The sequence below is a fragment of the Catellatospora sp. TT07R-123 genome (assembly GCF_018327705.1).
GTDB lineage: Bacteria > Actinomycetota > Actinomycetes > Mycobacteriales > Micromonosporaceae > Catellatospora.
Genome location: NZ_BNEM01000001.1, coordinates 2,694,847 through 2,750,394, shown reverse-complemented (window position 1 = coordinate 2,750,394; position 55,548 = coordinate 2,694,847). Strand labels below are relative to the sequence as shown.

The 55,548-nt window shown below is 72.7% G+C and carries 53 protein-coding genes (1 of these 53 only partly in view); 27 read left to right on the top strand and 26 right to left on the bottom strand.

Going from position 1 to position 55,548, the window contains the following annotated elements:
• The 3 genes from Cs7R123_RS11655 to Cs7R123_RS11645 all read right to left on the bottom strand — a co-directional run.
• Positions 1-212: the beginning of an NUDIX hydrolase gene (locus tag Cs7R123_RS11655; protein WP_244871762.1), read on the bottom strand. The gene continues 340 nt to the left of window position 1, outside the view; the window shows 212 of its 552 coding nt (coding positions 1-212); the start codon lies at positions 210-212; the stop codon falls past the left edge of the window.
• The gene (locus tag Cs7R123_RS11650) at positions 209-2,125 is read right to left on the bottom strand and encodes a bifunctional (p)ppGpp synthetase/guanosine-3',5'-bis(diphosphate) 3'-pyrophosphohydrolase (RefSeq protein ID WP_244871761.1); all 1,917 of its coding nucleotides are present in this window, start codon (positions 2,123-2,125) and stop codon (positions 209-211) included. Before Cs7R123_RS11650 ends, Cs7R123_RS11655 begins: the two co-directional genes overlap by 4 nt.
• 190 nt (positions 2,126-2,315) lie before the next feature.
• Positions 2,316-4,070 carry a DEDD exonuclease domain-containing protein gene (locus Cs7R123_RS11645; protein WP_280517290.1) on the bottom strand — a complete coding sequence of 585 codons (1,755 nt, stop codon included), beginning with the start codon at positions 4,068-4,070 and terminating at the stop codon, positions 2,316-2,318.
• Positions 4,071-4,173: 103 nt separating this feature from the next.
• Here Cs7R123_RS11645 and Cs7R123_RS11640 point away from each other — a divergent pair, with 103 nt between their 5' ends.
• Together Cs7R123_RS11640 and Cs7R123_RS11635 are read left to right on the top strand one after the other, a co-directional pair.
• A complete protein-coding gene (locus tag Cs7R123_RS11640; RefSeq protein WP_212825960.1) occupies positions 4,174-5,538 on the top strand; it encodes an NYN domain-containing protein in 1,365 nt (454 codons plus the stop codon).
• A gap of 108 nt (positions 5,539-5,646) precedes the next feature.
• Positions 5,647-6,891, top strand: a complete 1,245-nt coding sequence (locus tag Cs7R123_RS11635; RefSeq protein ID WP_212825958.1) for a M48 family metallopeptidase — start codon at positions 5,647-5,649, stop codon at positions 6,889-6,891.
• 11 nt (positions 6,892-6,902) lie between these two features.
• Here the strand turns inward: Cs7R123_RS11635 and Cs7R123_RS11630 are convergent, their stop codons facing one another.
• Complete coding sequence (locus tag Cs7R123_RS11630) at positions 6,903-7,796, bottom strand: IS982 family transposase (RefSeq protein WP_212825660.1); 894 nt, start codon at positions 7,794-7,796, stop codon at positions 6,903-6,905.
• 223 nt (positions 7,797-8,019) lie between these two features.
• Between Cs7R123_RS11630 and Cs7R123_RS11625 the strand changes: the two genes are divergently transcribed.
• Positions 8,020-9,144, top strand: a complete 1,125-nt coding sequence (locus Cs7R123_RS11625; RefSeq protein ID WP_212825956.1) for a glycosyltransferase family 4 protein — start codon at positions 8,020-8,022, stop codon at positions 9,142-9,144.
• A 4-nt stretch (positions 9,145-9,148) separates the two neighbouring features.
• On the opposite strand, the gene Cs7R123_RS11620 is transcribed toward Cs7R123_RS11625, so the two are convergent.
• The 5 genes from Cs7R123_RS11620 to Cs7R123_RS11600 all read right to left on the bottom strand — a co-directional run bounded on the left by Cs7R123_RS11620 (position 9,149) and on the right by Cs7R123_RS11600 (position 15,496).
• On the bottom strand, positions 9,149-10,627 hold the full coding sequence (locus Cs7R123_RS11620; RefSeq protein ID WP_212825954.1) for a glutamate--cysteine ligase: 1,479 nt from the start codon (positions 10,625-10,627) through the stop codon (positions 9,149-9,151).
• Positions 10,628-10,772: 145 nt separating this feature from the next.
• A complete protein-coding gene (locus Cs7R123_RS11615) occupies positions 10,773-11,294 on the bottom strand; it encodes a diadenosine tetraphosphate hydrolase (protein WP_212825952.1) in 522 nt (173 codons plus the stop codon).
• On the bottom strand, positions 11,294-11,965 hold the full coding sequence (locus Cs7R123_RS11610) for a response regulator transcription factor (RefSeq protein ID WP_212825950.1): 672 nt from the start codon (positions 11,963-11,965) through the stop codon (positions 11,294-11,296). Before Cs7R123_RS11610 ends, Cs7R123_RS11615 begins: the two co-directional genes overlap by 1 nt.
• Positions 11,966-12,018: 53 nt before the next feature.
• Entirely contained in the window at positions 12,019-13,731 is a 1,713-nt protein-coding gene (locus Cs7R123_RS11605; protein WP_212825948.1) for a histidine kinase, read from the bottom strand.
• Positions 13,712-15,496: a long-chain fatty acid--CoA ligase gene (locus Cs7R123_RS11600; RefSeq protein ID WP_212825946.1), complete on the bottom strand. Its 1,785-nt coding sequence runs from the start codon at positions 15,494-15,496 to the stop codon at positions 13,712-13,714. The genes Cs7R123_RS11605 and Cs7R123_RS11600 overlap by 20 nt, the downstream gene beginning before the upstream one ends.
• Before the next feature lie 267 nt (positions 15,497-15,763).
• Here Cs7R123_RS11600 and Cs7R123_RS11595 point away from each other — a divergent pair, with 267 nt between their 5' ends.
• The 6 genes from Cs7R123_RS11595 to Cs7R123_RS11570 all read left to right on the top strand — a co-directional run bounded on the left by Cs7R123_RS11595 (position 15,764) and on the right by Cs7R123_RS11570 (position 21,071).
• Complete coding sequence (locus tag Cs7R123_RS11595; RefSeq protein ID WP_212825944.1) at positions 15,764-16,210, top strand: SRPBCC family protein; 447 nt, start codon at positions 15,764-15,766, stop codon at positions 16,208-16,210.
• A gap of 6 nt (positions 16,211-16,216) precedes the next feature.
• Complete coding sequence (locus Cs7R123_RS11590) at positions 16,217-16,747, top strand: hypothetical protein (RefSeq protein WP_212825942.1); 531 nt, start codon at positions 16,217-16,219, stop codon at positions 16,745-16,747.
• 153 nt (positions 16,748-16,900) lie between these two features.
• Positions 16,901-17,845 carry an ROK family glucokinase gene (locus Cs7R123_RS11585; RefSeq protein WP_212825940.1) on the top strand — a complete coding sequence of 315 codons (945 nt, stop codon included), beginning with the start codon at positions 16,901-16,903 and terminating at the stop codon, positions 17,843-17,845.
• A 256-nt stretch (positions 17,846-18,101) separates the two neighbouring features.
• Positions 18,102-18,776 carry an endonuclease/exonuclease/phosphatase family protein gene (locus Cs7R123_RS11580; RefSeq protein ID WP_212825938.1) on the top strand — a complete coding sequence of 225 codons (675 nt, stop codon included), beginning with the start codon at positions 18,102-18,104 and terminating at the stop codon, positions 18,774-18,776.
• Between the two features lie 100 nt (positions 18,777-18,876).
• Entirely contained in the window at positions 18,877-20,292 is a 1,416-nt protein-coding gene (locus Cs7R123_RS11575) for a flavin-containing monooxygenase (RefSeq protein WP_374706934.1), read from the top strand.
• Complete coding sequence (locus tag Cs7R123_RS11570) at positions 20,289-21,071, top strand: alpha/beta hydrolase (protein WP_212825934.1); 783 nt, start codon at positions 20,289-20,291, stop codon at positions 21,069-21,071. The genes Cs7R123_RS11575 and Cs7R123_RS11570 overlap by 4 nt, the downstream gene beginning before the upstream one ends.
• Positions 21,072-21,130: 59 nt before the next feature.
• Here the strand turns inward: Cs7R123_RS11570 and Cs7R123_RS11565 are convergent, their stop codons facing one another.
• The gene (locus Cs7R123_RS11565) at positions 21,131-21,700 is read right to left on the bottom strand and encodes a hypothetical protein (RefSeq protein ID WP_212825932.1); all 570 of its coding nucleotides are present in this window, start codon (positions 21,698-21,700) and stop codon (positions 21,131-21,133) included.
• Between the two features lie 140 nt (positions 21,701-21,840).
• Between Cs7R123_RS11565 and Cs7R123_RS11560 the strand changes: the two genes are divergently transcribed.
• Positions 21,841-22,539, top strand: coding sequence for a 1-acyl-sn-glycerol-3-phosphate acyltransferase (locus Cs7R123_RS11560; RefSeq protein ID WP_212825930.1), 699 nt, complete (start codon positions 21,841-21,843; stop codon positions 22,537-22,539).
• A gap of 16 nt (positions 22,540-22,555) precedes the next feature.
• Here the strand turns inward: Cs7R123_RS11560 and Cs7R123_RS11555 are convergent, their stop codons facing one another.
• Entirely contained in the window at positions 22,556-25,990 is a 3,435-nt protein-coding gene (locus tag Cs7R123_RS11555; protein WP_212825928.1) for an AAA family ATPase, read from the bottom strand.
• A 220-nt stretch (positions 25,991-26,210) separates the two neighbouring features.
• Here Cs7R123_RS11555 and Cs7R123_RS11550 point away from each other — a divergent pair, with 220 nt between their 5' ends.
• On the top strand, positions 26,211-26,495 hold the full coding sequence (locus tag Cs7R123_RS11550) for a hypothetical protein (protein WP_212825926.1): 285 nt from the start codon (positions 26,211-26,213) through the stop codon (positions 26,493-26,495).
• A 50-nt stretch (positions 26,496-26,545) separates the two neighbouring features.
• Here the strand turns inward: Cs7R123_RS11550 and Cs7R123_RS11545 are convergent, their stop codons facing one another.
• Together Cs7R123_RS11545 and Cs7R123_RS11540 are read right to left on the bottom strand one after the other, a co-directional pair.
• A complete protein-coding gene (locus tag Cs7R123_RS11545) occupies positions 26,546-28,195 on the bottom strand; it encodes a cellulose binding domain-containing protein (RefSeq protein WP_212825924.1) in 1,650 nt (549 codons plus the stop codon).
• 325 nt (positions 28,196-28,520) lie between these two features.
• The gene (locus tag Cs7R123_RS11540) at positions 28,521-29,165 is read right to left on the bottom strand and encodes a Crp/Fnr family transcriptional regulator (RefSeq protein WP_374706987.1); all 645 of its coding nucleotides are present in this window, start codon (positions 29,163-29,165) and stop codon (positions 28,521-28,523) included.
• A 237-nt stretch (positions 29,166-29,402) separates the two neighbouring features.
• Between Cs7R123_RS11540 and Cs7R123_RS11535 the strand changes: the two genes are divergently transcribed.
• The gene (locus Cs7R123_RS11535; RefSeq protein WP_280517289.1) at positions 29,403-30,287 is read left to right on the top strand and encodes a phosphotransferase enzyme family protein; all 885 of its coding nucleotides are present in this window, start codon (positions 29,403-29,405) and stop codon (positions 30,285-30,287) included.
• A gap of 632 nt (positions 30,288-30,919) precedes the next feature.
• Here the strand turns inward: Cs7R123_RS11535 and Cs7R123_RS11530 are convergent.
• The gene (locus Cs7R123_RS11530; protein ID WP_212825918.1) at positions 30,920-31,747 is read right to left on the bottom strand and encodes a DUF1028 domain-containing protein; all 828 of its coding nucleotides are present in this window, start codon (positions 31,745-31,747) and stop codon (positions 30,920-30,922) included.
• 47 nt (positions 31,748-31,794) lie between these two features.
• Here Cs7R123_RS11530 and Cs7R123_RS11525 point away from each other — a divergent pair, with 47 nt between their 5' ends.
• The 4 genes from Cs7R123_RS11525 (at position 31,795) to Cs7R123_RS11510 (ending at position 35,065) form a co-directional block, all read left to right on the top strand.
• Positions 31,795-32,298, top strand: a complete 504-nt coding sequence (locus tag Cs7R123_RS11525; RefSeq protein WP_212825916.1) for a polyadenylate-specific 3'-exoribonuclease AS — start codon at positions 31,795-31,797, stop codon at positions 32,296-32,298.
• Positions 32,299-32,560: 262 nt separating this feature from the next.
• Positions 32,561-33,586, top strand: coding sequence for a 6-phosphofructokinase (locus tag Cs7R123_RS11520; RefSeq protein WP_212825914.1), 1,026 nt, complete (start codon positions 32,561-32,563; stop codon positions 33,584-33,586).
• Between the two features lie 145 nt (positions 33,587-33,731).
• Positions 33,732-34,538: a pyrroline-5-carboxylate reductase gene (gene proC / locus Cs7R123_RS11515; protein ID WP_374706933.1), complete on the top strand. Its 807-nt coding sequence runs from the start codon at positions 33,732-33,734 to the stop codon at positions 34,536-34,538.
• 158 nt (positions 34,539-34,696) lie between these two features.
• Positions 34,697-35,065, top strand: a complete 369-nt coding sequence (locus Cs7R123_RS11510) for a hypothetical protein (protein ID WP_212825911.1) — start codon at positions 34,697-34,699, stop codon at positions 35,063-35,065.
• 9 nt (positions 35,066-35,074) lie between these two features.
• Here the strand turns inward: Cs7R123_RS11510 and Cs7R123_RS11505 are convergent, their stop codons facing one another.
• Entirely contained in the window at positions 35,075-35,560 is a 486-nt protein-coding gene (locus Cs7R123_RS11505) for a hypothetical protein (protein WP_212825909.1), read from the bottom strand.
• 144 nt (positions 35,561-35,704) lie between these two features.
• On the opposite strand from Cs7R123_RS11505, the gene Cs7R123_RS11500 reads away from it, so the two are divergent.
• Together Cs7R123_RS11500 and Cs7R123_RS11495 are read left to right on the top strand one after the other, a co-directional pair.
• Positions 35,705-37,132, top strand: a complete 1,428-nt coding sequence (locus Cs7R123_RS11500; RefSeq protein WP_212825907.1) for a class II 3-deoxy-7-phosphoheptulonate synthase — start codon at positions 35,705-35,707, stop codon at positions 37,130-37,132.
• A 76-nt stretch (positions 37,133-37,208) separates the two neighbouring features.
• A complete protein-coding gene (locus tag Cs7R123_RS11495) occupies positions 37,209-38,102 on the top strand; it encodes an IS982 family transposase (RefSeq protein WP_212825660.1) in 894 nt (297 codons plus the stop codon).
• A gap of 11 nt (positions 38,103-38,113) precedes the next feature.
• Here Cs7R123_RS11495 and Cs7R123_RS11490 read toward each other — a convergent pair whose 3' ends face one another.
• Together Cs7R123_RS11490 and Cs7R123_RS11485 are read right to left on the bottom strand one after the other, a co-directional pair.
• A complete protein-coding gene (locus tag Cs7R123_RS11490; protein WP_212825905.1) occupies positions 38,114-38,725 on the bottom strand; it encodes a hypothetical protein in 612 nt (203 codons plus the stop codon).
• Between the two features lie 115 nt (positions 38,726-38,840).
• Positions 38,841-39,449 carry a hypothetical protein gene (locus tag Cs7R123_RS11485; protein WP_212825903.1) on the bottom strand — a complete coding sequence of 203 codons (609 nt, stop codon included), beginning with the start codon at positions 39,447-39,449 and terminating at the stop codon, positions 38,841-38,843.
• A gap of 98 nt (positions 39,450-39,547) precedes the next feature.
• Here Cs7R123_RS11485 and Cs7R123_RS11480 point away from each other — a divergent pair, with 98 nt between their 5' ends.
• Positions 39,548-40,579 (top strand): low specificity L-threonine aldolase, encoded by a 1,032-nt coding sequence (locus Cs7R123_RS11480; protein ID WP_212825901.1) that lies wholly within the window; start codon positions 39,548-39,550, stop codon positions 40,577-40,579.
• Positions 40,580-40,773: 194 nt separating this feature from the next.
• Here the strand turns inward: Cs7R123_RS11480 and bfr are convergent, their stop codons facing one another.
• The 5 genes from bfr to Cs7R123_RS11455 all read right to left on the bottom strand — a co-directional run bounded on the left by bfr (position 40,774) and on the right by Cs7R123_RS11455 (position 45,081).
• The gene (gene bfr, locus Cs7R123_RS11475) at positions 40,774-41,253 is read right to left on the bottom strand and encodes a bacterioferritin (RefSeq protein WP_212825900.1); all 480 of its coding nucleotides are present in this window, start codon (positions 41,251-41,253) and stop codon (positions 40,774-40,776) included.
• Positions 41,254-41,310: 57 nt separating this feature from the next.
• Positions 41,311-41,505 carry a bacterioferritin-associated ferredoxin gene (locus tag Cs7R123_RS11470; RefSeq protein WP_244871759.1) on the bottom strand — a complete coding sequence of 65 codons (195 nt, stop codon included), beginning with the start codon at positions 41,503-41,505 and terminating at the stop codon, positions 41,311-41,313.
• 67 nt (positions 41,506-41,572) lie between these two features.
• Complete coding sequence (locus tag Cs7R123_RS11465; protein ID WP_212825896.1) at positions 41,573-42,418, bottom strand: deoxyribonuclease IV; 846 nt, start codon at positions 42,416-42,418, stop codon at positions 41,573-41,575.
• The gene (gene pknB / locus Cs7R123_RS11460) at positions 42,418-44,406 is read right to left on the bottom strand and encodes a Stk1 family PASTA domain-containing Ser/Thr kinase (protein ID WP_212825894.1); all 1,989 of its coding nucleotides are present in this window, start codon (positions 44,404-44,406) and stop codon (positions 42,418-42,420) included. Before pknB ends, Cs7R123_RS11465 begins: the two co-directional genes overlap by 1 nt.
• A gap of 84 nt (positions 44,407-44,490) precedes the next feature.
• Positions 44,491-45,081, bottom strand: coding sequence for a hypothetical protein (locus Cs7R123_RS11455; RefSeq protein ID WP_212825892.1), 591 nt, complete (start codon positions 45,079-45,081; stop codon positions 44,491-44,493).
• 96 nt (positions 45,082-45,177) lie between these two features.
• On the opposite strand from Cs7R123_RS11455, the gene Cs7R123_RS11450 reads away from it, so the two are divergent.
• From Cs7R123_RS11450 to Cs7R123_RS11440, 3 genes are read left to right on the top strand one after another with little or no spacing between them, the layout of a single operon-like run.
• Positions 45,178-45,552: an Rv2175c family DNA-binding protein gene (locus tag Cs7R123_RS11450; protein ID WP_244871758.1), complete on the top strand. Its 375-nt coding sequence runs from the start codon at positions 45,178-45,180 to the stop codon at positions 45,550-45,552.
• Between the two features lie 4 nt (positions 45,553-45,556).
• Positions 45,557-45,868: a lycopene cyclase domain-containing protein gene (locus tag Cs7R123_RS11445; RefSeq protein WP_212825887.1), complete on the top strand. Its 312-nt coding sequence runs from the start codon at positions 45,557-45,559 to the stop codon at positions 45,866-45,868.
• Entirely contained in the window at positions 45,865-46,179 is a 315-nt protein-coding gene (locus Cs7R123_RS11440; protein WP_212825885.1) for a lycopene cyclase domain-containing protein, read from the top strand. Before Cs7R123_RS11445 ends, Cs7R123_RS11440 begins: the two co-directional genes overlap by 4 nt.
• Here Cs7R123_RS11440 and mptB read toward each other — a convergent pair.
• Positions 46,118-47,704, bottom strand: coding sequence for a polyprenol phosphomannose-dependent alpha 1,6 mannosyltransferase MptB (mptB, locus tag Cs7R123_RS11435; RefSeq protein ID WP_212825884.1), 1,587 nt, complete (start codon positions 47,702-47,704; stop codon positions 46,118-46,120). The two genes, Cs7R123_RS11440 and mptB, sit on opposite strands and share 62 nt — an antisense overlap.
• A gap of 57 nt (positions 47,705-47,761) precedes the next feature.
• Between mptB and Cs7R123_RS11430 the strand changes: the two genes are divergently transcribed.
• Positions 47,762-48,196 carry a ribonuclease domain-containing protein gene (locus Cs7R123_RS11430; RefSeq protein WP_244871757.1) on the top strand — a complete coding sequence of 145 codons (435 nt, stop codon included), beginning with the start codon at positions 47,762-47,764 and terminating at the stop codon, positions 48,194-48,196.
• 133 nt (positions 48,197-48,329) lie between these two features.
• Here Cs7R123_RS11430 and Cs7R123_RS11425 read toward each other — a convergent pair whose 3' ends face one another.
• From Cs7R123_RS11425 to Cs7R123_RS11415, 3 genes are all read right to left on the bottom strand, one after another.
• Positions 48,330-49,400 carry a polyprenyl synthetase family protein gene (locus tag Cs7R123_RS11425; protein WP_212825882.1) on the bottom strand — a complete coding sequence of 357 codons (1,071 nt, stop codon included), beginning with the start codon at positions 49,398-49,400 and terminating at the stop codon, positions 48,330-48,332.
• A 10-nt stretch (positions 49,401-49,410) separates the two neighbouring features.
• Positions 49,411-50,637: a helix-turn-helix transcriptional regulator gene (locus Cs7R123_RS11420; RefSeq protein ID WP_212825880.1), complete on the bottom strand. Its 1,227-nt coding sequence runs from the start codon at positions 50,635-50,637 to the stop codon at positions 49,411-49,413.
• 70 nt (positions 50,638-50,707) lie between these two features.
• On the bottom strand, positions 50,708-51,910 hold the full coding sequence (locus Cs7R123_RS11415; protein ID WP_212825878.1) for a hypothetical protein: 1,203 nt from the start codon (positions 51,908-51,910) through the stop codon (positions 50,708-50,710).
• 227 nt (positions 51,911-52,137) lie between these two features.
• On the opposite strand from Cs7R123_RS11415, the gene Cs7R123_RS11410 reads away from it, so the two are divergent.
• The 4 genes from Cs7R123_RS11410 (at position 52,138) to Cs7R123_RS11395 (ending at position 55,429) form a co-directional block, all read left to right on the top strand.
• Positions 52,138-52,881 (top strand): GntR family transcriptional regulator, encoded by a 744-nt coding sequence (locus Cs7R123_RS11410; RefSeq protein ID WP_212825876.1) that lies wholly within the window; start codon positions 52,138-52,140, stop codon positions 52,879-52,881.
• 487 nt (positions 52,882-53,368) lie between these two features.
• Complete coding sequence (locus tag Cs7R123_RS11405; protein ID WP_212825874.1) at positions 53,369-53,662, top strand: hypothetical protein; 294 nt, start codon at positions 53,369-53,371, stop codon at positions 53,660-53,662.
• A gap of 80 nt (positions 53,663-53,742) precedes the next feature.
• A complete protein-coding gene (gene metF / locus Cs7R123_RS11400; RefSeq protein ID WP_212825872.1) occupies positions 53,743-54,663 on the top strand; it encodes a methylenetetrahydrofolate reductase [NAD(P)H] in 921 nt (306 codons plus the stop codon).
• Between the two features lie 40 nt (positions 54,664-54,703).
• A complete protein-coding gene (locus tag Cs7R123_RS11395; protein ID WP_212825870.1) occupies positions 54,704-55,429 on the top strand; it encodes a CDP-alcohol phosphatidyltransferase family protein in 726 nt (241 codons plus the stop codon).
• Positions 55,430-55,548 lie beyond the last annotated feature (119 nt).

Genomic DNA, 55,548 nt, shown 5'->3' with positions numbered 1-55,548 from the left:
AGGGTCCACCCGCGGCCGGGGGGCTGGCGCAGCAGCAGGATGCGTCCGGGCTCGGCGGCCTCGCTGTCGAACATGAGCATGACCGCGCCCACCGAGTAGCGGGCCGTGGCCAGTTTCACCAGCCGCTGCCGCCACCGCGGCGGGATGCGGTAGAACACGCCGTAGCCGAGGGACACGAGCCTGGTGCGCAGCGGCGAACGGCTTCGGATCACCTGGACAGGGTAGACGACTTGCGACGCTGCGCCGCGTCACCGGCCTCGCGCGTTGACGGCACCAGATTCGCCTGCCGGTCCCGCAGCGCGTCACCCTGCAGGTCCACGCTGGCGATCAGCTGGTCGACCACGGTGTCCGCGGTGATCTTGTGTTCGGCCACGGCCATCAGCAGGGTGTCGAGATCCGGATAGCCCATCGCCACGGCGAGGTCGGCCAGCCGCTGCTCGTCGGCCAAGGCCCGGTCGTGGCGGCGCAGCGCCAGCCCGATCGCGGCCCGGCCCAGTTGCAGCCGGTCGCTGACCGTGCCCGCGGCGACCTCGGGCTCGGTGAAGCGGCGGCTCAGCCGCAGCCGCGCGTTGGGCGACTTCACGAAGTCCAGCCACTCCTTGCGCGGGCCCGGGTGGTTGCGAGCCCGGCTGACCAGGATGTCGACCACGTCGCCGTCGGTGAGGGTCGCGTTGAGCGGGGTGAGCACGCCGTTGACGGTCGCCGCGACGCAGCGGTCGCCGGTGCGGGTGCCCAGCTCGTACGCGACGTCGACGGGGCTGGCCCCGGCGGGCAGCAGCAGCTGGCGGCCCCACGCGAACACCTGGATCTGCTGCTCGGCCAGGTCGCAGCGCAGCGTCTCCACGAACTGCACCGCGTCGGGGGCGGCCTGCTCCAGGTCCAGCGCCCGGCGTAGCCAGGCGTGCTCGCCGCGGTGGCGCTGCGGCGGTGCCGCCTGCTTGCCCGCCGCGCGCGTGCTGAACAGGTTCAGCGCGGTGCTGCGGCGCGAGGGCCGGGTGGGGTAGCGGTACGGGGCGACGACGCCGTACTCGACCGCGCGGTGCATCTGGTCGGTGCGGATGAGCACCTCGACCATCTGGTCCTCGGGGCCGAGGACCGTGGTGTGCAGCGAGCGGTAGAGGTTGTTCTTCGGGGCGGCGATGAAGTCCTTGAACCGGCCCGGGATCGGCTTCCACTGCTGGTGCACGGCGCACAGCGCGGCGTAGCAGTCGGGGTCGTCGCCGTCGAGGATCACCACGATGCGCGGCAGGTCCATCGGCACCGGGCTGCCGGCCTGCTTGGTGTCCTTCCAGATCGAGTAGTAGTGCCGGGGCCGGGGCTCCACCAGCCCGCTCAGCTTCTCCTTGCGCAGCGCCGACGTCCCGACCGAGACCACGTCCGCCATGTAGTCGTTCCAGCCGGGCCGGTTGGAGACCACGGCGTCGATGCGCTGGTATTCGTCCGGGTCGAGGAAGAGCAGGACCTTGTCCTCCAGCTCGCGCTTGAGGGCCTGGATGCCGAGGCGGTCGCAGAGCGGCACCAGCACCTCGCGGGTGGCCCCGGCGATGCGGGCGCGGGAGGAGGCCGAGCGGGCGTCGAGGGTCTTCATGTTGTGCAGCCGGTCGGCGAGCTTGATCACCAGTACCCGGATGTCCTGGCCGGCGGCGACGATCATCTTGCGGATCGTCTCGGCCTCGGCACGGGCGCCGAAGTGCGCCTTGTCGAACTTGGTGACCCCGTCGACCAGCAGTGCGATGTCGGGCCCGAAGTCGGCGCGCAGCTGCGGCAGCGTGTAGCTGGTGTCCTCGACGGTGTCGTGCAGCAGCGCCGCGACCAGCGTGGTCGTGTCCATGCCCAGGTGGGCCAGGATCTCGGCGACGGCCAGCGGATGGGTGATGTACGGATCACCGCTCTTGCGCATCTGCCCGTGGTGCATGCGCGCGGCCACCGAGTAGGCCCGGCGCAGCAGGTTGGCGTCGGAGCCGGGATGGACCCGGCGGTGCGCCTTGATCAGAGTGGTCACCGGATCCGACGAGGTCTCCTTGGCCCCGGACCAGCTGAGCATGGCCCGTAGCCGGGTGGTGAGCAGGCTCTCGCCCGCCCGGCCCACCGGGACCGTCGGCAGCGCCCCCGCGTCCGCGTCCACTCAGGACACCCCCCTCGACGTGCGGAGGTGTTCCGGACCGCGACGGTGGTGGATCTTCGCCCGGTGCGGGACGGGACACGTCCGCGAGATTCCGAGATATCGGTCCATAGCCTAGTAACGAACGTCGGCGCCGATCGGTCAAGAGTTTTCATGCATTCGGACACGCTTCGGACACGGAATACCCGAACGGTCAGGCCGCCGTCGCCGGAACCGGTTGGGACAGGCGGCGCCAGCGGGCCGCGCCGCGCACCGGGGACGCCCAGCCGTCGGTGGTCTCCACCAGGCGCGTCTCCGGCCGCTCCAGCCAGTCCAGGATGCGCTCGGTCTCCTCCGGGGTGGCGCAGGGGACCGGCCCGAGGCCGCCGAGCACCGTCTCGGCGGTGGGGCGCAGCGCGTCCAGGACGCGGCGCGGGTGCACGCGCGGGGCGGAGGTGGCGGCCGCGGCCAGCCGTCCATACCGGATGATCGCGATCTCCCAGCCGCCCTCGGCGTTGCGCCGGGCACCGATCAGCTCGGCGATGCCCGTCAGCGCCGACAGCCGCTGCATGCGCACCGCCGCCCGCAGGAACGCCGCCAGCCGGTCGCGCACCGCCGCCGCGTCCTCGAACCGCTCCGCCTGCGACAGCACCCGCATCCGGGCCAGCAGCGGGTGCACCACCGCGTCCGGGTCGCCGCTGAACGCGGCGCGCACCGGGGCGGCCGCCACGCGGTCGTACTCCTCGGGCGAGATGGCCAGCAGGCAGGGGGCCGGGCACTTGCCGAGCTCGGCCAGCGCGCACGCGGCCGAGGCCCGGCGCGGCGACAGCCGCGGCGAGCACTGCCGCAGCGGCAGCGCCTCGTGCAGCGCGTCCACGGCCGCCTGCGCGGCGTGCCGCCCCGCGAACGGGCCGAGGTAGGCCCCGCCGTCGGCGGCCAGCGACCGCACCACCGACAGCCGCGGGAACGGCTCGTCGGTCAGCTTCAGCCACTGCACCCGCTCGGGATGCTTGGACCGCCGGTTGTACGGCGGCGCGTGCGCCGCGATCAGCCGCAGCTCGCGCACCTGCGCCTCCAGCGCGTGCGCGCACTCGACCGCCTCGACCCGCTCCGCGACGTGCAGCATCTCCTTGATCCGGGCCCGGCGCTCGGCGGCGGTGAAGTAGCTGCGCACCCGGGTCCCGATGTCGTTGGAGGTGCCGACGTACAGCGGGCGGCCGTCGCCGGCGCGGAACAGGTACACCCCGGGGGCGTGCGGCAGGCCCTCGGCCAGGTGGCGCTTGGCCCGCTGGGCCGGGCTGACCGCCTTGACGAACTCGATGGTCTCGCCCAGCGTGTGCACCCGGTGCCCGCCCAGGCGGGCGATGAGCGCGTGCAGCACCCCGACGGTCGCCTTCGCGTCGGCCAGGGCGCGGTGGTTGGGCTGCTCGGGAATGCGGAAGTAGGCCGCCAGCGTGCCCAGCTTGCGGTTGGGCACCTCGTCGCGCAGCAGCACCCGGCGGGCCAGCGCCACCGTGTCCACCACCCGCGGATTCGGCCAGGTGTAGCCGTGCGCGGCGCACGCCGCCTTGAGGAAGCCCACGTCGTATGGCGCGTTGTGGGCGACCAGGACCGCCCCGTGCAGGAACTCCAGCAGCGGCGGCAGCACCGCCTCGATCGGCGGCGCCGTCACCGTCATCGCCGTGGTGATCCCGGTCAGCACCGTGATGAACGGCGGCACCGGCACGCCGGGGTTGACCAGCGTCGCGAACTCGCCCAGCTCCTCGCCGCCGCGCACCTTCACCGCGCCGACCTCGGTGATGCCGCCGCCGTCGGGCGCCCCGCCGGTCGTCTCCAGATCCAGCACCACGAACGTGGTGTTGCGCAGGTCCAGTTGCAGCGGATCGGCCAGCATCGCGTCCAGCGTCGGCTGCTCGAAAGTCTCGCCGGGGGCGCGCTGGCCCGGCGCCGGGCGGTTCGGGGACGGCACGGACCGCACGCTAACCGTCCGGTGTGACAGTGCTGCGGTCGGCGCACGGGAACAGCCGCGAACCTGAGCGACAAGATCGGTATGTCGGTGGAAGACTAGGAGCATGTCGGCCGCTGAACTTTCGTTCGAAGCTTCCTCCGGGGAGCCGCTGGAGGCTGCCGACTTCGCCCCCGAGCCGATCCTGCCCGAACCCGTCCGCCAGCGCGTCATCGCGATGGCCGCCGCCGTGCTGACCTCGCTGCCCGGCGACGAGCTGCCCGTGCCGCTGCGCAAGGTCGCCAAGTTCGCGCCCAACCGGCGCGCCCGCCTCGGCGGCGCGCAGATAGCCACCCAGCTGTCCGGCGACCCGCTGTTCCGGCAGCGGATCAGCGGCAAGGTGCTCGCCGACACCGGCGAACTGGGCGCGGCCGTGCTGGGCGGCGTCGCCCCGGCCGCCGCCGACCCGATCGAGGTGGCGGCGCTGGCATACCTGGCCAGACCCGAGGGCTGGCGCGGGCTGCTCGACGTCGCCGGCCAGGCCGTGACCGCCGAGGCGGAGAGCTCGGCCGTGGCCGAGCAGATCCGCGACGCCCAGGCCAGGTCCGCCCGCGCCGAGCACGACCGGGCCGTGGCCCGGGTCGAGGCCGACAAGCTGCGCGACGAGCTGGCCCGGGTCCGCGAGGAGCTGGGCCAGGTGCGTGAGGAGGCCCGCAGCGCGGCCAAGGGGCTGCGTGAGGCCCAGGCCGCCCTCAAGCGCGCCAACGAGCTGCTGGCCATCGAGAAGGGGCGCGCGGCCAAGGGCCACGGCGACCACGAGGCCGAGCTGCGGCGGCTGCGCTCCCGGGTCGCCGATCTGGAGGCCGCCGCCGGGGACGCCCGCCAGGCGGCCCGCGACACCCGCGCCGTCGACGACGCCCGGCTGTGGCTGCTGCTGGAGACGATCGGGCAGGCCGCCGTCGGGCTGCGCCGCGAGCTCGCCCTCGACCCGGCCAAGGTCCTGCCCGGCGACACCGTCGCCGCCGCGTACGCCGAGACCGCCGGTGCCCCCACCGCCGCCAACCGCGCCCTGGACGCCGACGACCCGGCCCGGCTGGCCCAGCTGCTCGCCCTGCCCAAGGCGCACCTGGTCGTCGACGGCTACAACGTCACCAAGCGCGGTTTCGCCGAGATGTCGCTGGAGCAGCAGCGCAACCGCCTCATCACCGGCCTGGGCGGGGTCGCCGCGCAGACCGGCGCCGAGGTCACCGTGGTCTTCGACGGCGCCGACCGGGTGCACGGCCTGCCCGCCCCGCCCCGGGGCGTGCGGGTGCTGTTCTCCCGCAAGGGCGAGACCGCCGACGAGGTGATCCGGCGCCTGGTGCGCGCCGAGCCCGCCGGGCGGCCCGTCGTCGTCGTCTCCTCCGACCGCGAGGTCGCCGACGGCGTGCGGCGCCACGGCGCGTACCCGATGAACTCCGAGTCGCTGGTCCGGCGGCTCACCCGCAGCTGAGGCGCTGTGACATGGGCGCCCCGCTACGCGGCCTTAATCGGTGTCATCCTCCGCTGCGCTGCGGATGACACCGAGCGGCCGCTTCGGCGGGGCGCCTAGGATCGGGCGGTGAGCAGTCGTGGCTGGGCGTGGGTGTCGTTCGTCGTGCTCGGGATCGCGCTGGTCGTGGTCGCGGCGGTGCTGGTGCCGTGGCACCGGCCGCCCGCGCCGCGCGCCGACCAGCTCGACGCGCTGGCGCAGCTGCCCGCCGACCGGGTGGCGCGGGCCAGGGCGCTGCGGGGCGAGACGCGGCTGATCTCGTACCCGAGCATGCTTCTCGGCCTGGTCGTGGCGCTGCTGCTGGGGCTGACGCCGCTCGGGGCGAAGATCGTCGACCTGGTCCCCGGGCCGTGGCTGGCCAAGGTGCTCGTCGGCGGCCTGCTGGTGCTGCTCGTGTCCGACCTGGTCACCCTGCCGTTCGCGGCGTGGGCGCACACCGTGTCGGTCCGCTACGGACTGTCCACCCAGAGCTGGGGGCCGTGGGCGGTCGACCAGCTCAAGGGGTACGGCGTCGGCGCGGTGATCGGCGCGATCGCCCTGCTCGGCTTCTTCAGCCTGACCCGGCTGGCCCCGAACTGGTGGTGGGCCTGGGCCGCCGCCGGCGCCGCCGGGCTGGTGGTGCTGCTCAGCTTCGTCTACCCGGTGCTGGTCGAGCCGGTCTTCAACAAGTTCACCCCGATGGAGCCCAGCCCGCTGCGCACCGAGCTGATGGAGCTGGCCCAGCGGGACGGGGTGCCCGTGCGTGACGTGCTGGTCGCCGACGCCTCCCGGCGCACCACCGCCGTCAACGCGTACGTCAGCGGCATCGGGCCGACCCGGCGCATCGTCGTGTACGACACGCTGCTGCGCGAGGCGCCGCCGGAGGAGATCGTCTCCGTGGCCGCGCACGAGCTGGGCCACGCCAAGGACGCCGACGTGGTCATCGGGACGGTGATCGGCGCGCTGGGCGCGGCGCTGGCGGTGATCGGGCTGTTCCTGCTCGGCGGCTGGTCCTGGCTGCTGCAACGGGCCGGGGTGGCCTCGATCGGGGAGCCGCGCGCGATCGGGCTGCTGCTGGCGGTGGTGACGGTGGTCGGGCTGTTCGCGGGGCCGGTGCAGTCGTACGTGTCGCGGCTGATCGAGGCGCGCGCCGACGAGCACGCGCTGCGGCTGACCGACGACCCCGCCGCGTTCGAGCGGATGCAGCAGCGGCTGTCCCTGGTCAACCTGAGCGACCCCGACCCGCCGGCCTGGGAGCAGACCCTCTTCGGCAGCCACCCGACCACGGTCGAGCGCATCGCCGCCGCCCGCGCCTACGCCCGAGGCGAGCGCTAGATGACTGATTCCTAATGGTCGTACGCGGTCAGTGATCGTTTCTCGGGTGCGTCGGTCAGCCAGTTGTGCCAGATCACGGCTGCGAGGGCGGCCAGGCGTTGTGCGATGCGGGCGTGCACCCCTGCGGGTGTGCGCCCGCCGTGCTGTTCGAGGCTGAGCTGACCTTTCAGGGTGTCGAAGATCGATTCGATGCGTTGACGGACCGGGGCCAGGTTGCCGTGGCGTCGGGCTTCGTCGCGGCGGTCGGGGCGTATGAACACGATTTTCAGGTCGCGTGTCTGTTGCTCGAACGCGCGGCCGGCGAAGCCCTTGTCACCGATGAGCACGACTCCGGCGGGTAGGAGGCCGTGGTCGCGGGCGTGTTCGAGCAGTTCGGCGGCGACTTCTCGTTCGCCCAGGCTCGGGGTGGCCAGGCACCAGGTGACCGGTGTGCCGTCCAAGGCGGTGACGAGGTAGAGCTTCAGGCCCCAGATCCAGCGGGAGTGCGATCTGCAGTAGCCGTACCCGGCCCATCCGGCCAGGGCCGAGCCGATCGCGGTCTGGCGGGACATCCCGCACGGGATCACGGTGGCGTCGATGAGGCGGATGCCGTCGTGGCCGGCCGGGGTCTGGGCGGCCAGGCGTGTGATGACGGTGGTGATCAGCGGCGCGGCCGCGGTGACGCGTTTGTGGTAGCCGGCCTGTTTGGGCAGGTACGGGAACATGCGGCCGAGCCTGCCGTAGCAGAACCGCAGCCAGTGGTGCTGCGACGGGAACCCGAGCAGGACCTGCGCCACGGCCAGGCAGACCAGCTCGGCGTCGGTCAGCTTCTTCGGGCGTCCGGGACGGCGCCGGGACGCGGTGATGACATGGTCATCGACGAACACGTACAGTGCCGTCAGAAGGGTATCGAGGTCTGTCTTCACACACTGACATCGATACCCTTCCCCATACCCGCGTCAAGACCACGGACCAAACCAACCCTGATTAGGAATCAATCATCTAGCCGCCTCCGCGGCCCGTGATGATCGCCAGTTGCGGTCAGAACCTGCCCTCCAGAGCCATGTTCTGACCGCAGACGGCGATCATCGCTTCCAGCTGGGCCCGGGACCCGGCCGGGTGGCCGGGCGGGGCCGGTAGGCTGCGCGGATGCGTACGCTGCTGGTGACCAACGACTTCCCGCCCCGCCCCGGCGGCATCCAGCAGTTCCTGCACAACCTCGCGCTGCGCCAGCCCGGCGGCGAGCTCGTCGTCTACGCCTCCACCTGGCGCGACCCGGCCCCCTTCGACGCCGAGCAGCCCTACCCGGTGATCCGCGAGCGCACCGGCGTGCTGCTGCCCACCCCGCAGGTGGCCCGGCGTGCGGCGGAGATCGCCCGCGCCGAGGGCTGCGACCGGGTCTGGTTCGGCGCCGCCGCCCCGCTCGGCCTGCTGGCCCAGGGCCTGAGCAAGCGGGCCGGGGTTGAGCGCGCGGTCGGCGTCACCCACGGCCACGAGATCGGCTGGGCGGCGCTGCCCGGGGCGCGCAGCGCCCTGCGGCGCATCGCCGACGGCTGCGACGTGCTCACCTACCTGGGCGAATACCAGCGGACCCGGCTGGCGCGGGCGCTGGGGGAGCGCACCGAGCTGCGGCGGCTGGCACCGGGCGTGGACGCGGCCGCGTACCACCCGGACGTGGACGGCTCGGCGGTGCGGGCCCGGCACGGGCTGGCCGGGCGGCCGGTGATCGTGTGCGTGTCCCGGCTGGTGCCGCGCAAGGGCCAGGACACGCTGGTACGGGCCCTGCCGCTGGTCCGCCGCGCCGTCCCCGACGCGGCCCTGCTGCTGGTCGGCGGCGGCCCGCACCGGCCGACGGTGCAGCGGCTGGCCCGCGAGCTGGACGTCGCCGACCACGTGGTGCTGACCGGCTCGGTGCCGTGGCGGGAGCTGCCCGAGCACTACGCGGCCGGGGACGTGTTCGCGATGCCGTGCCGCACCCGCAGCGGGGGCCTGGACGTCGAGGGCCTGGGCATCGTCTACCTGGAGGCGTCGGCGACCGGGCTGCCGGTGGTGGCCGGCGACTCCGGCGGGGCGCCCGACGCCGTGCGCGAGGGCGAGACCGGGTTCGTGGTCGGCGGCCGGGACGTGGCGGCGCTGGCCGCGCGCCTGGTCGAGCTGCTGGCCGACGACGCGCTGCGGGCGAAGATGGGCGCGGCCGGCCGCTCCTGGGTCGAGCAGGAGTGGGGCTGGGACCTCCAGGCCGCGCGCCTGCGCGAGCTGCTGGCCGGCAACTGACCGGCTAGGCCGCGACCGGCCACTCGTGCACGGGCAGGTTGGCCTGCATGTGCTCCCGGTACGCCGCGAACATGCGGTTGAGCGCGTCGGGCCGGGCCACCCCGTTCGCCTCCAGCGCCCGTACCGTCTCGATCTGCCAGGAGGCGCCGTTGCGCTTGCGCAGGCAGCGCTGCTCGATGATGCCCAGCAGCCGGTCCCGGGTGGCCGGGGCGACGCCCCAGCTGTCCAGGCCCTGGTGGGCCAGGCCGAGCAGCTTGCGCAGCACCAGCTCGGTGGCGGTCAGGTAGCCCAGGTCGGGCCAGAACAGGTGCGCGTCGATGCCTTGCCGGGCCCCGGTGTAGAAGTTCTCGTCGGCGGCGCTGAACGGCATCCGCGACCACACCGGCAGGCCGCCCTCGGCCAGGGTGCGCACCAGCCCGAACCAGAACGCCGCGTTGGCCATGATGTCGGCGACGGTCGGCCCGGCGGGCAGCACCCGGTTCTCCACCCGCAGGTGGGGCAGGCCGTCGGAGACGTCGTAGACCGGCCGGTTCCAGCGGTAGATGGTGCCGTTGTGCAGCCGCAGCTCGGCCAGCTCCGGCACGTCGCCGGAGGCCAGCACCTGGGCGGGGTCGTCCTCGGCGCACTCGGGCAGCAGCGCCGGGAAGTAGCGCACGTTCTCCTCGAACAGGTCGAACACCGAGGTGATCCAGCGCTCGCCGAACCAGACGCGCGGCCGTACGCCCTGGGACTTGAGCTCCTCGGGGCGGGTGTCGGTGGCCTGCTTGAACAGCGGGATGCGGGTCTCGTGCCACAGCTGGTGCCCGAACAGGAACGGCGAGTTGGCGGCCACGGCCAGCTGCGCCCCGGCGATGGCCTGGGCCGCGTTCCAGTACGCCCCGAACTGGGCCGGGCTGACCTGTAGGTGCAGCTGGGCGCTGGTGCAGGCGGCCTCGGGGGTGATGCTGTCGGCGGTGACCGACAGTGGGTTCTCCCCGTCGATGCGGATGGCGACGTCCTCGCCCCGCGCCGCGAACACCTGCTCGTCGATGAGCGCGTAGCGCGGGTTGGCGGACAGGTTCTCCTTGACCAGGTGCTCCAGCCGCAGCGTCGGCAGGATGCCGATCATGACCAGGTGGGCGCCCACGGTGTGCGCCTTGCCGTCGGCGGCGTTGACCATCGCCCGGACGTCGGTCTCGAAGACGTCGAGGCCGGCCCCCGCCAGCTCGCGCGGCGGCACGTTGATCTCGACGTTGAACTGGGCCAGCTCGGTCACGAAGTTCGGGTCCCCGATGGCGGCCAGCACGTCGGCGTTGCGCATCGCGGGCTGCCCCAGGTCGTCGACCAGGTTGAACTCGACCTCCAGCCCGCTGAGCGGACGGTCGAAGTCGAACTGGGACTCCCCGAGCATCAGGGCGAAAACATCCAGGCAGGTGCGCACCTTGCGCCGGTAGCGCGCCCGATCGGCACGGGTGTACACGTGCTGCTTGACGTCGCTGCCCATGGGCCCGCACCGCCCTTCGCCGCTGTGGGACGCGTACCGATCCTCGGCTAATGTCCCATACATCCAGGTGGAGTGGGGCGTGGTCCGGACAAGCGACGGCGCCCGCACTCCGTATGTGCACGGAATGCGGGCGCCGTAAACGCGTTCACACGAGGCGGGCGAGCTCCGCCGTGATCGCCTCGCGGAGGTGGTCGAACTCCTCGGCCCGGGCGGACACGAGGGTGTCGTTGTCCTCCGAAAGGCGTACCTCGTTCGGGTAGCGCCACACCGGGCCGTCGCGGAACTCCCGGGCCTCCCACGAGTAGCGCGGGTGGATGTGGGCGTGCAGCTGGTGCAGCGAGTTGCCGAGGATCTCGTAGTTGAGCCGCCGGAACGCCGGGTCGAACCCGTTGCACGCGGCGAAGACCGCCTCGCCGAGCAGCCCCATGTCGTCCAGGAACGCGGTGCGCTGGGCGCGGGTGAGATCGGTGAGGTGGTCGGCCCCGTCGACGTCCGACAGCAGCACGCAGTACCCCGGGAGGTGCTGCGTGTCGCCGAAGACCGCGTAGCCGCTGTTGAGCTTGGCCATGACCAGCGGGTTGTCTCCCCGCCGGGCCGCGCCCAGCCGGTCCGAGCGCCAGTCGGTGAGCAGCAGGTCGTCACCGCTGGACTGCGCGTGCCGGCCCATCAGGACAGGTTCGGGGCGTCGGGAGCCTGCAGCAGGCCCAGGCGCAGCGCCGTCATCAGGGCCTGGGCCCGGTTGGCCGCGCCCAGCTTCTCGTACAGCTTCGAGATGTGGGTCTTGGCGGTCGACTCGCTGACGAACAGCTGCTTGGCGATCCCGGACACGCTCATGCCCTCGGCCAGCAGCTTGAGCACCTGGCCCTCGCGCGGGGACAGCTGCGGGCCGCTCGGGGTCAGCCGCCGCTTCATCGCCTCGGCCAGGTCGGCCGCGGTGAACGCGCTGGGCGCCGAGGCGGCGTGGCGGGCCGCCGCGACGACCTCGTCGGCGGGGGCGGTCTTGGGCACGAAGGCGCTCGCGCCGGCCTCCAGGGCGCCGAAGAGCTGGTCGTCGCCGGCGTACATGGTCAGCACGACGATGCCCATGGTGGCGCTGGACTTGCGCAGCGTGCGGGTGGCCTCCAGGCCGCTGCCGTCGGGCAGGCGCAGGTCCATGATGACCACGTCCGGGTGCAGCGCACCGGCCTGGCGTACAGCCTCGGCGGCGGTGCTCGCCTCGCCCACGACCTCGAACTGGCGGTCGCGCTCGAACGCGTGCCGCAGACCCTTGCGGATCAGGTCGTGGTCGTCGACGAGCAGGACCTTGGTACGGCCCGTCGGCACAGTGCTGGTAGTCATGCCCGCTTTACTTCCCTTCTGACACCCCCGCTGCCGCTGAGGAGTGTCACACGTTATCGCGTCGCCTTGGCATCCTGTCGAGGGGAACCGCCCACGACCACGGCAACCGTGGTCCCGACCGGGTCCCGAGGTCGAATTTCGAGCCGGCCACGGATACGTTCCGCCCTCTCCGCCATGATCGCAAGACCGTAGCGCCCGTCCGTGCGCTCGTCAGGGATGCCGCGGCCGTCGTCGGACACCTCGATCAGGCCGTACGGCGGGTCGACGGTGCAGGTCACCCACAGGTTGGCGGCGTTGGCGTGCTTGCGCGCGTTGGTGATGGCCTCCTGCGCGATGCGCAGCAGTTCCGACTCGATCGAGGCGGGCAGGCGCCCGGCCTCGTCCAGAGACAGATTCACCTTCAGGCCCGCCTGGTTGCCCGAGATCCGGGCGAACTCGGCGATCGCGGCGGTCAGGCCGCCGTGCCGGTCCACCTCGCTGCGCAGCTCGAACAGGCTCAGCCGCAGCTCGGTGATCACCCGGGTGATCTCGGCGCGCAGCACGCGCAGCTCCGCGGCGGTCTCCTCGGTGCCCTCGGGCAGCGTGGCCTGGGCGTTGTCCACGCCGTACCCGATCATCACGAGCTCTTGGGCGACGCCGTCGTGGATCTCGCGGGCCAGCCGCTGCCGCTCCTCGTTCGTGGCGATCGAGCGGACCTCCTCGAACAGCAGCGCCGCCTCCAGCCGCAGCGCGGCCGGGGTCGCCGCGTTCACGATCCGGCCGGTCAGGGCCTGCGGGTAGCCGTTGGTCCCGTCGCGCTCCAGCGCCACCAGGCCGACCGTGCGTACGCCCGCGACCAGCGGCACCACCAGGGCCGACACCGGCCCGTTCTCCTCGCGCGAGCGCAGCTGGGTGCGCCCGGAGACCTGCGCCTGCTGGCTGGCCCAGGCGTCGGCCACGGCCGTGTCTGAGTCGAGGCTGGTCTCCCAGGCGGCCCGGGTCGACTGGTCGTCGGCCTCGACGCCGAACTGGGCCAGCACCACCAGGCGGCCCGCGCCGCTGGCGGCGAAGACCGCGGCCCGCTGCGGGCGGCCCAGCGGGCGCAGCTCCTCCAGCAGGTGCTCGGCGATGCTGCCGGGGTCCAGGGTGGCGCCGGGCAGCTGCCGGGCCACCTGGCGCAGCTGGGTCAGCAGCCGGGTCGCCTCGGCATACGGCTGGGGCGCGCGGCGGGCCAGGGCGGCGCGCTGCATCGCCCCGGTCGTGATGGTGCCGATGGCGGCCAGGATCAGCCACTGCGCGCACATGGCGAGGTAGCCGACGCTGGCCAGCTGGCGGGTGCCCTCGGGGGTCATCGTGAACCAGCCCGCGGCGGTCAGCGTCAGCGTCGCGACGCCGAGCAGCCCGGCCGACTCCAGCGGCCGGTTCTGCAGCATCGCCGCGGTGATCGGCACGGCCAGGTACGGCAGCAGCGCGGCCGCGCCGACGCCGTCGGTGACCGTGCCGGCCTGGTCGGCGGCGAGCGCGACGGCGCTGGCGCCCAGCCCGACGAGGATGACCTCGGCGAAGCGGCCCAGCGGCGCGGCGAAGCGGTGCCGGGGCGCGAGCACGGCGGGCAGCCCGGCCAGCACCAGCAGCACGACCCAGCGCAGCTCCGCGACGTCGCGCGTGGCGGCCAGGATGAGCACGGTGACCAGCGCGAGCATGATGCCGCGTACGGCGATCGCGGTTATCTGCGAGGCGGGGATGCGGCGCAGCAGGGGTCTGCGGTCAGCGGTGGTAGATGGCATCGATCTCGTCCGCGTACTCCTTCATCACGACCGCGCGCTTGACCTTCAGCGACGGGGTCAGCTCACCGGTGGCCTCGGTGAAGTCACGGGGCAGAATGCGAAACACCTTAACGGCTTCGGCCGCCGACACGGCGCGGTTGGCTTCGGCCACCGCCAGTTGGATCTCCGCGCGCAGGTCGGGGTCGTCGCACAGTTGCGAAACGGGCGTGTCCGGGCGGCCGCGCTCGGCCAGCCAGCCGGGCAGCGCCTCCGGGTCGACGGTGATCAGCGCGCCGATGAACGGCTGCCGGTCGCCGACCACCATGCACTGGCTGACCAGCGGGTGCGCCCGCACCCGGTCCTCCAGCACGGCCGGGGCGACGTTCTTGCCGCCCGCGGTCACGATGATCTCCTTCTTGCGCCCGGTGATGCTGAGGAACCCGTCCTCGTCCAGGGAGCCCAGGTCACCGGTGTGGAACCAGCCGTCGGCGTCGACCGCCTCGGCGGTGGCGGCGGGGTTGTTCCAGTACTCCCGGAAGATCACCTCACCGCGGGCCAGGATCTCGCCGTCCTCGGCGATGGCGATGGTGACGCCGGGCAGCGGCTTGCCGACGGTGCCGATCTTCTGGGCGTCGGCGCGGTTGAACGTGATCGCGGGGGAGGTCTCGGTCAGGCCGTAGCCCTCCAGCACCCGCAGGCCCGCACCCCGGAAGAAGTGGCCCAGCCGCTCGCCCAGCGGGGCGCCGCCGGAGATGGCGCTGTGGCAGCGGCCGCCCAGGGCGGCGCGCAGCCTGGTGTAGACGAGCCGGTCGAAGACCTTGTGCTTCAGGCGCAGGCCCAGGCCCGGCCCGCCGGGGGCGTCCAGCGCCCGGCTGTACGCGATCGCGACCGCCTCGGCCCGGTCGAACACGCCGCCCTTGCCGCCGGCCTGCGCCTTCTGCCGTGCGCTGTTGAACACCTTCTCGAACACCCGCGGCACGCTCAGCAGGAACGTCGGCTGGAACGCGCCCAGGTCCTCGACCAGGTTGCGGGTGTCGGCGGTGTGCGAGGTCTTCACCCGGCCCTGCACCACGCCCAGCTGGAGCAGCCGGGCGAAGGCGTGCGCCAGCGGCAGGAACAGCACGGTCGAGGCGCCGGGGGCGAACAGCACGTCCAGCGCCGGGATGGCGTTGCCGATGTCGGAGAGCATGTTGCGGTGCGTCAGCACGCAGCCCTTGGGGCGGCCGGTGGTGCCGGAGGTGTAGACGATGGTCGCCGGGTCGTCGACGCTGCCGCCGCTGCGGCGCTTCTCGATCTCCTGGACGTCGACGTCGCCACCGAGGCTGACCAGGGTGGGCAGGTCGCCGCCCTCGATCCGCCACACCCGGCCCAGGCCGGGGGCGGCCTCGCGGACGAGGGCCTCGTGCGCGGCGGTCTCGGCGAAGCAGCCGACCGCGCCCGAGTCGGCCAGGATCCACTGCACCTGCTCGGTGCTGGAGGTCTCGTAGATGGGCACGGTGACCGCGCCGGCGGCCCAGATCGCGTAGTCGATCAGGGTCCACTCGTATCGCGTCTTGCTCATCAGGGCGACCCGGTCGCCGGGGTTCACCCCGGCCGCGACCAGGCCGCGGGCGGTGGCGACGACCTCGGCGTGGAACTGGGCGCAGGTGACGTCGTCCCAGCCGCCGGCGGTGCGCCGGGAGAACTGGACGAGCTGCGGCACCTCGGCCGCGTTGGCCCAGACCGGATCGGTCAGGCGCGCGGTGTCGCCGATCGTCACCACCGGGGCCTGCGAGAACTGCCGCACCATGCGCTCCTTTGCACTCACTGGGGCGCGCGGCCGCGAGCGGCCCCGTCCCTGGGCACTGTAGCGCTGCGCTGCTGGCGCCCGCCTTCGCGGGCACGGCTTAGCATCGACGCTGGCCTATCTGGAGGACGGATCTTGGAAAATAGTCCTCCAGATAGGTCAACGTCAATGCTAAAACGGGCTTTCGGGGCCGGGCGTGGGGCGGTGGTGGTGCTCTCGGGGCGCCGCGTCGCGACCGCGCCGGGTTCGACCGGTAGCCTGCTGGTCATGGCGGATTCCTCCTCCCAGTCGATCGTGATCAACGCGGACCCGGCCCGCATCGCCGAGGTCATCTGCGACTATGCCTCGTACCCGCGCTGGACCCAGGCCATCAAGGTCGCTGAGGTGCTGGAGGAGTACGAGGACGGCTACCCGGCCACCGTGCGCTTCGTCATCGACGCCGGCATGGTCGCCGACGAGTACACGCTGCACTACGACTACGCCGAGGACATCTCGCGGATCGAGTGGCACCTGGTCGCCCCGTCGAAGATGCAGAAGGCCCAGGACGGGTCGTACGACATCGTCGACAACGGCGACGGCACCTGCACGGTGACCTACACGCTCTCGGTGGACCTCAGCATCGGCATGCTCGGCATGTTCAAGAAGAAGGCCGAGAAGGCGATCATGGACACCGCGCTCAAGGAGCTCAAGAAGCGCGTGGAAATGGCGGCCTGAGCGAGCATGGACATCTCCCCCGGAACCGCTCGCGAGGAGGCCGAGCGCCTCGTCGCCGCCGCGCTGGCCGCCGCGACGCTGGCCGCCAACGCCAACCCGCACCTGGCCACCGGCTCGGCCGAGTGCTGCATCTGCCCGCTGTGCCGGGTGATCGCCGCCGTACGCGACCCCGACCCGGAGTTCGTGGAGCGGGTCGCCACCGGCGCCGGCGACCTGGCCGCCGGGCTGGCCAGCTTCCTGCGCAGCGTGTCGACGGCCCAGCCCGGCGCCGACGACGTGTGGCGCCACGCGACGCACCGCCCGCCCGGCCACGACACGCCGGGCGCGGCCGCCTCCGGCGCGCCGGAGGGCGACACGCCGACCGCGGCGGCGGCGCCGCCCGTGGCCAAGAAGGTCGCGAAGAAGATTGCCAAGAAGGTTGTCGCGAAACAGACACCGGGAGTTTCCGAGCCGGAAACCCCGGTGACCTCCGAGCGTGTCAAGCCAGCTAAGAAGGCAGTCCGGAAGGCGACACCGCACCCGCCCGCCGAGCTCTGACGTCGATCTTTGCCGGGCGAGGCTTGTGGCGGCTGCCCGCGGCGTTAGGGTGTGCCCAAGTAGTTGTGGTCCCCGCGCACGCGGGGGCGGTCCGTACGGCGTGGGCACCCTCAGCGTCACCGCCGGCACAGCCCAGCAAGGAAGGGTTCGGCCGTGGCACTCACCATCGGCGTGGACATCGGTGGCACCAAAGTGCTCGGCGGTGTGGTTGATCCTGACGGCACCGTAATCGCGACCTCGCGTCGCGACACCCCGGCCGGCGACGTCGCCGCGACCCGGGACGTGATCATCGATGTGGTGAAGGAGTTGTCCGCCGATCACTCGGTGGACGCGGTCGGCATCGGCGCCGCCGGTTGGATTGACGCCAGTCGGTCGACGGTGCTCTTCGCACCCAACCTGGCCTGGCGAGACGAGCCGCTTCGGGAGTACGTGGCCAAGGCGGTCAACCTGCCCGTGGTGGTCGAGAACGACGCCAACGTGGCCGCGTGGGCGGAGTTCCGCTACGGCGCGGCCGCCGACGCCGAGGACTCGATGGTGATGTTCACCGTCGGCACGGGCATCGGTGGCGGCATCGTGCTCGGCGGGAACCTGGTCCGCGGCGCGCACGGCATCGCGGCCGAGATCGGGCACATGCTGGCCGTGCCCGACGGGCACAGGTGCGGCTGCGGCCGCCACGGCTGCATCGAGCAGTACGCCAGCGGCAACGCGCTGGTGCGCTTCGCGCGCGCCGGGGCGCAGGCCGAGCCCAAGCGGGCCGAACTGCTGCTGTCGAAGGCGGGCGGCCGGGTCGAGGGGATCAGCGGTCCCATCGTCACCGCCGCCGCGCACGCCGGGGACGAGGTGGCGATCGAGTCGTTCGGCCAGATCGGCTACTGGCTCGGCCAGGGCCTGGCCGACCTGGTGCAGATCCTGGACCCGCAGGTGCTGGTCGTCGGCGGTGGCGTCATCGACGCCGGTGACCTGCTGATGACCCCCGCCCGCCAGTCCTACCTGGACGCGCTGGCCCAGCGCGGCCGCCTGCCGGTGGCCGAGCTGCGCGCGGCCAAGATGGGCAACGTCGCGGGCCTCGTCGGCGCCGCCGACCTCGCCCGCCGCTAGCACCCCCGCCACCGGCCTCAGTCGCCGGTGGCGGGCCCCCTTCCCCGATTCGGGGGCCGTCCCCAGGCCTCACGCGGGCGACTCGGCCTCCGCGAGTTCGCGCAGTTTCAGCGAAACTGCACGAATCTTGGCCCGCTTTCGAACACTTTCCCCGAAACTGCACGAGTCCCGACCGCGATCGCGGCGGGAGCGCGCGTCGGCGTGTCGGCGTGTTGCGGTGGGTGGGGGAGGGCGAGAGGGGGTAGAAGCGTTGGGCATGACTCTGCGCGTCGTGTCGTACAACGTGCATTCGCTGCGCGATGACCTCTCCGCGCTCGCCGCCGTGGTCCGGGGGCTCGACCCGGACGTGCTCATCGTGCAGGAGGCGCCGCGCCGCTGGCGCTGGCGCACCAAATGCGCCCAGCTGGCCGACTCGTTCGGCCTGGTGATGGGCGCGGGCGGGCTGCCCAGCCTGGGCAACGTGATCATGACCAGCCTCCGGGTGCGCGTACGCGAGACCTGGTGCCTGCGCTACCCGCTCACGCCCGGCCGGCACATGCGGGGTGCTGTCTTCGCCCGGTGCGAGGTGCCCGGCCGCGAGCCGTTCACGGTGGCGGGCTCCCATCTGTCCACCGACGACGCCGAGCGCCCGCGCCAGGCGGCGCTGCTGGCCCCGGCGCTGGCGGCGGTGCGCGAGCCGATCGTGGTCGGCCTCGACCTCAACGAGACCCCGGACGGCAGCTCGTGGGGCCTGCTCACCGAGCGGCTGGCCGATGCCGCGGTGCTGGCCGGGCGGGGGGACGCGGGCACCTTCCCGTGCCGGGCGCCGGACCGGCGGCTGGACGCGGTCCTGCTCGACCCGTGCTGGGAGCTGCGCGACTACCGGGTGCACGAGACCGCGCAGGCGGTGCTGGCCAGCGACCACTACCCGCTGGTGGTCGACCTGGCCTGAGCGAGCGTTTCGCCCCGCCGCCCGGTATGGACAACCGCGCCCGCCACCCGGAAAGATGCACTGCGTCTTTCGGTGCCAGGCACAGATGTGGAGGTCGCGGGTGAGTTATTCAGCGGGCTACGGTGATCCGGAGCTCGGCGGTCCCGCGACGGCGTGGCGGGACGGCTGGCCGGTCTACGACCGCAGCGGGGCGGTCTGCGTGATCGGCGCGGGTCCCAGCGGGCTGACGGCGATGAAGAACCTCAAGGAGCACGGGTTCGGCGTCGACTGCTACGAGCGCGAGACCAGCGTCGGGGGTGCCTGGAACTGGCGCCACAACCGCAGCCCGGTCTACGCCAGCACCCACCTGATCTCGTCGAAGCCGTTCACGCAGTTCCCCGACTTCCCGATGCCGGACAGCTGGCCCGACTACCCCAAGCACACCCAGGTGCTGGAATACCTGGAGCACTACGCCGACCACTTCGACCTGAAGAAGAGCATCTGGTTCGGCACCGAGGTGGTCAAGGTCGAGCCCGCCGAGGGCGACCGCTGGGACGTCACCACCCGCTCCACCGGCGGCTTCGGCGGCGAGCGCATCCACCGGTACGCGGCGGTCGTGATCGCCAACGGGCACAACTGGTCGCCCAAGCGCCCCGCCTACGAGGGCCTGGACGACACGAAGATCGAGGTCATCCACTCGGCGCAGTACAAGGACGCCGCGCAGCTGCGCGGGCGCAAGGTGCTGGTGGTCGGGGCGGGCAACACCGGCTGCGACATCGCGGTCGAGGCGGCCCAGCAGGCGAGCAGGTGCTGGCACTCCAGCCGCCGGGGGTACTGGTACACCCCGAAGTTCACCCTCGGCCGCCCCACCGACCAGGTCAACGACCTGATGCTGTTCCTGCGCCTGCCGCTGAAGGCGCGGCAGTTCATCGCGCACCGCACGCTGAAGTCGACCGTGGGCGACCTGACGCGGTTCGGGCTGCCCAGGCCCGACCACAAGATCTACGAGACGCACACCATCGTCAACAGCCAGCTGATCTACCACCTGGGCCACGGCACGATCACGCCCGTGCCCGACATCGCGCGGTTCCACCGCAGCGACGTCGAGCTCAAGGGCGGCGAGGTGATCGAGCCGGACCTGGTCGTGCTGGCCACCGGGTACGAGACGAGGTTCGACTTCCTCGACCCGGCGCTGCTCGGCATCGACGCCACCGGGCGCCCGAAGCTGGCGCTGCACGCGTTCCCGCGCCGTCAGCCGACGCTGGCCGTGGCCGGGCTGCTCCAGCCCGACTCGGGCCTGCTCCCGCTGGTGCACTGGCAGATGGTGCTGTTCGCGCGGATGCTGCGGCTGCGCGAGGCGGCCCCGGCCAAGGCGGTCGCCGTCCAGCGCAAGCTGGAGGGCGAGCTCGACCGGCGCTGGACCTCGGCGAAGGTCAAGGACTCGACCCGGCACTGGTTCGAGATCAGCCACACCACGTACCTCAAGGCCGTGCAGCGGCTGCTCGACGAGGTCAGCGTCGAAGGGGCGGCCCGATGAAGGTCATCCGCGTCCGCGAGTGGGCGTTCCCCGTGCCGCCCGCGCGGCGCGAGCTGCGCCGGGCCACGCCGGAGGTCGACGAGGGCAAGCCGCCGGTGCTGTTCGTCCCCGGCTTCGGCCACGGGGCCTGGGTCTTCGCCGAGCACTGGCTGGAGCACGCCGCCGACCGGGGCTTCGCCGCGTACGCGGTGAGCCTGCGCGGGCACGGCGAGAGCGCCAAGGTGCGCAAGGCGGACCTTCGGGCGTACGCCCACGATGTGGCCCAGGCCGCGGCGAGCCTGCCGCGCCGGGCCGTGATCGTGGGCCACGGCGCCGGCGCCCTGGTGACCGCGCACGCGCTCGCGCGCTACCCGGCCCGCGCCGCGGTGCTGCTGTCGCCGGTCTTCGGCGGCCTGGGCACCGCGCTGCGCAACCCGACGGTGAGCCTGCCGGCGGCGTTCGGAGCCGGGCTGCGGCTGCCCGCCGGGCAGTTGTTCAGCCGGGAGCTGCCCGCCAGCGCGGGCCGCGCCTACGCCGCCCGCCTGGGCCGGGCCTCCAGCCGCGCCCAGTGGCAGCTGCTGGCCGGACGCAAGCCCGAGCCGCCGGTGGGCGACCCGCCGGTGCTGGTCGTGGGCAGCCCCGACGACCGGATCGTGTCCGCGTCGGCGCTGCGCCGGGTGGCCCGTCACTACGGCGGCGCCCCGCTGCTGTTCCCGGGCATGGGCCATGACCTGATGCTGGACACGCGGTGGCGCGAGCCCATCGACGCCATCCTCGACTGGCTGGAGAAGTCGAGCTGACGGCGCCGGTCACCGTCCGGCCGGGTATCCGGCCGGACGGCCTGTCGGGCCCCGGGCGGTCAGACCACCGCGCCGTCGTCGTGGGGCTGCTCGTCGTCCTCGTCGCCGGGGCGCAGCCGCAGCACCAGCGCGGTCGCGCCGCCCAGGATGCCGGTGAGCGCCAGCAGCATGTTCACCCGCTCGTTGAGCGGCAGCAGGCTGGTGTCGAAGAACAGCACGAAACCGAACACGATCGACACCACGGCCAGGACCGCCGCGAACGGGACCCGGGGCAGCGGCGGGGGCGGCGGCGGGACGAACTCCTCGGGGGCGTCGTCGGGCAGCCCGGAACCGAACGTGTCCAGCCCGTCGAGCAGCGACGGGTCGTGCGGTCCGGCCGCGCGCGGGTCGCCGGACAGTGCGGGGCGGTTCAGCATGGGCCCGCCGGCAGGCCAGATCGGCCCGGCGGTGGTTCCGCTGCTCGGGGCTTCCTCGGGCGCGGGCCAGGTGGGGGTGGCGACCGGGCGGTCGAAGGCGGCCACGATCCGCGCGAACTCGGCGTCCACCTGCTCGGGCGTGGCCTGGTCGCCCGAGTGGCCGCCCCGGGCCGGCTCGGCCGGGGTGCGGTCCGGGTCGTCGGTGGCTGGCACCTGACACACTCCTTGGCGGCTATGGGGCTCGATCGGCGCCGGTGGGCACCGCATCAAATCCTGACACGTTTCCCCCGAGTTGCGGCAGTAGGCTCTGCGATGCATGCCACGTTCGCCCAATCAGACCTGGACGGGACTAAGTGCTCTACTGGCTGCTGAAGTACATCATCCTGGGGCCGCTGCTGAAGTTGATCTTCCGTCCGCAGGTGGAGGGCCTGGAGCACGTGCCCGACACCGGTCCGGCGATCCTCGCCAGCAACCACCTCTCCTTCTCGGACTCCATCTTCATGCCACTGGTCGTGAAGCGGAAGGTCACCTTCGTGGCCAAGGCGGAGTACTTCACCGGCAAGGGGCTCAAGGGCTGGCTGACCAAGATGTTCTTCGTGGGCACCGGGACGATCCCGGTGGACCGCTCCGGCGGCCGGGCCGCGCAGGCGGCCCTGGACACCCAGCTGCGGGTGCTGCGCGCGGGCGGCCTGGCCGGCATCTACCCCGAGGGCACCCGCTCGCCGGACGGCCGCCTGTTCCGCGGCAAGACCGGCGTGGCCCGGCTGGCGCTGGAGAGCGGCGCGGTGGTGATCCCCGTCGCGATGCTCAACTCCGACGTCGTCCAGCCGACCGGCAAGATCATTCCCCGGGTGATGCGTGTCGGCATCCGCTTCGGCGCCCCGCTCGACTTCTCCCGCTACGAGGGCATGGCCGGCGACCGCTTCGTCGAACGCGCCGCCACCGACGAGATCATGTACGAGCTCATGGAGCTCTCCGGCCGCCAGTACGTCGACATCTACGCCGCCAAACTCAAGAACGCCCCCACCCCCACCCCGGCTCCCGCCGCCTGACCTCCCGGCCCGTCGATCAACGGGGTGGGCGGGTGCGGCGCGAGGGGCGGGCGGCACCGGGGCGGGTGGCTGAGGCCGTAGGGGGCGGGGGGAGCAGGCCCGGCGCGTGGTTGCGGGCGGCGAAGTCGTGCAGTTCGGTGAGCAGCGGCTGGTCCAGGCCGCCGGTGCGGGCGGCCCAGGACAGCGACAGCGCGCGGTCGCTGGCGTCGCCGATCCGGGCGAAGTGCGCCGCGGCCGCCAGGTGGTCGCCGGTCACGGTCGCCAGGGCGGCCTGGACCCACGGCGTACGCCGCGGCGACAGCTCCAGCATGGTCCGCACCCGCACGGCCGCCTCCGCGCCCAGCACGCTGCCCGCGTGGCCCGCCGCGGCCGCCCACTCGCCGTACGGCAGCATCACCCGGGCCCGCCAGTCGCGGTCCAGCTCGCCCAGCAGCGACACGGCCTCCTCGGCCCGGCCCTGCAACGCCCGGCACAGGGCCGCGTGCGCCGCCGCCCCCCGCAGCACCCGGTGGAAGCCGCTGCGCCGGGCCAGGTGCAGCACCTGCTCGATGGCGTCGTCGTCGGTCGGCTCGCCGCGGAGCACCCGGATCCATGACGAGGTCAGCACCGAGGTCGGGTCCCACTCGGCGGCGTTGGTGCGCATGGTCTCGCTGATCGCCCGCACCTGGGTCACCCAGTCGCCCGCGAAGTACGCGTCGGCGGCCTCCTTGTGGAAGCTGGTGGCCAGGCTCAGCCCGCCCGCCACGTCCACGGTGCGCTGCTCGGCCAGCAGCCGGTAGTGCCGGGCCAGGTCGCCCTCCTCCAGGCAGGCCCAGGCCAGGTTCTGCACCGCCCGGCGGCGGCTGGTCAGCCGGTGCTCGCGGCAGTGGTCGGTGAGCACCTCCAGGTCGGCGAAGCCGGTCGGGTCCCCGGCCATGTACCGCGAGATCGCCGAGGTGATCCGGGCGTTGGCGCGCGCCTCGGCCAGCCCCAGCCGGTCGGCGATGTCGGCGGCCGCCTCCGACGCGGCGATCGCCGGCTCGGTCTCGAAGTTCATCATGTGCACCCGGGCCAGTTCGAGCAGCGCCTCGGCCTTCTCCAGGGTCTCGGGCAGCTCCTCGTACCGCTCGACGGCGGAGTCCAGGTAGGCCAGGGTCGCGGCGCGGTCGGCCCGGCTCCAGGCGACCGTGCCCAGCAGCGTCAGCGCCCGCGCCGCGGCGGCCCGCTCCCCGGCCCGGGTCAGCTCCTCGGCGAGATCGGCCAGCTGCTGCACCCCGTTGTCGCGCCCGAAGGCGGCGGGATCGCGGAACAGCGCCAGCTCGATGGAGAACAGCTCCAGCACCGGGTCGCCGTCGAGCTTCAGGCTCAGCGCCCGGTCGACCAGCATCGCCGCGGTGTCCAGCGCGTGCAGCGCGTACGCGCGCAGGGCCGCCCGGTGCAGCGCCGCGCGGGCGGGCGGAGCGTACGGCGTCGGGTCCATGCCCAGCGTCCGGGCGATCTCGTGCGCGGCCCAGCGGTGGTTGGCCAGCACCTCGGCCAGGTCGGTGGCGCGGTTGTCGCTGATCTGCTCCAGCCAGTCCGCGGTGCGCTGGTGCCGGCTGACCCGCTCGGCCCGCGGCAGCCGCTGGTAGCAGACGTCGCGCACGAGCACGTGGCGGAAGCCGTACTCGGGCTCGCCCGCCATGGCGGAGGCCGGGTGCTCGGCCACGATGTCGCGCTGCTGAAGCCGCCGCAGCGAGCGCACCACCACGTCGGGGGTGACGTTGAGCGCGGCCGCGACCGGGCCCGGCCAGAACTGGGTGCCGACCACCGCCGCGGCCTGGAGCACCGCCCGGTCGGTGGGGTCGAGCAGGTCGAGCCGGTTGGCGATGACGGCCTGCACGGTCTGCGGCATCGGGGTGGTGTCGCCGCCCGCCAGCGCCCAGTTGGCCCCGACCGGGCGCAGCTCGCCGCGCTCGACCAGCATCCGGACGAACTCATGGGCGTAGAGCGGATTGCCTCCGGCCAGCTCCACCAGCGGCTTGACCCCGGTGCTGGGGAAGACGGCCTGACCGAACATCAGCCGGTACATCGCCGCGATGTGCTCGTCGTGCATCGGGCCCAGCGACACCGACACCGCGCCGGTGACCGCGCTGGTCCAGTCGGGGCGGCGCTCGCGCAGCTCGGGCCGGGCCGTCGCGATGACCAGCAGCGGCACCCCCGGCCCGATGCTGCCCAGCATCTCCACGAAGCGCAGCATCGCCTCGTCGGCCCAGTGCATGTCCTCGAAGACCAGCACCGTCGGCGCCGCCTTCGTCATCGCCAGCAGGAACCGCCGCCACGCCGACTCGGTCTCGCCGGGGCTCAGCCCCGCGCCGGGCAGGCCGACCAGGGGGCCGAGCGCGTCGGCCAGCCGCGCCGCCTCCAGCTCGCCGACCATCGCCCGCAGCGCGGTCTCCAGCCGGGTGCGCGCGGTGCCCTCGTCGTCGGTGTCGAGGATGCCGACCTGCGCCTTGACGATCTCGGCCAGTGCGGCGAACGTCACGTTCTCGCCGAAGGGCGGGCAGTGGCCCACCCGCCAGGTGACGGCGGTGTCCGGGATGCGCTCGGCGTGGCGGGACAGCTCGCGCAGCAGACGGCTCTTGCCGATGCCCGCCGGGCCGAAGACGGTGACCAGCTGGGTGCTGCGGTCGCGGATGCTGCGGTGCAGCGCGGTGACCAGCAGCCCGCGCTCGTGGTCGCGGTTGACCATCGGGGTGGACTCGTCGCGGTCGCGGCGGCGCAGCCGGGCGGAGACGGCCAGGAACACCCGGCTGCTGGCGGTACGGCCGCGCAGGGTGCGCGCGGGGCGCTCGTCGTACTCGATGTCCTCGGCGGTGGTCTGGGCGGTCTCGGCGCACACCAGCACCGAGCCGGGCTCGGCGGCCGCCTGGAGCCGGGCGGCGGTGTTGACGACGTCGCCGGCGACGATGGCCTGCCCGCCGTCGCGGGCGGCGCCGACGTCGACCAGCGCCTCGCCGGTGGCCACCCCGGCCCGGAAGGCGACGGCGGTGCCGAGGCGGCCGCGGCCGAGCACGCGCTGCGCCTCCAGCCCGGCCCGCACCGCGCGCAGCGCGTCGGTCTCGGTGGCCACGGGTGCGCCGAAGATGGCCATCACCGCGTCGCCGATGTACTTCTCCACCACGCCGCCGTACTGGCGCACCACCTGGCGCACGGTGGCGAAGTATTCCTGCTGGAGGGTGCGGACCTGCTCGGGGTCGGCCTGCTCGGAGAAGGTGGTGAAGCCCACCATGTCCAGGAACAGCACGCTGACCTGGCGCCGGTCCTCGTGCACGACGGCGGCGACGGGCGCGGTGAGCGGGCTGCCGCAACCGGTGCAGAAAGCGTCACCGAAGGCCACCGCGCGTCCGCAGTGGACGCACGGTGGAGTGAGGCTCGCCCCGCAGCCGCCGCAGAACCTGTCGTCCGGGCCTGCCACTCGGGAACAGTGCACGCAAGTTGGGGTGTTCACGTCTCCGCCAGTTCGCCGGAGGTCCAGTATGGCCTGACCTCCGGGAATGTTGTCGTCCTGGTGTAGCTAACTCGACAAGGGGCATACGGCAACACCGCCGCGCGGCTACAGTTTCGTGCACGCAAGACCGTGACGCTGGTCGTGGTCTTGTGGATCGCTGTCCGATCGAATTATGCCGATCGCGGGGGAGGCCGAGCAAACGATGTTGGTGCGACTGGCGGTCGCCTGGACCGACCCCTTCGGGGTCGCGCACGGCGTTGGCGAGCTTGTCGACATCGACGCGGTCACCCTCGCCGAGCTTGAGGAGCTGGGAGTGGTGGAGAACGTCGACAAGGTGTCCGAGCCCGACAAGTGGGTCGGCCCTGGTTCCCCGACGCCGGACAAGTGGGTGGGCCCCGGTGCGCCGACCCCGGACGCGGAGGCCAACGGCTGGGTGGGTCCCGGCTCGCCGACGCCGGACGACCCGGAGGACCCGGAGAAGCCCTGATTTCGTGAAGAAGGCGGGCCGGTTCGGCCCGCCTTCTTGCTGCGCTCAGCTCACGCGGTGGCGCAGGGCACGCCGTTGAGCTTGACGTTGCTCGGCGCGGTGGTCGGGCCGGCACCGGTGAAGCTGGCGGTCCAGGCCTGGCCCGGGGCGAGGTTGGGCGCCCAGGCCGGTGCGGTGATCGTCACATTCGAGCCGCTGACGGTGAACGTGCCGTTCCAGCCGTTGACCACGGTCTGCCCACCGGCGAGCGTCAGCGTCAGCACCCAGTTGGTGAACGTGGTGGTGCCGGTGTTCGCGATGACCAGCGAGGCGTTGAAGCCGCTGGGCCACGAGCTGTCGATGCGCCAGGTGACCTTGCAGGCCGCCCCGGTCTGCGGGCTGGCCGACGGGCTCGGCGAGGCGCTGGCCGACGGGCTGGCACTGGGCGACGGGCTGGCCGAGCGCGAGGGGGAGGTGCTGGGCGACGGGCTGGCCGAGCGGGACGGGCTCGGGCTCAGGGTCAGGTCGACCACGCCGGTCTTATTGATCATGTTCTGCGAGTGGGTACGGAACACCGCGTGCTCCGCGCACCCCTCCCCGGAGTCGAACCCGCCGCAGCTGGTGTTCGCCGGGTACCACCAGAACGCGTCCCCGTCGCCGCCGCTGGCCTCCATCTCGGCGTAGATCTCGGTCCACCAGGTCGTCTTGTCGTCGTGGGCGTTCCACTCGCCGAGGAAGAACGGCTTGCCGACCAGGCTGTGCGAGTCGCTGATCCACTTCTTGAGCAGGGTGCGCGCCGAGGCGAAGTTCAGCCCCGCCCAGCCCTCGGTCGGGTACATGTGCGCCGAGGTGAAGTCGATGTAGGGCGACTGCTGGATGTAGACGAACGGGCCGCCGGAGTCGCCGCCGTAGCCGTACGCCGTCTGCTGGCCCTCCTGGCCGGTGCCGAGCAGGTGCTTGGGGTCGAGGCTCTTGACGTACGCGCCCATCTCGTCGACCCAGGCCCGCAGCGTGGTGCCGGTGGTGTTCTCGTTGGGGGTGGCGTCGGGGTAGCGGGGCTCGTTCATGAGCTCCCAGGCCAGGATCGTCGGGTCGTTCTTCCAGGCGACGCCGGTGATCGAGTTGACCCGGGTGAGCGCCTTGTTCACGTAGTTCTTGTACTGCGTGAAGCAGCCGGGGCAGGCGGTCTTGTTGAAGAAGCGCCAGCGGTTGGCGTATCCGGTGGGCAGGCCCTCCCAGGCCAGGCGCTTGTCGATGCCGCCGTACGCCTCCCAGAAGTTCTCGAACACCGGGACGAGCCGGAGGTTGTGCTCGCGCGCGGACTTGATGACGTAGTCGAAGAGGACGAACGCCTCCTCGGTGTAGACGCCCTTGGCCGCCTCGAAGCCCATCCAGTCCTCGTGGCTGAACATCCACAGGCGCAGCACCTGCACCTTGTCGTTCTGCAGCCGCAGCATGTGCGCGTCGATCTTGGCCTTGTCGACGTACTGCTCGCCGGGCAGCCAGTCGTAGCCGAAGGTGAACACGTCGTAGGTGTTGGTGCCGGCGAAGTAGTACGGCCGGTTGTCGAGGCAGAAGCGGATGCCGCAGCGGGTGATGAAGCTGTCGCGCGGGTCGGCGGCCTGCGCGGCCGGGGCACCCACGAACGGCAGTGCCAGGGTGACGGCCGCGAGCATCGCCGAGAGCGCGGCGAGCAGCGACCGTCGGAGGTTTCGGGACATGCGGACTCCTCGGGGAACGGCGCGGCGGTCCCCGTACGCGGTCGGGCAACCGCGGGGCAGTGGGAACCGCTGTCGATGGAAGCGCTCCCATGCTAGACCGGTCCCCACCCTTGGTAAAGCGGTTCAGTTCCACCCTGCCCCGCTCCGCCTGCCCCGCTCCGCCCGCCCCGCCGGGCCAGCGCCGCCCCGGCGCGGCCAGTCGTGAAGCAAAGTTGCCGGGCAGTCGGGCGTATCAGGTGCACTGATACGCCCGACTGCCCGGCAACTGCGCGATCTTGAAGCCGGTGCGCGGCCGCTCGCCCCCCGGCGGGCGGCCGCGTGAGGGCTAGCGGTCCTGCATGCCGGCGCGGCGGCGCAGGGCGGGGACGTCCATCACCACGATGCGGCGCCCCTCCGTACGCAGCCAGCCCCGGCTGGCGAACGAGCCGATGGCCTGATTCACGCTCTGCCGCGAACCGCCCGCCATCTCGGCCAGCTGGCTCTGGTTCAGCTCGATCGTGATCATCGGAGCCTGGCTCTCGCCCGCCAGCCGCACCAGCGTCTTGGCCACCCGGCCCGGCAGGTCCAGGAAGACGTGGTCGGCGTTCTGCTCGGTCAGCCGCCGGATCAGCGCGCCCAGCGAGCGCATGACCGCGTCGAGGATGCGCGGGTTCGAGTGCACCAGTTCCATGAACGCCCCGCGCGACAGCGCCAGCGCCGTGCAGTCCTCCAGCGCCTCGGCCGAGGCCGAGCGGGCCGATCCGTCCAGAAGCGACACCTCGCCCAGCGTGTCCGGCGGGCGCAGCACCGACAGCACGGCGCGCTCGCCGGTCGGGGAGGTGCGGAACACCGCTACCGAACCGCGCTTGAGCACGATCAGGGTCTCGCCGGGGTCGTTCTCCACGAACAGCAGCTGGCCCTTGCGGAAGGTGCGCGGCACCGCGGCGGCGATCACCCGCTGGCGCACCTCCGGCTCCAGGCCAGCGAACATCTCGACTCCGGTCAGCGCATCCGCGGCATCCGGAATGCGAATCTCCACCGCCTACCCCTTCCGTCTCCCACCCCGACCGACCAGTCCACGGTCGTGAGCGGTCGGCGTAACCCTGGACAGATCATCGCTTGAGTGAGCCGTTGAGTCCACTCCGTGGACCGACCACCGGCGGATCTGCCGGATCGCGGACACCGCCGATGGATATGGCGGCTGGGCTGGCCATGTGATAATCCGCCCGTGCTGGCTGACGATACGTTCCGCACGACACTTCGGACGGCATGGCATCTTCAGCCGGACGGCTTCACTCCTCTGTCCGGTGGGATGACGTCGACCACCGTATCGGTCAGTGCCGGTGGCCTCCACTACGTCGCAAAGGCCGTCCGACCTGCGCAGAAAGCGCAATTCGAAGCTGGTCTGTCCGCCGCCGAGCACCTGTCGCGCCACGGCGTCGACGCGGGCGCCCCGCTGCGTACCGCCGACGGCGCGCTGACCGTGCCCGTCGGCGACCACGTGCTGGCGCTGCTGCACCACGTGCCCGGCCGGGAACTGGAGGCCGACGATCCCCTCGACCAGCAGTGGTGGGGCGACCGGCTCGGCGCCGTGCACCGGGTGCTGCGCGAGTTCCGCCACCCGGGCCTGCCGGCCTGGCACTGGGTACGCCCCGACGCGCCGCACCTGGACGTCGAGGACTGGGTGCGTCCCGCGGTCGCCGCCGCCGTCAACACGCTGACGAAACTCCAGGTCACCGACCGGCTCACGTACGGGGCGCTGCACGGGGACCCGTGCCACGGGGCGTTCCTGCTCGACCCCGGCACCGGCCGCATCGGTGTCATCGACTGGGGCTCGGCGGGGGCCGGGCCGCTCATGTACGACGTCGCCTCGGCGGTCATGTACGCGGGAGGCTCGGACCGGGCCCGGGAGCTGCTGTCGGCGTACGCCGCGACCGGGGTGGTGCCCCGCGCCGAGATCGAGGCCAGCCTGGACGTGCTGCTGCGCTTCCGCTGGGCGGTGCAGGCCGACTGGTTCGCCGCCCGCATCGCCACCGGCGACCTCACCGGCGTGGCCGACCAGTCCGACAACCGCCGGGGCCTGCACGACGCACGCGACGCCCTGCTCGGCTGATCTTGCGTCCCCCGCGCCGCCGCAGCCGACCGCAACTGCGGCCATGGCTGCGGCTGTGGCGCTGAAGATCACTGCTCGCGGTCGAGGACTTCGCTCGCGTCCCGTGGGCTGGCCGCAACTGCGGCTGTAGCTGTGGCTGTTGCGCTGAAGATCGCTGTTCGTGGTCGGGAACTTAGCTCACGGGCCGCGCGCTGGCCGTAGCTGCGGCTGTGGCGCTGAAGATCGCTGTTCGCGGTCGAGAACTTCGCTCGCGGCCCACTTCGTGACCGGAAACCACGATCTCGCTTGAAGATCGGCGTCCGCGGTCGGAGCGTGGGCTGTTGGGTCGGCAGCTGGACGTCGGGGTTGACTCGGGCGGCGCGGTGGCGGCAGGCCGTCCCTGACCGCAGAGCGCGATCTTGGCCACGCTGACGGTGAAGATCACCGTCTGCGGTCAGAAACGGTGCTGTCATGCGAGCTTTCGACCGCAGACGACGATCTTCGCCGCTGCCGCTGCCGCTGCCGCCGCTGCCGCCGCTGCCGCTGCCGCCGCAGCCGCAGAGCGCAGCCGCAGAGCGCGAAGGCGCAGGCGCGGGCGATGGCGCGGGCGCGGGCGATGGCGCAGGCGCAGCCCGGGGTGGGGTGGGGTGGGGTCAGGTTGTGCGGAGGTGGGTGAGGACCAGGGGGTCGATGCGGCCGGGGACCAGGCGTTCTTCGAGGTTCTCCACGCCGGCCCAGGAGGCCAGGGCGGTGTCGAGATCGGAGTGGGTGTGGCCGCGGACCGTGAGCAGGGTGCGGATCTCGGTGGCCAGGTCGCCGTCGAGGTCGAGCAGGGTGGCCGGGTCGGGGCGGTCGAACAGGAGGGAGTGGATGCCGAGTAGGCGGGCCAGTTCGGCGCACGGGGCGGGGTGGTCGTCCACGCGCAGGTCGACGACGGTGTCGCCGGTGCCGCCGTACCCCTGGCCGGGGCTGACCACCAGCAGGGCCGCACTCTGCCGCCCGCGCTTGTCGCCGCCTGCCGCGTCCCCGGCGCGCAGCGCCGCGAGCAGCCGCCGGGCCAGGGGAGCGGCCGGGTCGCCGGCCAGCCACGCCAGCCGCATCGCCTCGACGACCTCGGGTCCGGTCAGGATGTTGCCCTGGATCGCGAAGCCGTCGCCGTAGGCGCCGCCGGCCCAGCCGTGGCAGCCGGGGCCGGTCCAGCCCGCGCCGTCACCGCCCGTACCCACGACGCCGAGCTGGCGTTGCGCCCGGCCCGGATCGGCGGCGGTGAGCCCGGCCACGACGTCGGCCGCCGCCGTGCCCGTGCGCAGCAGGGCCAGGCCCTGCGGGCGGTAGGCGAGGTTGGCGTAGGACTGCGTCGCCAGTGCCCCGACGGCCGCCTCGGCGGCGGGCACGGCCGCCCCGACGGCCAGGAATTTGCTCGCCACGGCGACCCCGTGTGCGGTGCCGTCAGCCGAACGCGCGACGATCGAGAACGTCATCGCGTCAGGGTAGGCGCGGCGTCGGCGCGGAGGGAAGACCGGTTCACATGGCGTATCGCTACTTCTACGACTGCGAGTTCATCGAGGACGGGACCACGATCGACCTGGTCTCGATCGGCGTGGTCGACGAGTACGGCCGGGAGTTCTACGCGGTCTCGACCGAGTTCGACCCGGCCAAGGCGATCCCGTGGGTGCGCGACAACGTGCTCAACCTGCTGCCGTCCCCGGCGGACAAGGCGTGGCGCTCGCGCGAGCGCATCCGCACCGACCTGCTGGAGTTCCTCAGCGAGCCGGTCAAGGGCCGCCCGAACGAGACCCTGGAGCTGTGGGCCTGGTACGGCGCGTACGACCACGTCTGCCTGGCGCAGCTGTGGGGCCCGATGGTGGCCCTGCCCCGGGTGATCCCGCGCTTCACCAAGGAGCTGCGGCAGCTGTGGGACGAGACCGGCCGGCCGGGCCTGCCCGAGGCGGCCACGGCGCGTCACGACGCGCTGGTCGACGCGCGGCACAACCTGGCCCGCTGGCAGGCGATGACGGCCCGCAAGCGGTGACCGCGGCACGGTGAGCCGCGCCACCACGCCCTGTCAACGGCGAGTAACCTCGTCATTGCGAGGCTGTTGCGCCCTCCTGGTACGGAATTCGCCGCCCCGACATCCGCCTGACATTCGGACGTGGGCGGGGCGTGCTGGCCCTATCCGGGTGGTCGCAGTACAGTGCCCATTTGCGGCCCGCCCCGGCCGGCAGCGTAGCCGTGTTCACTCGTCATCCCGGGGCTAGGCAATGTGACTACCCGTATTCGGGAGGACGAGAACAATGCGTATCGGCGTACTCACCGGCGGCGGCGACTGCCCCGGTCTCAACGCGGTCATCCGCGCCGTGGTCCGCAAGGGCGTGGGCACCTACGGGCACGAGTTCGTCGGGTTCCGCGACGGCTGGAAGGGCCCGCTGGAGGGCATGACCCGCCCGCTGGGCATCCCGGAGGTGCGCGGCATCCTGCCCCGTGGCGGCACGATCCTGGGCTCGTCCCGGACCAACCCGTTCAAGATCGAGGGCGGCGTCGAGCGGATCAAGGACAACCTCGCCAACCTGGGTGTGGACGCCCTGGTCGCCATCGGCGGCGAGGACACCCTCGGCGTGGCCACCAAGCTGACCGACCTGGGCGTGAACGTCGTCGGCGTGCCGAAGACGATTGACAACGACCTGGGCGCCACCGACTTCACCTTCGGCTTCGACACCGCGGTCAACATCGCGATGGAGGCCATCGACCGGCTGCACACCACCGCCGAGTCGCACCACCGCACCGTGGTCGTCGAGGTCATGGGCCGCCACGCGGGCTGGATCGCGCTGCACGCCGGCCTGGCCGGCGGCGCCAACGTCATCCTGCTGCCGGAGCAGAAGTTCGACCTGGAGAAGGTCGTCGAGCACGTCGAGACCCGCTTCAAGACCAACTACTCGCCGATCATCGTCATCTCGGAGGGCGCCATGCCCACCGACGGCGACCTGATCACTCTCAACGGCGAGCTCGACGCGTTCGGCCACGTCCGCCTCGGCGGCATCGGCAACTGGCTGGCCGACCAGCTGGAGAAGCGCACCGGCAAGGAGGCGCGCGCGGTCGTGCTGGGCCACGTCCAGCGCGGTGGCACGCCGACCGCCTTCGACCGGGTGCTGGCCACCCGCTTCGGCCTGCACGCGATCGACGCCGTGCACGAGGGCGACTTCGGCAAGATGGTCGCGTTGCGCGGCACCGAGATCGTCCGGGTGCCCCTCATCGAGGCCACCCGCGAGCTGAAGACCGTCCCGGTCCACCGCTACAACGAGGCCGAGGCCTTCTTCGGCTGATGCCGCCACCCGCGGCCCGCACCACCGGTGCGGGCCGCGGGCCCCTCTTCCCGTTGATCATGAACTTATGGTCGTGTTCGACGGTGTGTCGACCCCCATAACTTCATGATCAACTAGTCGAGGCGGGAGTGCGGGAGGCGTGGCGGTGCGGACGGTTGCGGTTGTCGGGGCGGGGAAGATCGGTGAGGTGCTGCTGTCCGGGCTGGTGAAGGCTGGGTGGCCGGTGGATCGGCTGGTGGCTACGGCGCGGCGGGTGGAGCGGGCTGAGCAGTTGCGGGAGCGGTACGGGATTCGGGTGCTGGACAACGCGGCGGCCGTCGAGGCGGCCGATGTGGTGGCCATCGCGGTGAAGCCGCAGGACGCCGGGGCGCTGATGGCGGAACTCGGGCCGCTGATCCCGGCGGGCAAGCTGGTGGTGTCGCTGTGCGCCGGCCTGCCGACGGCGTTCTTCACCAAGTGGCTCAACGACGCGGTGCCGATCGTACGGGTGATGACGAACACGCCCGCGCTGGTGGACGAGGCGATGACGGCGATCTCGGCGGGGCCGCACGCCACCGCCGAGCACATGGCCGTCGTGGAGGAGCTGTTCACGCCGCTGGGGCGGACCATCCGGGTGCCGGAGAGCCAGCAGGACGCGGTCACCGCGCTGTCCGGCTCGGGCCCGGCGTACTTCTACTACCTGGTCGAGGCGATGACCGACGCGGGCATCCTGCTCGGCCTGCCGCGCCAGGTGGCGCACGACCTGATCGTGCAGACCGCGATCGGCTCGGCGATCATGCTGCGCGACTCCGGCGAGCACCCGGTGAAGCTGCGCGAGGCGGTCACCTCGCCCGCGGGCACCACCATCTCGGCCATCCGCGAGCTGGAGAACCACGCGGTACGAGCCGCGCTGCTGGCCGCGCTGGAGGCCGCCCGGGACCGGGCGCGGGAGATCGCCGAACAGGCCGCCTGAGGCGGTCATACCCCCGCGGGTGTGCGAGATTCATCGCGCGGCCGCAGGTCACGCGCATCATTCACGCCTGTGGGGGTTCCGGCTCCGTCCACCCCCGACTTAGGCTCGGACCTGGGGATTCATCCAGCCCCACCCCGCCGAGCTGCTAGGAGGCGGCCATGCGACGCGCCCTGACCATCCTCGGGACCACTCTCGCCGCAGTCATGATCTCGGCCCCGGCGTACGCGTACGCGCACGACCGGGTCCACAACCCCTACCTGCACGCGCTGCTCGACGTGCTGACCCTCGCCGTCGTGACGGCACCGGTGTGGACGGCCTTCACCTGGTCCCGGGGCCGCCGCACGCCGATGCTGCTCGTCCTGATCGGCCTGGTGCAGATCCCGGCCGGGGTGCTGGCCTTCGCGCCCATCCCCGATCCGGTGCTGCACACGGTGGCCCTGGTCACCAGCCTCGGCATCACCGCCACCTCCATCGTGTACGTCCGCCGCGAGGCCCGCGCCGTGGCCACGGCCGAAGTGGCCAACTGAGCCCGCCGGTCAGCCAGGCAGGCCCGCGCCGGTGGCGCACAGCGAACCGCTGACGGCCGGATGCGATCCATCGTGTACGGCCGTCAGCGCCACAGCACCGACGTCCGACCCGGCCGGTCCGGGCCGGGCGTCGGCGTGCTCAGGCCAGGCAGCCTCGGGCGAGGCGGCCTGCACGGGCAGCGCGATCCGGGCGCGGCCGGTGTCCACCAGCAGGGTGCCTGCCTCGCGGCGGACCCGGGGGCAGCCCTCGTGCGGTGCGGTCCAGCCGTCCTCGCCGCGGTAGGCGGTCCACCGGCAGTGCGCCTCGCCGACGAAGCCCCACGCCATGAACAGCTCCGCACCCCGGTACCGGTAGAGGCCGACGGTCGCGACGCGGTCGCCGTCGGGGCGGCGGAAGAACTCGCCGGTCAGGCCGGGCACCACGTGCCCCTCCAGGTCGATGTCGGGCACGGTGCGGTGCGGGCGGTAGTCGGCCACGCGCGGCAGTACGGTCATACCTGATCAACGATCCCAGGTTGCGGGACAGCCGGTGCTGTTCTCGGGGCGTAGCAGGACTGGTGACGTGCCGCGCCCAGCCACCTTGTGGGATGGGGCCATGTCGGCGGCGGCCGCCGGGTGCCCCGGCCGTACTCTGAGCGCATGCGCCACGAATGGCATGACCTCCGGCACCCCGGCCTGGAACTGGCCGGCGTCCGCCAGTACGGCGAGACGGGCGTCAGCATCGCCCGTCCGGCCACCGACAAGTCCGCCGAGGACCTCGGGCTCGACCACTGGCGGACGCTGCCGCGCGCGCAGATGCCGCCGTGGGAGGACTACGCCGAGGTCGAGAAGGTGTGCCGGGTGCTGGACACGGTGCCCTCGGTCGTCGCGCCGTACGAGGTGGACCAGCTGCGCGACCGGCTGGCCCTGGTCTGCGAGGGCAAGGCGTTCCTGCTGCAGGGCGGCGACTGCGCCGAGACGTTCGCCGACAACACCGAGAGCCACCTGCTGGCCAACGCGCGCACCCTGCTGCAGATGGCGGTCGTGCTGACGTACGGCGCGAGCATGCCGGTGGTCAAGGTGGCCCGCGTCGCCGGGCAGTACACCAAGCCGCGCTCGCAGCCGCTGGACTCCCTGGGGCTGCCCGCGTACCGCGGCGATATGATCAACTCGCTGGAGCCGACCGCCGAGGCGCGCGTGGCCGACCCGCAGCGCATGATCCGGGCGTACGCCAACGCGGCCGCCGCGATGAACATGCTCCGGGCATACCTCGGCGGCGGCCTGGGCGACCTGCACGCCGTGCACGACTGGAACCGCGACTTCGTGCGCACCTCGGCCTTCGGCGAGCGCTACGAGGCCATCGCCCGCGAGATCGACCGGGCGCTGGCGTTCATCCGCGCCTGCGGCATGACCAATGAGGAAGCGCTGCGCACGGTCACGCTGTACGCCTCGCACGAGGCCCTGGCGCTGGAGTACGACCGGGCGCTGACCCGCATCGCCGACGAGAAGGCATACGGCCTGTCCGGGCACTTCCTGTGGGTCGGCGAGCGCACCCGCGAACTCGACGGCGCCCACCTGGACTTCATCTCCCGCATCGCCAACCCGATCGGCGTGAAGCTCGGCCCGTCGACCACGCCCGACTACGTGCGGCGGCTGTGCGAGATGCTCAACCCGCACAACGAGCCCGGCCGGCTCACCCTGATCAGCCGCATGGGCAACCACCAGGTGCGCGACAGGCTGCCGAACCTGGTCGAGACCGTGCGCGACAGCGGCGCCAAGGTCGTCTGGCAGTGCGACCCGATGCACGGCAACACCCACGAGTCCTCGAACGGGTACAAGACCCGCCACTTCGACCGGATCGTGGACGAGGTGCTGGGCTACTTCGAGGTGCACAAGATGGCCGGGACCCACCCGGGCGGCATCCACGTCGAGCTGACCGGCGAGGACGTCACCGAGTGCCTGGGCGGCGCGCAGGCCCTGGTCGACGCCGACCTGCCCGGCCGGTACGAGACTGCCTGCGACCCGCGCCTGAACACCCAGCAGTCGCTGGAGCTGGCGTTCCTGGTCGCGGAGATGCTGCGCGGCTAGATGATTGATTCCTAATCAGGGTTGGTTTGGTCCGTGGTCTTGACGCGGGTATGGGGAAGGGTATCGATGTCAGTGTGTGAAGACAGACCTCGATACCCTTCTGACGGCACTGTACGTGTTCGTCGATGACCATGTCATCACCGCGTCCCGGCGCCGTCCCGGACGCCCGAAGAAGCTGACCGACGCCGAGCTGGTCTGCCTGGCCGTGGCGCAGGTCCTGCTCGGGTTCCCGTCGCAGCACCACTGGCTGCGGTTCTGCTACGGCAGGCTCGGCCGCATGTTCCCGTACCTGCCCAAACAGGCCGGCTACCACAAACGCGTCACCGCGGCCGCGCCGCTGATCACCACCGTCATCACACGCCTGGCCGCCCAGACCCCGGCCGGCCACGACGGCATCCGCCTCATCGACGCCACCGTGATCCCGTGCGGGATGTCCCGCCAGACCGCGATCGGCTCGGCCCTGGCCGGATGGGCCGGGTACGGCTACTGCAGATCGCACTCCCGCTGGATCTGGGGCCTGAAGCTCTACCTCGTCACCGCCTTGGACGGCACACCGGTCACCTGGTGCCTGGCCACCCCGAGCCTGGGCGAACGAGAAGTCGCCGCCGAACTGCTCGAACACGCCCGCGACCACGGCCTCCTACCCGCCGGAGTCGTGCTCATCGGTGACAAGGGCTTCGCCGGCCGCGCGTTCGAGCAACAGACACGCGACCTGAAAATCGTGTTCATACGCCCCGACCGCCGCGACGAAGCCCGACGCCACGGCAACCTGGCCCCGGTCCGTCAACGCATCGAATCGATCTTCGACACCCTGAAAGGTCAGCTCAGCCTCGAACAGCACGGCGGGCGCACACCCGCAGGGGTGCACGCCCGCATCGCACAACGCCTGGCCGCCCTCGCAGCCGTGATCTGGCACAACTGGCTGACCGACGCACCCGAGAAACGATCACTGACCGCGTACGACCATTAGGAATCAGTCATCTAGTCCAGGCAGTCCTCTCCGGGTGTCTGGAAGGCGATGACGGGGTCGAGCGCGAGCTGCTGCTCGCGGTCGACCCCGAGCACCGTGTAGCGCACCGGCAGGGTTCCCCACCACGTCCGCGAGCACCCGTCGACCACATCGACGTCCTCCACCCGCACGGTGAGGTGTACGAGCACCGCCTGCTGCGGGGCGAGCGTGAACGGCGCGAACGGCTGCCCCGAGGCCAGGTCGCCGACGGCGTCGCGGTTCACCTCGATCGAGGTTATGGGGAACATCGACTGCGGCCACTCATGCGGGTCACCGCCGAACCCGGTCACCCGCACTGGCAGCGGGCCGGGGTTGCGCATGGAGACCGAGATCCGATGCGACGTCCCGTGGACCAGCGGATAGCGGTACTCATGTATGCCGCCCGCGACATGCTCCACGGCTTCGGGCGCCCGCAGGCCGAAATACCCCGGCTCCAGCGCGTAGGTGCGCGCGGCGGCCTGCCAGCCGCCCAGAGCCAGCACCGCGACGGCGAGCAGCGCCCAGGCCAGGGCGGCGCGGCGGCGGCCGCCGGGTCGGGCGGCGGGAGCCGCGGCAGCCGTGGCAGGGGTGATCGTCTCGGTCATGGCGGGCAGCGTAGTGGCGGACTGCCCCGGCCGCTGTCCCATGATCTGGTCCCGTGGACGCCAGGTGCTGCTCTGGCGACACCGGGCGTCCACGATCCTGGATCTTCGCAGGCCGTCAGAAGCGGCAGTCGGCTCCGGGCGTCTGGTAACTGATGGTGCGCTTCAGCGAAAGCGTCTGCTCGCGCTGGAGTCCCAGCACCGTGAACTTCACCAGGATGCTGGCGAACCACCGCCGCTGGCAGCCGCCGACCGAGGAGACGGCTGCGGTCCGGACGGTGATGTAGACGAACACGGTCTCGTCCGGGTGGATGACCGTCGGCCCGAAGGCGACCTTGTCGGCTGGGGCGCAGCAGCCGTCGTGCCACCGGACGACGTCCATCCGCTCGACCGGGAACATCGGCGGCGCGACTTCGAAGCGCGAGCCCACCTCCGTCAACGTCACCGGGGCCGGTCCGGGATTCGTGATCGGGATCCGGAACTGGTGCGACCCGCCGTCCAGCGGGATGACGTATTCGCTCCTGACGCCGAGGACCTGTTCGACCGCGCTCGGCGGAGCGCTGCCGGCCTCGCCCGCAGCCAGAGTGTAATTACGGGCGGTCAGCTGCCACGCGGTCAACGCCGACAGCAGGAGGGCGGCCAGGGACAGCGCCAGCACGATGCGGCGCCGGGAGCCGGTTCGCGCGGTGGGGGCGAGGGCCGCCACCTGGGCGGTCGGCTCGGTCATGCCCGGCAGCGTAGCGATCGTCCGCCAGGCATGCCGTCCTCCCGGCGAGAAGCAGGGGTGGCCAGCGTGCGGCCGGGGCGATGCGGTAGGAACGAGGGATGACGCAGCTGGTTGACCTCCGCAGTGACACCGTGACCAAGCCGACCGCCGCCATGCGCGCGGCGATGGCGAACGCGGAGGTCGGCGACGACGTGTACAGCGAGGACCCGACCGTGGTCGCGCTGGAGCAGCGCGTCGCCGCCATGTTCGGGCACGAGGCGGCCCTGTTCGCCCCGTCGGGGTCGATGGCCAACCAGATCGCGCTCCAGCTGGTCGTGCCGCCCGCGCAGGAGCTGCTGTGCGACGCCAACGCCCACGTGGTGACGTACGAGTTCGCCGCAGCCGCCGCCATCGGCGGCATCTCCAGCCGCACCTGGCCGTTCGCGGGCGGCGAGATCGACGTCGACCTGGTCGCCTCCATGATCCGCCCGGACGGCTACTGGGCCGTGCCGACCCGCGCCATCGCCGTCGAGCAGACCCACAACCTGGGCGGCGGCTTCGTCATCGGGCTGGACACCCTGCGCGGCCTGCGCGCCGCCGCCGACAGCGCCGGGATCGCGCTGCACTGCGACGGCGCCCGCATCTGGCACGCCCACGTCGCCACCGGCGTCCCGTTCGCCGAGTACGGCGCGCTGTTCGACACCATGTCGGTGTGCCTGTCCAAGGGCCTGGGCGCGCCGGTCGGCTCGCTGGTCGTGGGCAGCGCGGAGAAGATCGCGCGGGCGCGCTGGATCCGCAAGCGCATGGGCGGGGGTATGCGCCAGGCGGGCATCCTCGCCGCGGCCGGGCTGTACGCGCTGGACCACCACGTCGAGCGGCTGGCCGACGACCACCGCCGCGCCCAGCGGCTGGCCCAGGCGCTGGCGCCGTACGGGGTGGTGGACCCGGAGCGGGTACACACCAACCTGGTGGTGCTGGACCTGGCCAAGACGGCCGTGGACGCGCCCGCGCTCGGGGCGGCGGCGCGGGAGCGGGGGGTGCTGATGAGCGTGCTCGGGCCGCGTACCGGCCGCCTGATCACCCACCTGGACGCCGACGACGCCGCGGTGGACCACGCCATCGAGGTCCTGACGGGCATCCTGTCCGCCTGACCCGCCCGCCCGTCCCGGCTGTGGCGGACTCCACCCCGTTTTTCATAGACGTTGGCCTATTACATCGACTTCGATCTCGATTCAGTCGATGTAATAGGCCAACGTCTATGAAAAACGGGGTGGGGGCGGGGGTGGGGAGTGTGTGGCGCGTCGGTCGGCACTCGGTCGGGGCGGCCGGTGTGGGCGCCGTCCGGTCAGGCTTCCGGGTGTTCGGTGACGTTCTGGAGGTACAGGGCCTCGCCGAGGCTGGCGATGAGGCCGAGCTGGGTCTCCAGGTAGTCGACGTGCGACTCCTCGTCCCGGAGGATCTCCTCGAAGATCTTCGCCGAGGTCACGTCACCGACCGAGCGCATGTAGTCGATCCCGCCGCGCAGCCGCTCGACCGCCTCGACCTCGACCTTCATGTCGCACTCGAACTGCTCCTTGACGGTCTCGCCGATGCGCAGCGCGAACAGCTTCTGGTAGTTCGGCAGGCCTTCGAGGAACAGGATGCGGTCGGTGAGCACCTCGGCGTGGCGCATCTCGTCGATCGACTCGTGCCGGGTGTACTTGGCGAGCTTGGTGTAGCCCCAGTTCTCCTGCATCTTGGCGTGCAGGAAGTACTGGTTGATGGCCGTGAGCTCGGCCGTCAGCTGCTCGTTGAGGAACTCGATGACCCGGGCGTCGCCTTGCATGGAAAAGAAACCCCCCAGAATTTACGGTATAGGGGGCAATCTACGCCATATTGTCCGTTACGCCGCACTGACCGCGAGCGTGTCGGCGCCCTCTTCCTCGATCAGGTCGCAGATGCGGTCGAGGCAGGTGCCGCAGCCGGTGCCCGCACCGCAGGCGGTGCCGACGCTCTCCTCGCAGCGGTTGCCGGCGCGGATCACGGAACGGATCTCGCACTCGCGCACCCGCTCACAGATACATACGAACACGGACATACCCTTCGGCCGAGGAGTGGGCCGCTCTGCTCAAGCTAGCCTTGCCTCAGTAAGGGTGCCCTAATGGTTATTCGTCGCGCAAGCCCCTGAGCAGGGAAATGTCAGTGGCATGCAGCTCACCGGGGGTCTCGACGATCACCGGCACGCCCGCCACGGCCGGATGCCGCATCAGCTCGGCGAACGCGGCCGCGCCGATCGTGCCCCTGCCGATGGTCTCGTGCCGGTCGCGCAGCGACCCGCAGGTGTCGCGGGAGTCGTTCGCGTGCACCAGCGCCAGTCGGCCCTCACCGCACACCGCGACCAGCTCGTCCAGCGTCTGCGCCATGCCGCCCGGCTTGGCCAGGTCGTGCCCGGCCGCCCAGGCGTGGCAGGTGTCGAAGCAGACCGCCAGCCGGGGGTGGAAGTCGACCGCCTCGAAGTACGGCCCCAGGTCCTCGACCCGGGCCGCCAGCGACCGGCCGCCGCCCGCGCTGGGCTCGACCAGCAGCCGGGGGCCGTCGTCGGGCAGCGCGTCCAGCAGCGGCAGCAGCACCTCGCGCACCTGCCGGAACGCCTGCGGCGCGTGCTCGCTGTCGACGGCCGACCCGGCATGGAACACCACTCCGGCGGCACCGATGCGCGCCGCGCGCAGCAGGCCGTGCGTCAGCGTCTCGCGGGACTGCTCGACCGTGGCCTCGGTCGGCGAGCCGATGTTGACCAGCAGCGACGCGTGCACGTACGCCGGGATGGCCCGCTGGTGGCAGCCCGCCGCGAACGCCTCGTCCTGCGCCGGGTTGCCGGCCGGGCGGGCCCAGCCCCGTGGATTGCCCACGAAGACCTGGACCGACCCGGCCGAGACCGCGTCGACGTACGGCAGCGCGGCTTTCGCCAGCCCGCCCGCGACAGGCGCGTGCGCGCCGATGCCGTGCGACATCAGATCTTGCACCTGATCCGGACGTGCTGGCCCGGCTGCACCGGGACGCCCGCGTCCGGGGTCTGCCGCTCGACGTGGCCGACCCACTTCTCCATGTCGTTGCCGGCGACCTCGACGTCGAGCTGCATCGCGCGTAGCTGGTTGGCGGCGTCCTGGCAGCCCATGTTCTGCACCGGCGGCATGGGGGTGCCGGTCGGGTTGTTGCTGACCTTGAGGTGGATCACGGTGTTCGCCTCGACGCCCGCACCCGTCGGCGGGTTCTGCTCGACCACCTCGTCGTACGGCTTGTCCGAGGTGACCTGCTCGGTCTCGACCCGCAGGCCCATGCCCTCCAGGATCTCCCTGGCGTCGGTCAGGTTCTTGCCGACGACGTACGGCACGGTCAGCGGGGCACGGCCCTTGCTGACGATGACCTCGATGTCGGCGCCGGACTTGACCTCGGTGCCCGCCTTCGGGTTGGTCTCCAGGACCACGCCCTTCGGGATCAGGTCGTCGAACCGGTCGGCACCCTTCTTGACCTTGAGCTTCAGCGGGTCGGCCTGGAGGTCGACCAGGGCCATGTCGTAGGTCTTGCCCGACACGTCCGGGACCATGTAGCGCTCGGGACCGAGTGACAGCGTCAGCGTCACCACGCCGCCGCGCACCACCCGGTCGCCCACGGGCGGGTCCTGGATGAGCACGACGTCCTTCTCGACGTTCTCGCGGTACTGCCCCGGGGCGTACTTCACCGTCAGGCCCGCCTGGGTCAGCGTCGCCTCCGCCTGCGACCTGGTCATGTTGACCAGCTGCGGGGTCACCTCGTACCGGCCGAAGCCGAGCCACCAGCCGCCGACGAGCACGAGCAGGGCGACCACGACGGCGCCGGCGATCAGCGCCATGCGGCCGCGCGGATCGCGCATGAGCTGCTGGTACGTGGTCCTCATCCGGTCGAGCGGGCTCTCGGGGGCCGCCTGCGCGCGCCGCCGGGTTCGGGGGGCCGGCTGCTGCGGCGAGGGCAGCTTGGCCCACGCCGGACGCTCTGCCGGGGAGACCTGGCTGACCACGACCGTGGCCTGCTCCATGACCGGGCGCAGCCGCTGCGTGGCGGCGCCGGACACGACCGACTCGCGGGCGCTCTGGGCCGCGACGAGCAGCGCTCCGGCGTCGGTGGGCCGGGCCGAGGCCTGGCGGCGCGTCGCCGAGGCGACCAGCTCGTCCAGCGCCGGCGGCAGACCGGGCACGAAGCGCGAGGGCGGCGGCACGTCGCGGTCGACGTGCTGCCAGGCCACGTCGACGGGGCGCTCGCCGTCGTAGGGCACCCGGCCGGTGAGCATCTCGAACAGCACGATCCCGGCGCTGTACACGTCGCTGCGCGGGTCGGCGTGGCCGTCGCGGACGAGCTCCGGCGCGACGTACGCCACGGTGGCCATGAGCTGGCCGGTGCCGGGGTCGTCGGCGGCGCTGGCCTCCACCGCGCGGGCCAGCCCGAAGTCGGCCACCTTCGCGACGGCGTCGATCAGGTTGTGGCTGCCGCCGCTGGGGGCCTCGGCGACGAGCACGTTCTCGGGCTTGACGTCGCGGTGCACCAGGCCTGCCCGGTGCGCGGCGCCCAGCGCCGACAGCACCTGCTCCAGCACCGCCAGCGCCTCGACCGGGCTGAGCCGGCGGCGCTCGGCGAGGATGTCGCGCAGGGTGCGGCCGCGGACGTACTCCATCACGAGGTAGGGCAGGCCGTTGTGGGTCCCCTGGTCGTATACGGCGACCACGTTGGGGTGGGTCAACCGGGCGATGGTCTTGGCCTCGTCGGTGAACCGGTCGAGGCTGAAGGATTGCCCGTTCGCGTCGCGCACCTGTGCCGGGTGAATGATCTTCAGGGCGACTGTGCGTTCCAGTCGCTCATCCACGGCCATGTACACCGTCGCCATGCCACCACGGGCCACGCGACCGCGAATGCGGTAGCGCCCGTCGACGAGTGTGCCGAGCAGCTGATCGGCGACCTGAGTGTTCATCGCAGCGCAGTCTAAGTCAGGGAAGGCCCAACGGCGTACACCCGAGGGCGCGACCGTATCCCGACCGGGCGTTTCGGGTGCTGATCATTCGAGCCTGCCCGGGTCCGGGGCGAGCCGGCCGGGCTCGGTGACCCGCGGGGCGGCGGGGGTGGACTCTGCTGTGTCCGGGCTCACTGACGGCGACGGCGACGGGCTGTCCGACGGCGAGGGCTCCGCCGACGGGCTCGGCGACGGCGTCGGGCTGGGGCTCGGCGAGGCGCCGCCCGGCGGGGTCGGCCGCGGCGACGGGCGGCGGGTGCTGGGCAGGCCGTGCGCCGGCACGAGCTGCGACCCGGCCGACGGGGTCGGGCTGGGCCGCCGCGGCGTCGGGCTCGGCGCCGGTGTCGGCACCGCGCTGCCGGTGGCCGGGACCCGGGGCAGGGCGCTGGGCGGCGCGCCGTCGCCCAGCAGCGCCTCCAGCCCGCCCGCGACCGCGTAGTAGCCGCCGACGCCGGTCGAGACCATCAGCAGCGCGCCGGTGGCCAGCATCACCCGGCGGCGCCCACGCGGCGCCGGGCCGTCGGTGTCCATGCTGATCACGGCGGTCCGTTCGTGGGTCCGGCGGCGGTCGAGGTCGTAGCGCACCGAGCGCCGGGCGCCCTCGATCTCGCGCCGGATGAGCTGCCAGGGATTCATCGGTCGCTCCTTTCCCGCGGATCCGGGGCGGGCGGGGTCGGGTGTTCAGGGGGGATGCGGTGGTGGGCCCGGCCCGCGACGTGGCAAGGTGTGGAGGTGGCCGAGACTTCGCAATCGACAGACACCGGGCAGGCGACCTTCGCACCGGAGGGCTGGCTGCCGCTTCCCGACGTCGCCGAGCGGCTCGGGCTGTCGATCATCAAGGTGCACCAGCTGATCAAGGACGGCATGCTGATCGCCGTACGCCACGAGGGCGTGCGGCAGGTGCCCGCTGAGCTGGTGGCGAACGACACCGTGCTCAAGCACCTCCCCGGCGTCCTGACGTTGCTGCGCGACGCCGGGTACAACGACGAAGAGGCGCTGCGGTGGCTGTACACGCCCGACGACACGCTCCCGGGCACCCCGGCCAAGGCACTGGGCGGCGACCGCGCCCGCGAGGTCAAGCGCCGAGCCCAGGCCATCGCCTTCTGACCGCGTGTACGCCTACCTGGCCGTGCTCGGTGGCTGCCTGCTGTGCGCGCTGTGGCTGGAGCCGGTGCTGAAGGTGGGCGTGCTGCGCCAGCGGCGGCGGCTGGCCGTCACGGTGCTGCCGGTGGCCGCGGTGTTCCTGCTGTGGGATCTCGCCGCGGTCGCCGCCGGCCAGTGGAGCTTCGACCCCACCCAGCTCCTGGGGGTATGGCTGCCCGGCGGCCTGCCCCTGGAGGAGGTGCTGTTCTTCCTGGTCGTGCCGCTGTGCGCGATCCTGGGGTTCGAGGCGGTCCGCACCGTGCTGGCGCGGCGGCGATGAGCTACACCGTGGCCGCCGCGCTCGGTGTCCTGGCCGCGGTTCTGCTCGACCTGGTGCTGCTGCGCACCCGGCTGCTGCTCGGGGTGGCGTTCTGGGCGACGTACCCGATCGTGCTGCTGTTCCAGCTGCTCAGCAACGGGGTGCTGACCGGGCGCGGGGTGGTCCGCTACGACCCGGCCGCGATCACCGGGCTGCGCGTGGCGTACGCGCCGGTCGAGGACCTGCTGTTCGGGTTCGCGCTGGTGCTGGTCACGCTGTCGCTGTGGACCCGCGCCGCAGCCGTACGGCGGCCCACACCACCAGGCCGGTGACGGCGAACGCGCCGACCGTCTTGGTCAGCACCGGCACGCCCAGCCCGTTGGGCAGGGTGAGGCAGGCACAGACGATCGCGGCCACGGCCAGCGCCCGGCGGCGCCCCGGGTCGGCCTCGACCGCGCCGAGCAGGGCCAGCGGCACCAGCGCGTACCAGGGATAGAAGACCGGGCCGAGCAGGGCCGCCGCCGCGGCGAGCCAGCCGCAGGCGGCCAGGACACGGGCCGGTTCACGCCGCCCCCGCCACGCCGAGCGCAGCGCGAGCAGCGCCGCCGCGGCCAGCGCCAGCAGCCCGAGGACCCGCCCGGCCGCGACCGCCCCGTCGAACCAGCCGCCCCGGCCCGCGACCCGCAGCAGGTAGCCCGCGGCCATGCCGACCGCCGTCGGCGGCGAACTCCACTGGGCCAGCTCGCCGGTGCCGCGCAGCGCGGCCACCCAGCCCAGGCCGAGGCCGGTGCCCAGGCTCAGCCCGGCGAACGCGGCCACCGCCGCGCCCAGCGCCGCCCACCAGCGCCGCCCGGCGAGCAGCAGCAGGAACGGCAGCGCCACCAGCGCGGTCACCTTGATCGCGACGGCGCCGGCGAGCAGCACCCCCGCCAGCACCGCCCAGCCGAGCCGAGGACCGGACCCGCCCGGCGCCGTCCCCGCCTCCGGTGCCATCGTGCCGTCCGGTGCCGTCCCCGCCTCCGGTGCCGCCGTCGCGTCCGGTGTCGTCCCCGGCTCCGGTGCCGCCGTCGAGTCCGGGCGGCTGGGTGCCGCGTCGGTCGCGCGGAGCGCCGCCACGGGCAGGGCGGTGGCCAGGGCGGCGACGGCCAGGCCCGCCACCAGGGCGTCGTTGTGGGCGCCGGAGAGGGCGTGCACCGCGACCAGGGGGCTGAGCAGGGCGAGCCAGTAGGCGGCGGCCGGGGCCACGCCGCAGGCGCGGGCCAGCCGGGGCACGCCGGCCGCGACCAGCACCAGCCCGGCCACGGCCAGCAGGCGCAGCCAGGCCACGGCGGCGAGCAGGTTCGCCCAGGTACCGGCGCCGGACAGGGCGACCGCGAGCGGGCCGTACGGCGTCGGCGTGTGCCACCACAGCTGCGGGACGGCGTCGGTCCAGGGGCAGCCGCCGTCGGCGACCCCGAGGGCGTACGGGTCGAGCCCGGTGCGCCACAGCCAGCCCTGGCAGGCGTACGCGTAAACGTCGCGGCTGCCCAGCGGTGGCGCGACCAGCAGCGGCACCGCCCACAGCGCGCCCCGCGCGAGCATCCGCCGCGCGGTGGACCCGGTCCGGTCGGCGGGCTCCGGGCCCGGCTCGGCAGGGCGCGACCACCACCAGGCCAGCGTCCAGCCGGTCAGCCCGGCCAGCCAGCAGGCCAGCCCGAGCAGGAACGGGCCGCCGACCGCGCCGAACCCGCCGGTGCGCAGCCCGGGGCCGGGGTCGCCGCCGGGCAGCGCCCCGGACAGGTACGCCGAGACCGCCAGCAGCACACCCGAGACGCAGCCGAGGGGGAGCGCGGCACGCCGCCTGCCGTGGGGGAACACCGGTCGATGATCGCACGGTTCTTGATCGTCGGCGGCGCAGCCCGCACACTGCCTGGTGTGGACAGGCAGGTATCGCGGCGCACGCTGACCCTGGCCGCCGTGGCGGCGGTCCTGCTGGTGGCGGTCATGGCGGTGGTGGGCTTCTGCGCGCGTACCGCGCTGTCGCCCGAGCCGTCGGCGGTGCCCGGCGGGCCCAGGGCGACCCCGGTGTCGGGGCTGGGCACGGTGCCGCTGCGCGACCTGCCCCCGGAGGCGGCGGCGACGCTGGCGCTGATCGACCGCGGTGGGCCGTACCCGTACCGCAAGGACGGCACGGTCTTCGCCAACCAGGAGAAGCTGCTGCCCGCGCGGCCCAACGGGTACTACCGCGAGTTCACGGTGCCCACGCCGGGCTCACCCGACCGGGGCGCCCGCCGGATCATCGCCGGGCGCGACGGGGACCTGTACTACACCGGCGACCACTACGAGAGCTTCCGCCAGATCCTGCGCTGACCTGGCCTGCGCCGACCCGGCTTGGCCCACCAGGCTTGCGCCCACCGGCTTGCGCCGACCCGTTTTGATCGACGCTGGCCTATCCAGTGGACTGTTTTCCAAGATCCGTGCTTCAGATGGGCCAGTGTCGATGCTAGGTGGCGCGGCGGACCGCCGCGTCGGCCAGCGCGCGCAGCACCTCGGCCGCCTCCGGCTCGACCGGTGCCGCCGCCAGCGCCGCCAGCGCCGTGTCCGTCAGCTGCCGGATGTACGCCTCCGTCTGCGCCAGCGCCCCCGTGTCGGTGATGATCTGCCGCAGCCGGGCCACGCCCGCCTCGTCGAGGTCCGGCCGCCCCAGCCCGGCCGCCAGCGCCGCCCGGTCGTCCGGCCCGGCCCCCTCGAACGCCTTCGCGATCAGGTACGTCCGCTTGCCCTCGCGCAGGTCGTCCCCGGCGGGCTTGCCGGTCGCGGCCGGGTCGCCGAACACCCCGAGCACGTCGTCACGCAGCTGGAACGCCTCGCCCAGCGGCAGCCCGAACGCCGAGTACGCCTCGCTCAGCTCCGCCGGGGCCCCGGCCAGCGCCGCCCCGAACAGCAGCGGGTGCTCGACCGTGTACTTGGCGGACTTGAACCGCGCCACCTTGCTGGCCCGGCTCACCGAGGTGTCGGCGCTGGCCTGGGTCAGCACGTCGAGATACTGGCCGACCATGACCTCGGTGCGCATCAGGTCGTACACGGGGCGGGCGTGCGCGACCACGGCCGGGTCCAGGCCGCTGCCGTGCAGCAGCTCGTCCGACCAGACCAGGCACAGGTCGCCGAGCAGCAACGCCGCCGCGGCGCCGAACCCGCCCGGCTCGCCCTGCCAGCTGCGCTGCCGGTGCAGCGCCTCGAAGCGGCGGTGCACCGACGGCTCGCCCCGGCGCGTGTCGGAGGCGTCCATCAGGTCGTCGTGCATCAGGGCGCTGGCCTGGACCAGCTCCAGCGAGGCGAGCGCCGTGACGACGTCGTCGCGGTCGTCCCCGCCCGCGCCCCGGTAACCCCAGTACGCGAAGGCGGGGCGCAGCCGCTTGCCGCCGCCGAGGATGAACGACTCGACGGCGTCGGCGAGGGGGAGCAGGCCGTCGTCGATGGCGGCCATATGCGTACGGCGTTCGGCAAGGAACACCGCCAGCGCCTTCTCCACCCGCGGGCGCAGGGCGGCGCGATCCACCGGGTGCATGGTCATGAACATGAACTTAGACGAGTCGCCGCAGGCCCCGCGCGCCCGGGAGGTAGGACGTGACGTAGCTGATCAGGTCACTCAGCTCACGCACCGCCCGCACGTCCTGCCTCGGGGCCAGCCGGGCGGCCAGTTCCCGGGTCTGCTCGGCGGCGCGCACCGAGCCCGACCGCACCGAGGCGATGACGCCGCCCGCCCCGACCGCGCACGCCTCCTCCAGCTCCCCGACGCCGAGCAGAGCCCGAGCCAGCCACCCCGAGTAGACCGCGACCGAGCGCGGCTGCCGCGAACCGCGCAGCTCCGGGCGGGACAGCAGCGGCAGCGCGCGCAGCGGCCGGTCCAGCACCACTAGGCAGCGGCCGGTCATCGCGGCCAGTTCCGCCTGGTCCAGCCAGTAGAGCCAGGGCGGTTCCCGCTCCGGGACGAGGCGTTCGCCCAGCCGCTGCGCCACCAGCAGGCAGCCGTGCGCCGCCCGCCGGTCGCCGCACCGCGCCGCCGCGTACGCCGCCCGCTGCGCCAGCAGGGCCCGCAGCCCGGCGCTGCCGTGCGCCCGTGCGCCCGCGGCGGCGACCCGGGCCAGCTGCCAGGCCGATCCCGGCTCCTGCTCGCCCAGCAGGTGGCTGGCGCTGCCCAGCAGATGTGCCCCGAGCTGCCGGTCCCCGGCCTCCATCGCCAGCACCAGCCCCTCCCGGTAGGCCCCCAGCGCGGCCCGGGGCTGCCCGGCGTCGGCCGCGGTCCAGCCCGCCAGTTGCGACAGCTCCACGGCGGGTGCCAGCAGCAGCCGCCGGCCGGTGCCGCGCGCCGGGCGCAGGGCCGCCAGCGCCTGCCGCCGGTGCCGGGCCGCGAGCGGAGCCAGGTCGGCCCCGCCCACCAGGTCGTCCATCCGCCGCAGCGCACCGATGCCGGGATCGGGCGCGGCCGCCTGCGGATCACCACCTGGATCCTGCCGCAGCCAGCTCCCGGCGAGCAGGCACAGATCGGTGACCTCGGCGGTCGAGACCCGGCGCAGGTCCGGCCCGGCCGCCAGCCCCAGGCGGGTGGGGGACAGGCCGAGCACATGGGCCAGCCAGCCCAGCCACTGCACACCGGGCAGGCGCTCGCCGCGTTCCCAGCGGCTCACCTCGTGCCGGGTCACGGTCGGGCTGCCCGCGGCGGCGCACAGCAGTTCGGCTAACCGGGCCTGGCTGTAGCCGCGCAGCCGACGCTGCTGCGCGATCAGCCGACCCAGCGAGGACGGTGACATGGCGGCCTCCCACCCCGTGGTGTTCCTGCAGGCCGACCCCCGGCGCTGACCCCGTGCGCCGCCACCCTTCCTACCGTCCAGGTACGACAACCCCCGGCTGTCTGTCCCGGGCAGCTGCTGCGGCGGCGACCTCGCGTGTGCCGACCTCGCAGTCGAGCAGGGCGGGCCCGAGGGCGCGCTGGGCGCGGACCGGGTCGACGGCGAGCATGGCGCGCAGGACGGCCGCGCGCTCGTACGAGTGCGGCGTCCATCGCCATACCCCGGTCAGCCCTGGCATCGCCTCGGCGGCGGCCGTGCCGAACCGCGCGAAGCCGTCGGCGAGGCGGTCGAAGCCGCACCAGTCGTCCGGCCGGTCCCGCAGCCAGTTCCACGCCTCCAGCAGCCGCGGGAGGTCGGCGGCGGTGCCGTGCCTGGCCAGCACCAGGTTGCCGAACCAGTACCGCTGCGCACCCAGGTCAGGCGTCCAGCCGCGGGCCCGGTCGACCGCGGCCGCGCCCAGCCGCCGCAGTGATCGGGCCAGCAGCGGCAGGTCCAAGCCCGCGTCGATCAGGTCGAGCAGCCGGGGTTCGGGTTTGCCGAGACGTTCCAGCTCACGCAGCGCTGTCAGTTTCCGGTGCCGGGGGACGTCGGGGTCGGCCAGCACCGTGACCAGTTCATCGGAGCTTCGGTCCGGAATCGCCGAGCGGGCGTGCGGACCACGCTGCTCGTGCCGACGCAGAATCCCGGCCAGGCGCGGTTGCCGGGGCGCCCAGCGTGCGAGGGCCAGCGGACAGGAGAAGGCGAACTCGTCCTCATCCTGTTCGGACAGGCGCGCCACGCACACCGCGTCGAGATCGTCCCAATCGTCGGCCGGCCACTGCGACTCGATGCGGGAGAGTACCGACGACCAGCATGTGCCTTCGGCGAGATAGGCACGCAAGACCGCGACGGCGGACTGGTCGCCGCCTCTGCCGAGCGCGGTGAGCACGTCGGCGCCGAGTTGGAAGGTGTTGTCGGGATCCACGTCCGGGTCGACGGGTTCGTATAACTGGTCGGCGATCGGGGTCAGGTCCAGGTCCAGGTCGCGCACCAGGCGGGCCAGATAGTCGGCACGGTCGTCGACCTGCTGGTCCCAGCGGTGGTCGCGGCGGATGCAGGCGTAGACAGCCTCGGGCGCTGCGGGATCCCGCAGCGCCATGAGGGCGCCGATGCCGCGACCGCGCTGCAGGGCGCCGTCGAGGGTGTCGGTGTGGGCGTACCGCCACGAGGGCGGCTGTTCGTCGGTATCGCTCATCGCGGCCCAGGATGGCTGCCAGCCCCGTTCCGCCACCACCAATTTGCCGCGCACGCTTTGTGGGAGTGGCTTGATCCGTTCTTGTGGACGCTGGGTGCTGCTATAGCGACACCAGGCGTCCACGAAAACGGATCTTCGCGCTTCTCCGGCGGCGGTCGGCGGGAACTGCGAGTGGTTTGGTGCCGTAGAGTGCGACTGTTCCGAAGGATGAGGGGTGGTCCGGCGCGATGGCGGGCGAGCAGGCGGCGTACCGGCGGGTGGCCGATCAGCTCCGCCAACGGATTCTGTCCGGAGAATTGCCCGAAGGCGCCCGGCTGCCGTCGCTGCGCGAGATAGCCGCGCAGTACGACGTCGCAGTGGGTATCGCCACCCGTGCCCTGGACGTCCTCCGCGCCGACGGCCTGGTCATGTCCCGTCCGGGCGCGGGCACGTTCGTGCGTCGATTCGAACGGATCATCCGTAGCTCGCCTGGTCGGCTGGCCCAGGCGCGGTGGGGTGCGGGCGCCTCGATCCAGGACCATGACACCGGTCCTCGACCGCGTACGGTCGATGTCGTCGTCGGCGACGTGCCGGCTCCGGAATTCGCGGCGAGTGCGCTGGGCGTAGACATCGGCGACACGGTTCTCTCCCGCTCCCGGCGTTTCGCGGTCGAGGAGCGGGTGGTGCAGCTCGCCGTGTCCTACCTGCCTACGGAGCTGACCCGCGGCACGCGCATCGAGCACACCGACACCGGGCCGGGCGGCACCTACGGCCGTCTCGCCGAGCAGGGTTGTGCGCCCGACCGGTTCACTGAGCGGATCATCGGCCGCAGCCCGACACCAGACGAGGTCGTCGCGCTTGATCTGGCTGCTGATGGCGCCCGTGTACTGGAGGTGACGCGGGCAGCCTACTCGGGGGAGCGTTGCGTCGAGGTCACCCGAATGATTCTCGACGCTGATGCCTACGAGCTGGAGTACTCCTTCCCTGCCTGACAACTGTTCCGAACAGTGTTGATTGTTCGGAACAGTTGTGCTTGACAGATGTCACACCGTCCACAAAGGAGGCCGGGTGACATGGGCGAACCTGTCGGCGAGCTCGAATTCCAGTCGTATGCCGAAGCCCATGCGGCGCGGGCCAGGGGTCTGCTGCGGGTGCATCGGCGTGACGGCTCGGGCTGCTGCCGCAGCTGCGGTAGGCCGCATCCGTGTGAGGTCCGGACGTACGCGGGCCGCCTGATCGTTCAGTTTGAGGACTGGGCGCCGTACCCATAAGTGTTTTTTGTACCTTCTGGGTTGGTGGTGTAAGGACTCAAACGCCGCTGGCCCACATACAGCTGGCCCCTCCCAAGGCGCGCTGGATGCGCTTTGCTGAAGACACCTGCGGCGGTCGACCACTCCCATGGCCCGGACGCAGGTGCCGGGACGGCGTGTCATCTCCCAAGTGCTCGCGCCGTCCCGGTCCCCCCTTCCTGGAGGTCCGATGGAGTTGCCCCCGGTCGACTGGGAGAACCCGCCGCTCGACCCGCCCGACGGGGTCGCCCAGCCGCTGATGTGGCGGCTGGCCGCCCGCCTGCTGCACGACCATGTGACCGCCGCCGGCTCATGGCCGGTGGCCCGGTGCCGGGTGTGCGAGCTGGCCTGGCCGTGCCCGGCCCGGCGCTACGCCGAGCGGGGCCTTCTCGCGGCGTGCCGACATCCGGTGACGGGCCGGGGCGCGGCCGCGTTCACCGACTGGTTCCTGGCTGCTGACGAGCCGCCGCGCGGTGCCCGGTGATCACGATCACCAGGAGGTACGCCCGCCACACGCTGAGATGGCACGGCCGGCCGTACCCGATCGCCGATAGAGTCGGCAGGGTGACACTGCGCGCTCCCTCCACCATGCCGGGGCCCCGCCCGACGGTCCGAGACCTGCTGTCGTCGGGGGAGCCGACGTTCTCGTTCGAGTTCTTCCCGCCGAAGACGCCCGACGGTGAGCGCCTGCTCTGGCAGGCCATCCGTGAGCTGGAGTCGCTACAGCCGTCGTTCGTCTCGATCACGTACGGCGCCGGCGGCAGCACCCGGGACACCACCGTGCAGCTCACCGAGCGGATCGCGACCGAGACGACGCTGCTGCCGCTGGGGCACCTGACCGCGGTCAACCATTCGGTCGCCGAGCTGCGGCACGTGATCGGGCACTACTCCGACGCGGGCGTGCGCAACGTGCTGGCGCTGCGGGGCGACCCGCCGGGCAGCGACCCGCAGGCCCCGTGGACGGCGCACCCCGAGGGGCTGCACTACGCCGAGGAGCTGGTGCGGCTGCTGAAGGAGAGCGGCGACTACTGCGTGGGCGTGGCGGCGTTCCCGGAGAAGCATCCGCGCTCGCCCGACCTCGACTCCGACGTGCGCCATTTCGTGCGCAAGTGCCGGGCGGGGGCCGACTACGCGATCACGCAGTTCTTCTTCAACTGGGAGGACTGGGCGCGCCTGCGCGACGCGGTGCACGCGTCCGGCTGCGAAGTGCCGATCATCCCGGGCGTGATGCCGGTGACCAACGTCAGCCAGATCGAGCGGATGGCGCAGCTGTCCGGGGCGGTGTTCCCGGCCGATCTGGCGCAGCGGCTGCGCGCCGTCGCCGACGATCCGCAGGCGGTGCGGGCGATCGGCGTGGAGTTCGCGACCGAGCTGTGCACGAAGCTTCTCGCCGAGGGCGCACCCGGCCTGCACTTCATCACGTTGAACCGGTCGACTGCCACGCGCGAGGTGTGGCAGCGGCTTCGGGTGGGCGCCACGGTGTAGCCCCGCCCGGGCCGGCCGATCCCGGCCGGGAGTGGGGGGCATGACGACACCGACGACACCGACGACACCGGCGCCGCCGCAGGCCGCAGCGGCGCCGATGAGCTGGGACGGATACGTCGCCGGCTGGTCGAGCACGCACGACGGCTTCGACCCGCGCCACGCCGGTCCCCTGCTGCGGCGGTGGCTGCGGATCGCGTTCACGGCCGGCGGGGTGCTGGCGCGGTTCGGGCTGCGGCCGTCGTACCCGATGCTGGTCGCCGCGGCGTGCGCGCCGCTCGTGCCGCTGCTGGCCGCCCGCGGCGGTGCCTGGCCCGCGCTGGCGGCCCTGGTCCTGCTCGCGGGCGTCGCCGCCGACACGGTCGCGCAGACGCTGGCCGTGCTGCTGCGGCGGTCGACCCGGCTCGGCGGGTTCTACCGGGCGATGCTCGACCGGATGAGCGAGATGTGCTGGCTGGCGGCGCTGGCCGCGCTCGGCGCGCAGCAGACGGTGGTGCTGCTGTGCGGGGCGCTGGTCTGGCTGCACGAGTACGTCCGGGCGCGGGCCGGGGCGGTGGGCCTGCGGGCCGCCGGGTCGGCCACCATCGGCGACCACGCCACCCGGATCTGGCTGGCCCTGCTCTCGCTCATGCTGGCCGCGGTGACCGGCACCCAGATCGGCGCCGACCTGGCCGCAGGTGTGGTCACCATGATGCTGGTCCTCTGGATCACCCTCGCGGTGCTCGGCCTCGGCCAGCTCCTGGGCATCGTCCGCAAGGTCCTCGCGTAGCCGGGCACCGATCCTGCGCACAGCCGATCGGCCAAGTTGCCGGGCAATCGGGCGAATCATGGACCCGTTTACGCCCGATTGCCAGGCAACTTGGCCGTCGCTCGCTCGCTCGCCCACCT

Bases quoted from the DNA above. Each gene is read 5' to 3' on its own strand.
- Cs7R123_RS11420 (WP_212825880.1), bottom strand. From the start codon at position 50,637: ATGTCACCGTCCTCGCTGGGTCGGCTGATCGCGCAGCAGCGTCGGCTG.
- Cs7R123_RS11395 (WP_212825870.1), top strand. From the start codon at position 54,704: ATGACGACACCGACGACACCGACGACACCGGCGCCGCCGCAGGCCGCA.
- Cs7R123_RS11620 (WP_212825954.1), bottom strand. From the start codon at position 10,627: ATGGGCAGCGACGTCAAGCAGCACGTGTACACCCGTGCCGATCGGGCG.
- Cs7R123_RS11610 (WP_212825950.1), bottom strand. From the start codon at position 11,965: ATGACTACCAGCACTGTGCCGACGGGCCGTACCAAGGTCCTGCTCGTC.
- bfr (WP_212825900.1), bottom strand. From the start codon at position 41,253: ATGCAAGGCGACGCCCGGGTCATCGAGTTCCTCAACGAGCAGCTGACG.
- Cs7R123_RS11595 (WP_212825944.1), top strand. From the start codon at position 15,764: ATGGCGGATTCCTCCTCCCAGTCGATCGTGATCAACGCGGACCCGGCC.
- Cs7R123_RS11410 (WP_212825876.1), top strand. From the start codon at position 52,138: ATGGCGGGCGAGCAGGCGGCGTACCGGCGGGTGGCCGATCAGCTCCGC.
- Cs7R123_RS11440 (WP_212825885.1), top strand. From the start codon at position 45,865: ATGAGCTACACCGTGGCCGCCGCGCTCGGTGTCCTGGCCGCGGTTCTG.
- Cs7R123_RS11485 (WP_212825903.1), bottom strand. From the start codon at position 39,449: ATGACCGAGCCGACCGCCCAGGTGGCGGCCCTCGCCCCCACCGCGCGA.
- Cs7R123_RS11540 (WP_374706987.1), bottom strand. From the start codon at position 29,165: ATGTTCGCTGGCCTGGAGCCGGAGGTGCGCCAGCGGGTGATCGCCGCC.
- Cs7R123_RS11465 (WP_212825896.1), bottom strand. From the start codon at position 42,418: ATGTCGCACGGCATCGGCGCGCACGCGCCTGTCGCGGGCGGGCTGGCG.
- Cs7R123_RS11520 (WP_212825914.1), top strand. From the start codon at position 32,561: ATGCGTATCGGCGTACTCACCGGCGGCGGCGACTGCCCCGGTCTCAAC.
- Cs7R123_RS11625 (WP_212825956.1), top strand. From the start codon at position 8,020: ATGCGTACGCTGCTGGTGACCAACGACTTCCCGCCCCGCCCCGGCGGC.
- Cs7R123_RS11415 (WP_212825878.1), bottom strand. From the start codon at position 51,910: ATGAGCGATACCGACGAACAGCCGCCCTCGTGGCGGTACGCCCACACC.
- Cs7R123_RS11550 (WP_212825926.1), top strand. From the start codon at position 26,211: ATGTTGGTGCGACTGGCGGTCGCCTGGACCGACCCCTTCGGGGTCGCG.
- Cs7R123_RS11510 (WP_212825911.1), top strand. From the start codon at position 34,697: ATGCGACGCGCCCTGACCATCCTCGGGACCACTCTCGCCGCAGTCATG.
- Cs7R123_RS11490 (WP_212825905.1), bottom strand. From the start codon at position 38,725: ATGACCGAGACGATCACCCCTGCCACGGCTGCCGCGGCTCCCGCCGCC.
- Cs7R123_RS11570 (WP_212825934.1), top strand. From the start codon at position 20,289: ATGAAGGTCATCCGCGTCCGCGAGTGGGCGTTCCCCGTGCCGCCCGCG.
- Cs7R123_RS11405 (WP_212825874.1), top strand. From the start codon at position 53,369: ATGGAGTTGCCCCCGGTCGACTGGGAGAACCCGCCGCTCGACCCGCCC.
- Cs7R123_RS11580 (WP_212825938.1), top strand. From the start codon at position 18,102: ATGACTCTGCGCGTCGTGTCGTACAACGTGCATTCGCTGCGCGATGAC.
- Cs7R123_RS11525 (WP_212825916.1), top strand. From the start codon at position 31,795: ATGGCGTATCGCTACTTCTACGACTGCGAGTTCATCGAGGACGGGACC.
- Cs7R123_RS11605 (WP_212825948.1), bottom strand. From the start codon at position 13,731: ATGCCATCTACCACCGCTGACCGCAGACCCCTGCTGCGCCGCATCCCC.
- Cs7R123_RS11640 (WP_212825960.1), top strand. From the start codon at position 4,174: ATGTCGGCCGCTGAACTTTCGTTCGAAGCTTCCTCCGGGGAGCCGCTG.
- Cs7R123_RS11500 (WP_212825907.1), top strand. From the start codon at position 35,705: ATGCGCCACGAATGGCATGACCTCCGGCACCCCGGCCTGGAACTGGCC.
- pknB (WP_212825894.1), bottom strand. From the start codon at position 44,406: ATGAACACTCAGGTCGCCGATCAGCTGCTCGGCACACTCGTCGACGGG.
- Cs7R123_RS11455 (WP_212825892.1), bottom strand. From the start codon at position 45,081: ATGAATCCCTGGCAGCTCATCCGGCGCGAGATCGAGGGCGCCCGGCGC.
- Cs7R123_RS11590 (WP_212825942.1), top strand. From the start codon at position 16,217: ATGGACATCTCCCCCGGAACCGCTCGCGAGGAGGCCGAGCGCCTCGTC.
- Cs7R123_RS11480 (WP_212825901.1), top strand. From the start codon at position 39,548: ATGACGCAGCTGGTTGACCTCCGCAGTGACACCGTGACCAAGCCGACC.
- Cs7R123_RS11425 (WP_212825882.1), bottom strand. From the start codon at position 49,400: ATGACCATGCACCCGGTGGATCGCGCCGCCCTGCGCCCGCGGGTGGAG.
- Cs7R123_RS11505 (WP_212825909.1), bottom strand. From the start codon at position 35,560: ATGACCGTACTGCCGCGCGTGGCCGACTACCGCCCGCACCGCACCGTG.
- Cs7R123_RS11470 (WP_244871759.1), bottom strand. From the start codon at position 41,505: ATGTCCGTGTTCGTATGTATCTGTGAGCGGGTGCGCGAGTGCGAGATC.
- Cs7R123_RS11530 (WP_212825918.1), bottom strand. From the start codon at position 31,747: ATGACGTTCTCGATCGTCGCGCGTTCGGCTGACGGCACCGCACACGGG.
- Cs7R123_RS11545 (WP_212825924.1), bottom strand. From the start codon at position 28,195: ATGTCCCGAAACCTCCGACGGTCGCTGCTCGCCGCGCTCTCGGCGATG.
- Cs7R123_RS11615 (WP_212825952.1), bottom strand. From the start codon at position 11,294: ATGGGCCGGCACGCGCAGTCCAGCGGTGACGACCTGCTGCTCACCGAC.